Here is a 53,817-nt window from a genome sequence, read left to right on the forward strand (position 1 = left end):
CGCTGAGCCGGCTCGATTCCGCGCCGACCGCGCGGGCGATCGTGGACGCCGTGATCGATCCGACCGTGAGCTACTTCCGCACGCACCCCAGTGCCGTCGAACTGTGGTTCCGGCGCACGGCCGCCGATGCCGACGCCAACGCTGTCCAGACCTACGACGACGAGACCGCGGCGTACGTGCACAGCCTTGCTGTCAGCTTGGGAATACTGCGGGAGTCGACGCCCGTGCTCGTCATGCAAACGGCCTTCGAGGTCGGGAACAGCCTGTTCGACGTCGCGTTCCGCCGCAGCCCCCGCACCGGTGACGACGACACGCTCGACGAGGCCCGGCTCATGCTCTCGCTGTATTTCGAGGCGTACGCGCCCGGCACCGACTGACCTCTTCCGAACTTCCCGAAACCACCGACCGGGCCCGACCCGGTCCCACTAATCTCGATATGAATTCGAGTTCTATTTATCAGGAGCAAGCCGTGACCAATGGCGCACCCCACCTCGAAGCCGACGTCGCCGTGATCGGCGCCGGCCTGTCCGGGCTCACCGCCGCCTACCGCCTGTCGCAACAGGGACGGTCCGTAGTCGTGCTCGAGGCGAGCGACCGGGTCGGCGGCCGCACCGTCAACCTGGAGGTCGCACCCGGCGTCGTCGTCGACGGCGGCGCCCAGTGGATCGGCGGCAAGCACACCGAGATGTTCGACCTGCTGGACGAACTCGGCATCGACACCTTCGACAGCTACACCGCGGGCCGGACCATCTACCAGCGCCGCGGCGTCCGCGCGGACTTCAAAGGCACGATCCCGCCGCTGAAGCGGGCGGTCCTCGCGGACTTCGCCCAAGCACAGTTTCGGCTCGAGGTGATGGCCGGCCGCGTTCCGGACGGCAAGCCCTGGCAGGCTGCCAAGTCGGACATCTGGGACGGCACCTCGCTCGGTCACTGGCTCGACCGAAACTGCCTCACGCCCGAGGCGCGGGACCTGTTCACCTTCTGCTTCACGACCATGCTGGCCGACGACCCGCACCGAGTGTCACTGCTCAGCGTCCTGCATCAGATCCGCACCTGCGGCGGGCTGGAATACATGATCAACACCGAGGACGGCGCCCAGGAGACCCGGATCCAGGGCGGCTCCCAGCGTGTCTCGCTCGCCCTGGCCGAGCGGCTCGGTGACCGGGTCGTGCTCGGTGCGCCGGTGACCGCGATCCGGTCCGACCGGCACGGTGTCACCATCGACGCCACCCGGGGTGCCGTGCGCGCCCAGCGGGTCATCGTGGCCATGACGCCCGCCGACGCCGACCGCATCGACTTCTCGCCCGACCTGCCGACCCGCCGGGCGGAACTGCAGCGGGCCTGGCACAACGGCACCGAGAACAAGGTGTTCGCTGTCTACCCCAGCCCATTCTGGCGCCAGCGCGGGCTCAACGGCACCGCGCTGGCCGACCTACCGGTGGCCCGCTATGTCACCGACGCCTCCCCCGCGGACGGCAGCGTGGGCGTCCTGCTCGCCTTCGTCGGCACCGCCAGCGACGGCCCCGGGCTGACCTGGCCCGAGACGATCCTGGACGACGAGCGCCGCCGCCATCGCGAACTGCTGCGCGACCTCGTCACCCTGTTCGGCCCCCAGGCGGCCGAACCACTCCGCATCGTGGAACAGAACTGGACCGCCGAACCCTGGATCTCCGGCTGCGTCAGCACCCGCGCGCCCGGCGTGCTCACCCGCTACACCGATGCCGCGCTCACACCGGTCGGCCGGGTGCACTGGGCCGGCACCGAGGCCGCGGAGGAATTCGAGGGTTACCTCGAAGGAGCCGTCCGCGCCGCCGACCGCGCGGTCGCCGAGGTTCTCGCGCAGCTCCCCCGACTGGACGCCCAGCTGACGAGCCGGGCCGAATACGCGCACTTCTAGCCGCGGCTTCCGCGGGGATCGCCTCGCCCGCACGCGCGGCGAGGCGATCCGATTCCCGTCGGGCTGCCCAAGGGTGGCGGGCAGCGTCGCGATCGAGTGCCGGCGCCGACCTCGTTGCGACAGTTCACTACTCGGCCAGCCGTCACCGAATCATGCGGGCGCAATTACCATTCCGGCGCTCGGCGGCGGCTGCGATGGCGCGGCGGATTCCACACCATCGCCGACATCGCCGCCGCTGTTCGCCACCCGGCCGACCCCCACCGAATCATGCAGGCGCAATTATCATTCCGGCCCGAACAGCGGTAGCTGCGTGGCGTGGTGGGGGTCAGTGCCGGCCGCTGCCAGAGTGGCGGCGGTTATGGCGTGCCAGCATCCGCGCCCACCGCTGCCAGGGTCGCGGCGGTGAACACCCGGTATCCCTGGCTCGGGTCCAGGCCGTGGATCTCCTTGGTGTCCAGCGCGTCCATGAAGTCGAGGATGTCGGTGCTGAACTCCTGGCCGGGGACCAGTACCGGGAATCCCGGCGGGTACGGGGTGACGAAGGTGGCCGAGACCACCGGCTGCCCGGCGGCGAGTCGTTCGCGAATCCGGTCGGTGGACAGGTGTTCACAGCAGTCGTTGTCGTACGCCAGGTAGTAGGCGGTGCGCATGTCCCCGTCCGGAGTGGCCCCGCCGGGGTCGGTACGGAATGCGTCCTGGAAGCGGGAGAAGTCCGGCAGCGGTGCATGGTCGTGGGTGAGGGCCCGGACCCGCCGTTCGAACTCCGGCTCCGCCGCCGGGCCGCGGTGACCGGCCCGCGCCTCCAGGTCCTCGGCGATGCCCACCAGGGCGCGCAACAGGTAGGCCACCGCGGTCCGGGTGGTCCCGATATTGGTCATGGCCAGCACCGTGTTGCGGGTGGTCTTGTTGACCTGAATGCCCCACCGATCCATCAGCTGTTCGTGTTTGAAGGTGTCGCCGTCGAATCCGGTGGCCCCGATCTCGAGGGTGAGCCGGCACGGGTCCAGGACGAACTCGTCGCTCTGCCATGCCCGATCCATCGCGACCGGGCCCGCGTACAGCGGGCAGGGGCCTCCGGCGCGGTAGCGGTCCGGGATCAGTTCCGCACTGCCCAGCACCCGGAAGTACTTGGACAGCAACGGATCCTGCGCGATCCGGTCGCGTAGGGTCATCGCCAGCTCGACCTGCCGCGCGACCAGCTCGAAACCCTCGAGTTCGACCTGTCGGCGCCCGACGTCGAGCGAGGCCAGGATCTGGTAGTTCGGTGAGGTCGAGGTGTGTGTCATGTACGCCTCGAGGAAGGCGCCCTCGGTGCGCCCGTCGAAGTCGTCGTCGAACACGTGGATCATCGAACCCTGCCGCAGTGCGGTCAGCGTCTTGTGCGTGGACTGGGTGGCGTATACGCGAATGCGCACCCGATCCGGGTCGGGCAGCAGTCGCTCATGGACCAGATCGTCGTCCGGGACACCGGCGAGTTCGGCACTGCGGCGCCGGAATTCGTCCCGGTACTCCGGCGTCGCGAACCGCCGGGCCAGGGTGGCCGCGACCTCCATCGCGGTCCGCCGCCGGTAGATGGGATGGAAGCGAGCGAACGCGAACCACGCCTCGTCCCACAAGAAGACCAGATCTGGTTTGATGGCCAGGCATTCGGTCATGACCCGTTCCACGTCGTAGACGACGCCGTCGAACGTGCAGTTGGTGAGGGTGATCATCCGAACCTGGTCGAGGCGCCCAGCTGCCCGGTAGGTGAGCAGGATCCGCTTGATGTCGGCCAGTGGGACCGCCCCGTACATGGCGTACTCGTCGAGCGGGTAGCTGTCCAGATATGTCACCCGGGACCCGGCCTGCACTTGGGCATAGTGGTGCGACTTGTGACAGTTGCGGTCGACCAGCACGACGTCGCCGGGTGCCACCACGGCCTGGGTGACGATCTTGTTCGCCGTCGAGGTGCCGTTGGTGACGAAGTAGGTACGCCGGGCTCCGAACGCCCGCGCCGCAAGTTCCTGCGCCTCCCGGATCGGGCCGTGCGGTTCCAGCAGCGAATCGAGACCGCCTGCCGTGGAAGAGGTTTCGGCCAGAAAGATATTGAGCCCGTAGAACTCGCCCATATCGGCGATCCACTGCGAGTTCACCACCGAATTGCCGCGGGAGATCGGCATGGCATGGAAGACCCCGGTCGGCTTACGGGCGTAGTCGGTCAGGGCGGAGAAGAACGGCGTCCGCTGCCGGCGGGCCACACCGCGCAGGATCGTCAGGTGCAGGTCCAGGACGTCCTCCTGCTGCAGGAACACCGAGTCGAAGTGCCGCCCGAGTTGCGCGGCGAGCAGTTCGATCGAGGCGTTGTCGACCAGGTACAGGTCGAGTTCCGGTCGCAGGGAACGCAATTCACAGGCAAGAGTGGACACGCGGGCCGCGGTGTCGAGCCGGTCGAATCCCGCCAGGTCCACGGTCGAGACCAGCTGGCCGAGCAAGCTGCGGTCGCGCGCCGAACAGGTGCGCAGGTCCGAGCGCACGACGACGGCCTGGATCCGCGGATTGATCAGGACCGCGAGCAGCGCATCCTCGGCACTGGGCGCGACCACCACGTCGTAGATCGACTCGTCCCGCGCCCGGCGCACGGCCACGACCTCTTCGCGCAACCGCTGCTCCTCGCCGGCGGTCAGGTCGGCGACCACCAGAACGTCGAAGTACGGCCGGTGGTCCGCAGCCCGCTCACCGGCCGCGACCTCCGGCCGGTTGGGACCACCGAGGGAAGCAGCAACGAGCGAAGCCGCACCTACCAGCCCGCGGCCGACGGTCTCGGCGAGCCGACCCAGGTCGGCGTACTGCCCCGTTTCGGCCAGCCGGTGCGCATGGTTCAGCAGCCGCTCGCCCGGGTAACTGAAGTATGGCTCCAGCAGGTCCGTGGCGTCGAGGTCTCGCTCGAGCGCCCGCAGCACATCAGTCTCGGCGGAGTGACCGGGTGCGGCCAACCGCCGGGCCGCGTCGGCGATATGCCACCAGATGTCGCTGCGAAGTTGCCCAATGCTGTTGTACGCCGGCAGATCGATTCCTGCGGCAGCGTGGGAGCCGTCGGCACGGGCTTCGGAGGACGACGTCATCAGCGTTCCTTCCATCACTCACGGTTGTGTGGTCACGCCGCGTTTGCTCCGCCGGTCCCGCCACCATCCGGACAGCTCGGAGACGGCCCGTTCCGAGGCGCGCTGCAGTTCGGGTGCGGCCGAACTCGCCGCACGGGAAATGGGCCGAGCGATGTCGGACAGACGGTTACCGGCACTGTTCAGGTCGATATCGACGACCAGTAACGGCCAGGCGTTGATCTCGAACCGGTCGGCGGTCATGTGGACGATCGCGTGCCGCTTACGCTGAGGGGGCGTCGACACGATCGGTACCTGCTCCTCGGAATCGCGTTCTCGGCGCCCGCAAGAGATCGAGACCGAGTCCTGGGACCGTCTTCAGGAAGTTCTGCCACCGCATGCGAGCACACAGCCCGCGTTGCCAAAGATTAGCTCACCCACACCCTAGTGGGCGACTTGCCCGAATGGTCGAGGGTGCGGCGCTCCGCCGGCTCATGCTGCGAGCGCCGTCGCCCGTTGCGACCCGGCTATGGGACCACCCACGACCACACCGCACGCCGTGAACTCGCCGACGTGACAGCATCGTCGGTCTCGACGAATACCGGCCCGAATGCGAAAGCGCTGCCGACCGAACCACCGGTTGGCGGCGCTACGGACACCACTTCGATGCGAGCGGTCGGCTATCAGGGCAGCTAAGCTCCCAGCGTCGGGATCACCGATGTCGTTGGCCGGCAACGTCATCAACGCGGGGATTCCCGTTCTAGCCGATCCCGTTCGGGCCAGCTGAATCGCCGGTCGATTCCGACGTCCACCCGAACTTCAAGATTCGCCCACCAGTCCAGCTGGGGCTGGTCTGACCAGGCAGTCCTGGTTCAGTCCCGCTTGCGCGTTGAGACCCGCGCTTGTCCGTCCATGCTCGGTATGTCCAGCCGATTCAGTGTCCCGCTCACCGCATTGCGTCCATGGCGTGCCGCCTCGGCTTGGCACATGGGACTGACGCAGGGGCAGGTCCAACTGTCACCCGATCTGCATCAGTCCCCAGCGCACGACTGGGCAGTGTCGACCGAGTGTCGACTGACCCGAACGCGGCAGCAAGGCCATTACCCCAACGGGATGCAGATGCAAACTGCGCGCTCGCGCGCCATCGCACAATATTTCGGCATCCGGGGTTATGCGGATTCGCTTCCGACATCTGCATAACTCAGACATCGGGCTTCCTGAGAACCATCTCGTTCCGCGCCTGCAGCTGACAGATGCGATCAACCCGTCGGACGGCGAGCCCATGTAGCAAATCGAGCTCGAGCCCCGATCACCGGGACTGATCTCCGGATGGTTCGCGCCATCCGCAGAACCGGGAACAACTACGGCGATATCTGCACAGGCACGCAGCCACATCACCAGAGGGATGAACATAGACACAGCCCATCCAGCGAAGCATAACCAGGGGATTCCCTACACTCAAAGTGACACTTCAGCCGGTTTTCGATCTTGAAATTCCGACCTTCCAGCGCCCTGACCTGCGGAAATAGCCTAGTCGCGTTTCATCTGCTCGTAGATCTTCTTGCAGTCCTCGCACACCGGGGAGCCGGGCTTCGGGGAGCGGGTGACCGGGAAGACCTCGCCGCAGAGCGCCTGGACGAACGTGCCCATGACCGCGCTCTCGGCGATCTTGTTCTTCTTCACGTAGTGGAAGAACTTCGGGGTATCGCTGTCGGTCGCGTCGTCGGTGGTGACGTCGGGACGTACGAGGGTATCGGTGCTCACCCACACCATGATGCCAGCTCGCCCGGGTCGGTGGGGATGGTGCCGGTCACCGCGTGTGCATTCGATCTCGTGGAGTGGAAGACTCGGGGTATGCAGCGTGACGGCAAGGCCCCCGACGCCGAAGTTCCCCACGGCGACGGGGTCTCCGGGGCGACTCCGGCCGAGGAGCCGGAGGTCGAGGTGCACCCGGCGGGGTTCTTCACCGGGGATCCCGAGGTCGCGAAGGGGTTCTTCCGCGACAACTCGAAGAAACGGCCCACGCTGATCACCGAGGCCGCGGTATCGCTGGAGCAGCAGCATCGGGACCGGGTCCGCCGCTATTCGATCCTCATGGGTTTCCGGATCCCCTGCCTGATCGGCGCCGCGGCCGCCTACGGCGCCTGGCACAACTCACTGATCTCGCTGGCCATCATCGGTGTGTCGATCCCGCTGCCGTGGATGGCCGTGCTCATCGCCAACGACCGTCCGCCGCGCCGCGGCGGCGAGCCCAGCCGCTGGGACGGCCGCCGCGGCGACCAGGCCGCCCTGGAGCAGCGCCGCGCTATCGAGGGTGGTCACGACAGCTGAGCCGAGACGGCCCGCCGCCCGATCGACAGCGACATCACCGCCGCCGACGCGCACAGCCCGGCCGCGATCAGCCAGGCCAGGTCGTAGCTACCGCGCACGTCCCGCACGATGCCGGCACCGGTGGCCGCGAGCGCGGCACCCAGCTGGTGAGAGGCGAAGATCCAGCCGAACGCGACCGGTGCGTCGTCACCGAAATACTTGCGGCACAACGCAACCGTGGGCGGCACGGTCGCGATCCAGTCCAGCCCGTAGAAGATGATGAACACCCACATGCTCGGCTGCGCCTGCGGCGCGAACAGCAGCGGCAGCGCCAGTAGCGACAGCCCGCGCAGCGAGTAGTAGGCAGCCAGCAGGATCCGGGAGTCGATCCGGTCGGTCAGCCACCCGGACGCGATGGTGCCGGCGACGTCGAACAGGCCGACGGTGGCCATCAGGCCGGCGGCGGTGGTGGGCGGCATGCCGTGGTCGTGGGCGGCGCTGACGAAATGGGTGCCGACCAGGCCGTTGCTGGTGGCGCCACAGACCGCGAACCCACCGGCGAGCAGCCAGAACGGCCGGGTCCGCACCACCGTGGCCAGGACCGTGAGCGCCCGGCCCGCGCCGCCGGACGCCGCCACCCGCATCCCGGCGCTGCTGCCCGGTTCGGCACCGTAGGCCGAAAGCCCGATGTCGCTGGGGAAGTCGCGCAGCGCCAGCAGCACCAGCGGTACCACCGCGAGCGCTGCACCCGCTACGACCAGCGACGGCACCCGCCAGCCGAAGTCCATGGCCAGGTGCGACACCAGCGGCAGGAACACCAGTTGACCGGCCGATCCGGCGGCGGTCAGCACCCCGGTCACGAGCCCGCGCCGCGCCACGAACCAGCGTCCGGTGATCGTGGCCACGAACGACATCGCCATCGATCCGGTGCCCACCCCGACCAGCAGCCCCCAGGTCAGCATGAGCTGCCAGGCCTGGGTCATGAACACGGTGAGCCCGCTGCCGGCCGCGACCAGCAGCAGCGCGCCGGTCACCACCCGCCGGATGCCGATCCGGTCCATCAGTGCCGCCGCGAACGGGGCCATCAGCCCGTACAACAGCATGTTCAGCGAGACCGCGGACCCGATGGTGGCGTGTGACCAGCCGAACTCCTCGTGCAGCGGATCCATCAGGACCCCGGGCACCGAGCGGAAGGCGGCGGCACCGATGAGGACGACGAAGGAGACGGCCGCGACGATCCACGCCGGATGCAGGCGGGTAGTCGGGACGGAATCTGTTCCGGGGCTGCGTAAATCGGTCACGAGGATGATGGTGGCCTACCCCGCCCTGACCACACGAGTGGCCTGAATGCCACAATGCGTCAAGATCTGGCCAACATTTCCAGGAGCACCCATGCCCCGCACACCACACCGAGTCGTCGTGCTGGCCCTGGCCCCCGTGGTCGGCTTCGACGCCACGATCCCGGGCCTGGTCCTCGGCACCGCCGAGGACGCCGCCGGCCACCCCCTCTACGACGTGCGCATCTGCGGCCTCGACCCCGCCGGGATCCCGGTCACCGCCGGCTACACGATCGTCCCGCAGGGCGGTCCGGAACTACTCGACGACGCCGACACCGTGATCGTCCCCGGCACCCGCTACCCCACCGCGCGCGGCGAAGGCCGGCTCGACGACGCCGTCGCCGCCGCCTTCCAGCGGATTCCCGCCGGGGCACGCCTGGTATCGATCTGCACCGGCGCCTTCGTGCTGGCCGCCGCGGGCCGGCTCGACGGCCGCCGCGCCACCACGCACTGGGCGTACGCGGACCGCTTCCGGGAACTGTTCCCGCTCGTCCAGTTGGACGAGAACCTGCTGTTCGTCGAGGACGACGGCGTGTGGAGCTCGGCCGGACTCGCCGCGGGCGTCGACCTGTGCCTGCAGATCCTGCGCACCGACCACGGCAGCGAAGTCGCCAACCGGGTCGCCCGCTTCTGCGTCGTGCCGCCGTGGCGCGAGGGTGGGCAGTCCCAGTTCATCGACCGTCAGGTCCCCGAGGACGGATCCGACGGGACCGCGCCGACCCGCACCTGGGCTCTGGCGCACCTGGACCAGGAACTGGACCTGGCCACCCTGTCGGCACACGCGCGCATGAGCGTGCGCACCTTCACCCGCCGATTCAAGGCCGAAACCGGGCTGGCACCGGGCACCTGGCTGCTGCGCCAGCGGATGCACCACGCGCGGCACCTGCTGGAAGCCACCGAGCTGCCGATCGACGAAGTCGCCCGGGCCTCGGGGCTCGGCACGGCGGCCTCGCTGCGCCACCATCTGCGCGGCGAGCTCGGCGTGCCACCGCTGGCCTACCGCAAGACCTTTCGCCTGACCACCGCGAACGATCCGGGCCCGGCCGCCGCGCCGTGCTCGTGATCGCCCGCGCCACAGTCGATCAGTGCCGCACCGCCTGCTCGGCGCCCGCGCCGGTCAGCGAACGAACCTGCATCTCCTGGTATTTCGCGCCATCGTGCTCGCGGGACAGCACGGTGCCCAGCCAGCCCAGTGCGAACGAGACCGGAATCGACACCAGGCCGGGATTCGCCAGCGGGAACCAGTGGAAATCGTGGCCCTTGATCATCGCGGTCGGCACCCCGGACACCGCAGGCGAGAACACGATCAGCACGACGGTGACCGCCAGCCCGCCATAGATACTGCACAACGCGCCCGTCGTGTTGAATCGGCGCCAGAACAGTGTGTACAGGATCGTCGGCAGATTGGCCGACGCGGCGATCGCGAACGCCAGCGCCACCAGGAACGCGACGTTCTGGTTCTTCGCCAGGATGCCGCCGATCACCGCCAGCGCCCCGATCACGACCGCGGTGATCCGCGCGACCAGGACCTCGTTGCCGCCGTCGCGGCGCAGCACGTTGGCGTACACATCGTGTGCGAACGCCGTCGACGCGGTGATGGTGAGTCCGGCCACCACCGCCAGGATCGTCGCGAAGGCCACCGCCGCAACGAATCCCAACAGCACCGGCCCGCCGAGTTCCAAGGCGAGCAGCGGGGCCGCCGCATTGCTCTTGCCCGGCGCGGCCGCGATCTTCTGCGGCCCGACCAGAGCGCCCGCGCCGTATCCGAGCACCAGCGTGAACAGATAGAACACCCCGATCAACCCGATCGCCCACACCACCGACCGGCGGGCCTCGCGCGCGGTCGGCACCGTGTAGAACCGCATCAACACGTGCGGCAGGCCGGCCGTGCCCAGCACGAGAGCCAGTGCGAGCGAGACGAAGTCGAGCTTGCTGGCGCCGTTCTTGCCGTAGCTGACGCCGGGACCGAGCAGTTTCGCGCCGTTCTTGCCACCGTGGTCGACCGCGCCCTGCAGCAGCGCCGAGAAGTCGAAACCGTAGCGGCCCAGCACCCAGAACGTCATCGCCGCCGCCGCGCCGATCAACAGCACCACGGTGACGATCTGCACCCAGGTGGTGCCCTTCATGCCGCCGACCAGCACGTACACGATCATCACCGCGCCCACGACGGCGATCACCAGGTTCTGCCCCAGATCACCGGATACGCCGAGCAGCAACGAGATCAGCACCCCGGCCCCCGCCATCTGCGCCAGCAGATAGAACAGGCTGACCGCCAGCGCCGACGTCGCCGACGCGGCCCGCACCGGCCGCTGTCGCATCCGGAATGCCAGCACGTCGCCGACCGTGAATTTTCCGGTGTTCCGTAACAATTCCGCGACGAGCAGCAGCGCGACCAGCCACGCCACCAGGAATCCGATCGAATACAGAAATCCGTCGTAGCCGTTCACGGCGATGGCTCCGGCGATGCCGAGGAAACTGGCTGCCGACAGATAGTCGCCGGAGATCGCGATCCCGTTCTGCACCCCGGAGAAGGCGCGTCCGGCGGTGTAATAGTCGGCGGCCGTGCGATTGTCGCGACCGGCCCGGATCACGATGCCCAGGGTGATCACCACGAAGATCACGAAAATGGTCATGTTGAGCCCGGGACGGCTGCCGGCCACCGCCGCGGCGAGGATGTGGTTCATCGGCCGTCTCCGTCGAGTTCGGCGCTGAGCGCGTCCGCGATGGGGTCCAGCTGCTGGTCGGCGTACCGGACGTACAGCGCGGTGATCGCGAAGGTCGACACGAACTGGAGCAGTCCGAAGATCAATCCGACGGTGATGTTCCCGCCGATCTTGTGCGACATGAATCCGTGCGCGTAATCGGCCAGCAATACGTAGAGGCCGTACCACGCCAGGAACGCGGCCGTCATCGGAAATACGAAAACCCGGAAACGTTTTCGTAGTTGCTGAAATTCGGGACTGGCGTAGACATCGTTCCAATCGACACCGGATTCGTTCTCCGGCACTGCGTTTCCCACGGTCGACCTCCCTCGACAGCCGCGCTGCGGCACCGCGTCGACAGCCCCTCGCACGCCGCCCGGCGGTAGGAGAATTTTATTCGAGATCGATTGTCACCGAGCCGGATTCACAGCTGTACGGTGTGTATCGATCGCGCCACGGCGAATTCTTCTCCCGCATCACCGAATACGATCTTTACCTGTGCCTGCCGCGGAGCCGGAGTCACCGTGGTGGCAGAGTCGCACACATGCCGACCGACCACACACCGACCGCGTCTCCGCTCGCCGCGCTGGCCCCCGACCTGCGCAAGGCATTGATCCGCACCCGTTTCGACGCCGACACCCTGCTGGAGCTGCTCGGTGACGCGCACGCCGCGCTCGGCCGGTCCGAGCCGGTGCCGGTGCGGCGGGCGGTCCGCGACGCCGGCGAACTCGGCACCCTGGTCCGCCTCCTCCTGCTCGGCGACGCGCTGCCGGTCGCCGAGGTCGCGGCCGCCCTCGCGCCGGTCGACGTCGACCAGGCGGTCGCGGCCGGACTGCTGGCCCGCGACGGCGAGCTCGTCCGCGCGGCACTGGACCTGCGGCCCCTGGACCTCGGGCACGGCACTCGCTGGGTGCTGTCGGACCTCGACGACTCCATGCGGCGGCGCACGCTCACCGAAGATCATGTGCTCGGCGTCGGGCACGCGTCGCTGTCCCTGCTGCGCGCCACCCCCACCCGCCGGGTCGGCTCGGTGCTCGACCTCGGCACCGGATGCGGGATCCAGGCCGTCCACGCCGCCGGTTACGCCGACCACGTCACCGGCACCGACATCAACGAGCGGGCGCTGTGGCTGGCGCGCGCCACCGCGGCCCTCAACGAGCTGGACATCGACTGGCTCGCCGGTTCCTGGTTCGAGCCGGTAGCCGGCCGCACCTTCGATCAGGTGGTGGCCAATCCCCCGTTCGTCGTCGGTCCCGCCCGGGTGGAACACACCTACCGGGATTCCGGGTTCGCCCTCGACGGTGCGAGCCGGCTGGTGATCTCGCAGGTCCCGCAGCTGCTGGCGCCCGGCGGCACGGCCGCCATGCTGGCGTCCTGGCTGCATGTCGAGGGCCAGGACTGGCGGGCGCGGGTGTCGTCGTGGCTGCCCGACTACGGCGTCGACGCCTGGATCGTCCAACGCGACGTCGCCGACCCGGCGCTCTACGTCGGGACCTGGCTGCGCGACGCCGGGCTCGATCCCCGCGATCCGGCCGTCGCGCCGCGCGCCGAACAGTGGCTCGACGCACTCGAAGCCGCCGACGCCGAGGGTGTCGGCTTCGGGTTCGTCTATCTGCGCCGGATCGACGGCCCGACCCAGCTACTGGCCGAGGACCTCACCCACGCCTTCGACGACCCGCTGGGCCCGGAGGCGACCGCCTACTTCGAACGCTCGGCGTGGCTGCGGGAGGTCGCCGCCGATCCCGACACGGCATGGTCCGCCCGGTTCGAGGTGCTGCCCGCAACCGCGCTCGAGCGCGTGTACCTGCCGGGCGAGGACGGCTGGGCCGAGCAGGTCGTGCGGTTGTACCGCGGCGACGGCCCGCGCTGGCAGCACGAGATCGACGACACCGCCGCGGCACTGCTGGCCGGCCTGCGCGCAGGCGGGCTGCCGCTCGCGGAAGTCACCGAACTACTGGCTTTCGGGCACACCGGCGACGAGTCGACCCCGGAATTCCGGGCCGCCGTACTGGAACTGACGACCGCCCTGGTCCGGCACGGACTGATCCGGCCGGTCGTGCGCTGAGGTCACGCCCGCGCGTCGCCCGGGCACCCGGGCGTCGCGATCGGGTCACCGATCCACGTCGAACCGATCCCGAGTTCCCCAGGGTGCGCCCTTCTTAGGAACTTCTCAGACGGTAGTGACGGAAACCGCAGCTCAGGACGGTTTATCAGGGGGCACTCAGGGAACTTTCCCACTGTCGGGTCCGTTGATCGGAGTGAGACACCACCGACAGGAGGCAAGTCATGACAAGCCCCGCCACTTCCTACGTGCGCGCCGACTATTCCGACCTCGACGCCCAGAGCCCCGCCGCCGACCTGGTACGCGTGTACCTCAATGGTATCGGCAAAACGGCGCTGCTGACGGCCGCAGACGAGGTGGAACTGGCCAAGCGCATCGAGGCGGGCCTCTACGCGCAGTACTTGCTGGAGACGGGTAAGCGGCTCTCCCCGGCCCGCAAGCGTGACCTGGCCATCCTGGTCCGCGACGGTCAGGCGGCCCGGCAGCACCTGCTCGAGGCGAACCTGCGCCTGGTGGTGTCGCTGGCCAAGCGGTACACCGGTCGTGGCATGCCGCTGCTGGACCTGATCCAGGAGGGCAACCTCGGCCTGATCCGCGCCATGGAGAAGTTCGACTACACCAAGGGCTTCAAGTTCTCCACCTACGCCACCTGGTGGATCCGGCAGGCCATCACCCGCGGTATGGCCGACCAGAGCCGCACGATCCGGCTGCCCGTGCACCTGGTGGAACAGGTCAACAAGCTGGCCCGGATCAAGCGCGAGCTGCACCAGCAGCTGGGCCGCGAGGCCTCCGACCAGGAACTCGCCGACGAGTCGGGCATCCCGGTGGAGAAGATCGCCGACCTGCTCGACCACAGCCGCGACCCGGTCAGCCTGGACATGCCGGTCGGCAGCGACGAGGAAGCCCCGCTGGGCGACTTCATCGAGGACTCCGAGGCCACCTCGGCCGAGAGCGCGGTCCTGGCCGGCTTCATGGTCCGCGACGTGCGCATGGTGCTCGCCACCCTCGACGAGCGCGAACAGCAGGTCATCCGCCTGCGCTTCGGCCTCGACGACGGCCAGCCGCGCACCCTGGACCAGATCGGCAAGCTGTTCGGCCTGTCCCGCGAGCGGGTCCGCCAGATCGAGCGCGAGGTCATGTCCAAGCTCCGCAAGGGTGAGCGCGCCGACCGTCTGCGCGCCTACGCCAGCTGATCCCCACCTGCCGGCCCCCCATCCCGGCAGGTGCCTCATCGTGGCCGCAGGGTTGGCGGCCACCCGCAGCGTCGACCAGCGCGCCCGTCCCGCCCTTCGGCCGGTGCGTGCGGGTCGGCGCTGCACTTGTTCGCGTCCGGGCACCGGCGCTCGCGCGCGGGCACAATGGAACTCATGATGATCGCAGAGTGGAACGGCCGGGAGATCGCCCGCAGTGCCGGCACCGTCGTCGTCGAGGGCAACCACTACTTCCCGCCCGCAGCGGTGGACGCGCAGTTCCTCACCCCCTCCGATTCGCACACCAAGTGCTACTGGAAGGGCGAGGCCAGCTACTACACGCTCGCCGTCGACGGCGCGACCAACCCCGACGCGGCCTGGTACTACCCCGAACCCTTCGACGCGGCCGCGAACATCAAGGACTACATCGCGTTCTGGAAGGGCGTCGAGGTCCGCGAGGTCTGAGCTAACCCGAATTGCGGAGCGCGGTCGCCAATCCGTTCATGGTCAACAGGATTCCGCGTTCCACGAGTTCGCTGGTGTCGCCGGCGCGGCGGCGGCGCAGCAGATCCACCTGGAGTTGGTTGAGCGGTTCCAGGTAGGGGAAGCGGTTGCGGATGGATTCGGCCAGCGACGGGTTGTCGGCCAGCAGCTGGTCGTTGCCGGTGACCGCGGCGTGTACGGCTGCGGTGCGGTCGAATTCGGCGCGGATCATGCCGAAGATGGTGTCGCGCAAGGTTTCGTCGGTGACCAGGTCGGCGTACACGGCAGCGATGTCCAGGTCGGCCTTGGCCATCACCTGGGCCAGGTTCGACATCACCGTGCGGAAGAACGGCCAGCGGCGGTGCAGGTCGACCAGGGTGGCCAGGCGGTCGGGGTCACCGCCCACCCACTGCTCGATCGCGCTGCCGACGCCGTACCAGCCGGGCAGCATGACCCGGGATTGACTCCACGCCATGACCCACGGGATCGCGCGCAGGTCGGTCACCGAATTCGAGGGTTTGCGGGAGGCGGGCCGGCTGCCCAGGTTCAGGTCCGCGACCTCCGCGACCGGGGTGGATTCGCGGAAATAGGTGACGAATCCAGGAGTTTCGTGGACGAGCTTCGCGTACGCGACGCGGGCCAGCTCGGCCAGTTCGTCGAAGACGGCGTACGCGGGGTCGGCGTCGGCACCCAGGCCCTCCACGTCCAGCAGCGTCGATTCCAGGGTCCCGGCCACCAGCGATTCCAGATTGCGGTGCGCGGTACCGGAATCCGCGTACTTGGTGGAGATCACCTCGCCCTGTTCGGTGAGCCGTAGCGAGCCGCGGACCGCGCCGGCCGGCTGGGCCAGGATGGCGTCGTAGCTGCGGCCGCCGCCGCGGCCGACCGTGCCACCGCGACCGTGGAAGAGCCGCAACCGGATTCCGGTCTTGCGGGCGGCCTCCACCAGATCGAGTTCGGCCCGGTACAGCGCCCAGTTGGCGGCCAGGTAACCGCCGTCCTTGTTCGAGTCCGAATAGCCGAGCATGACCTCCTGCGCGTCGCCGCGCGCCCGCACCAGCGCCCGGTACGCCGGTACCGCGAGCGCCGCCGTGAGCGTCTGCGCGCCCTGACGCAGGTCGTCGATCGTCTCGAACAGCGGCACCACCCCGACCGGGCTGCTGGGCGGCGTGTGCGCGTCGCCGGGGTCGAGGATCCCGGCCTCCTGGAGCAGCAGCGCCGCTTCCAGCAGGTCGCTGACCGAGGTGCACATGCTGATGATGTAGTTCGGCACGGTGTCGGGTCCGAGGTCGTCGAGTGCGGACTTGGCGGACCGCAGCACGCCGAGCTCGCGTTCGGCCACCTCGCTGAGCACCGCGGTCGGCCCCAGCAGCGGGCGTCGCACGGTCAGCTCGTGGGATAGCAACTCGACCCGCTCGGCCTCGGCGAGGCTCGCGTAATCCGGGTGCACTCCAGCCCAGGCCAGCAGCTCGGCCACCACTTGTTCGTGGACCTCGGAGTTCTGCCGCTGGTCCAGGCCCTGCAGGTGGAAGCCGAAGGTCTCGATGGCGCCGCGCAGCGCGGCGAGCCGATCGTCGGCGAGCAGACCGTCCCCGGAGGCGCGCAGCGACTCGTCGATACTGTCGAGGTCGGCCAGGAATTCCGCCGGGCCGGCGTAGGGCCGGGCACGGTCGGCGGCCCGGTACTCCCACGGCCCGGCCGCATGCCGCGGGTCGCTGCCCGGCCCGCCACCGGCACCGGGATCGACTCCCTCACTGGGTATCTCGCCGAGTGCCCGCAGCGAGGTGGCGCTCAGGCGGGCGCGGATCCCGCGGATCGCACGCCGATACGGCTCGTCCGCGCGCTGCGGTGACTCGTCGAATCCGGCATCGGCCAGGGCCGCGACCGCCGGTGTGACCGGCACCAGGCGCGCCGACTGGGACAGGGTCCGTTCCAGCCCGGCCAGTTCGCGCAGGTAGTGGCCGAACGCGGTGGCGCCCGCCCGGCGGGTCGCCCGCTCGACGACCTCCCCGGTGACGTTCGGATTACCGTCGCGGTCGCCGCCGATCCAGGAGCCCGGCCGCAGGATCGGCCGCGGCAGCAGGTCACGGTCGGGCCACCGATCACGCAGTGCCGCACGCACTTCCGCGTTGATCCGGGGGATCACCTCCAGCAGGGTCAGCTCGTAGTAGCGCAGGCCCACCTCGATCTCGTCCTGGATTCGCAAGCGCGCCAACCGGATCAGCGCCGTCCGCCACAAGGTGAGCACCTGTCGGCGGATCTCCCGGTCCAGGACCGCGCGTTCGGGTTCGTGCGGGCGGTAGCGCTGCCGGCGTCGCATCAGATCGGTGATGGCCGACTGCACGTCGAAGACGGTGCGCCGCCGGGTCTCGGTCGGGTGGGCGGTGATCACCGGCGACACCAGCGCGTCGGTCAGCAGGTCGGCCACCACGGCGCCGTCGGGGCGTGCCTTGTCGAGTTCGAGGAAGGTGGCCGCCAGGCTGGACGGCTGCGGCGGTTCCCCGGCCTCGATGTGCACCGCCTGGCGCCGGTCGCGCTGCAGGTCCTCGGCCAGGTTGGCCAGCAGCAGGAAGTGGTTGAACGCCCGGATGAGCGGGATCGCCACCCGCACGTCGATCCCGCGCAGCATGTCGGCGACCGCGTCGCGACCCACCTCCGACCGGCGGACCTTGAAGGCCTCGAGCCGGACCCGCTCCACGAGGTCGAACACCTCGGGGCCGTCGTGGTCGCGGATGGTCTCGCCAAGGATCCCCCCGAGGTACCGAATATCGTCGCGTAGCGGTGCTGTCGCAGCTTCGATCCGATCGTCGCGCATGCCTCAGTATCGACCCGGCGGGCCCGTCCGGCCCGGCAGGCGACTGTGACTTTCGTCAGGCGAGCCGCCGCGGCCCGTTGTCGAAGCGGCTCGGCACCGGCCCGATGCGCACTCGGGCGTACAGGATCGCCGCTCCCGCAGCCGAAGCGAGCACCGGCTCGAGGGCCAGTCCGCGGATCTCGGGCAGGTCGTCGCACAGGGCCGAGACACGCCGGGCGAGTTCGGCCAGCGCCGCCTTGTCGACCGGTTCCCCGATCCGGTGCCCCCGCACGACCGCCTGCCCGTCGAGCAGCGGGGCCGCGCGCGGCGCGTCGATCAACTCGACCGATTCAGCCACGGTCAGCGGCAGCGCCCGGTACACGCGGTCACCGAGCAGATCGATGATCGTGCCCGACAGGCCGAAACTGATCACCGAGCCGAACGACGGATCGTCCTGCACCCGCAGCACACAGCCCACGCCCGGGGTGGCCATGCGCTGGATGTGGACGACCGGGTCACCGGAGATCTGGGCCAGGTCGGTGTAGGCGCGGCGCACCGCGTCGGGCTGCCACAGTTCGAGCCGGACACCGGTGAGATCGGATCGGCTCTGCCACATCTCGCCGGTGGCCTTGGCCGCCACCGGATAGCCGAGTTCCGTGGCCGCCGCGACCGCCGCGTCGCCGTCGCGGACCTCGCGGAAATCCACCACGTCGATTCCGTAGCAGCGCAACAGTTCCACGGCCTCCAGATCGCCCAGGCGGCCGCCGTCCGGCCGCGCGGACATCCACTCCCCCACCAGTGTCCGGGCCCGCTCCGGATCGATACCGGCCGGCCGGATCACCGGCGACGCGGGCCGGGTACGCCACATCGCGTACCGGCGCACCCTCGCCAGCGCCCGGGCGGCCCGTTCCGGATCCGGATAGGACGGCAGCGAACCGCGCACCAGCATGCCGCCCGGTCCGCGGGTGGCGAGCATCGGCGGCATGCCGTGCTCGGCGAGGAAGGAGGTCAGGACCGGCTTGTCCGCCGACGCCGCGCCCGAGCGGACGGCGTGCGCGACCTCGGCCACCGAACCGGGAACCGGTGGGAAGAACACGACGATGAGCGCGTCGGTCGCCGGATCGGCCAGCGCCGCGCGCACCGCGTTGAGGTAGTCACCCGGACCGGCCTGTGGGCCGAGGTTCACCGGGTCCCCGACCTCGAGTCCTTCGCTGCGGGCCGCGTCGGCGGCCAGCCAGCCCAGCGCGGCACTGTTGCCGATCACGGTGAGTCGCGGGCCCGCCGGCAGTGGCTGGTAGGCCAGCAGCATGGCGGCGTCGAACAGCTCGGTGATCGTGTCCACCTGCACGATTCCGGCCTGGGCGAACAGGTCTCGCTCCAGCAGCCGTTCCAGCGCCAGTTCGGTGACCGAGGCCGTGGGCGGGCGGCCCGGTCCGCGCCCGCCGCGCACCGCCACGATCGGCTTGCTCCGTGCGACCCGGCGCGCGATCCGGGAGAACTTGCGCGGGTTACCGAAATGCTCCAGATACAGCAGTACGACATCGGTTCCGGGATCGGTGTCCCAGTACTGCAGCACGTCGTTGCCGGACACGTCGGCACGGTTGCCGGCGGAGACGAAGGTGGACAGCCCCAGGTTCCGCGCGGCCGCCTCGCCCAGGATCGCCGCGCCCAATGTGCCGGACTGGCAGAAGAATCCGATCCGGCCGCGGGCAGGCAGCACCGGGGCCAGCGTCGCGTTCAGCGATACGGCGGGATCGGTGTTGGCGATGCCGAGCGCGCTGGGTCCGACCACCCGCATCCCGTGCCCGCGGGCGGCGTCCACGAGTTCGCGCTCGGCGGCGAAACCCGCCGGCCCGATCTCGGAGAAGCCGGCGGTCAGCACGACGAGCCCCTTCACACCCTTGGCCATGCAGTCGTCGAGCACCGCCGGAATCTGTTGCGCCGGAACGGCGACGACCGCCAGATCCACCTCGTCGGGGACCGCGCGCACGGTCGGATAGGCCCGCACGCCCTGCACCGACCGGCGATGCGGGTTGACCGGGAAGATCGGCCCCTCGAACTGCTGCGACAGCAGGTTCGCCAGCACGACACCACCGACCCGGCTGGTCGAGGGCGTGGCACCGATCACCGCGATCGAGCGCGGCGCCAACAGGTTTCCCACGCTGCGCGCCTCCGACGCCAGCTCCCGCGCGTCGCGCACCGACAGCAGCGCCTCGCTGGGGTCGATATCGAATTCCAGGTGCAGCACCAGCCCGTCCCGGTTCGATCCCACGTGATAGCCCGCGTCGCGGAACACGGTGGCCATCACCCGGTTCTCGGCCAGCACCTCGGCCACGAAGGTGGCGATGTCGTTCTCGGCGGCGGCACCGGCCAGGTGTTCCAGCAGGATCGAGCCCAGACCGCGGCCCTGATGTTCGTCGGCCACCACGAAGGCCACCTCGGCGGCCCGCGGGCCGGGCCGGTCGTGCACGAGTTCGTAGCGCCCGACCGCGAGGATCTGGTCGCCGAGCACGACCGCCAGCCCGACCCGGTCGCGATAGTCCAGATGCGTGGTGCGGTAGAGGTCCTTGGGCGTCATCCGCGGATACGGGCCGAAGTAGCGCAGATACCGGGTGCGGTCGGAGAGCGCGCCGTGGAAGCGTTGGAGCTCTTCGGCATCCGCCGGCGTCACCGGACGCACGCGCACCACGCCGCCGTCGGCGGCCAGCACGTCGGCGTACCAGTGCTGGGGCGGGGCCGGCGGCCGGGCCGGGGTGTCCGGAGTATCGGGTAGCAGTGCGCCGGAAGGGGTTTCACCGGCGGCGGTGGAATCAGTCACGAGGGTCCTCCGGGTCCAGCCCGAGCAGTGGATAGGTGGCGCGGCGGGTGGCCAGCACCGCGGAGTCGAGCGCATGACGGGACCGGTCGGCATGGGCGTCACCGGTGTCGGGCGCTCCCCCGGGACCGTCCCAGCGGTCGAACGATATGTCGGCACCGTCGCCCATGTGGGTGGGCGGGGTGACCCGGGGCGCGGCGGCCCGGACCAGCTCCTGCCACTGCGCGGGTACCGGGGTGGCCGGATCGATGTCGCGGTCCAGGGCCAGCGCCAGCAGGTGGGTCCAGGCCCGCGGCACCACCCGGATCAGGCCGTATCCCCCGCCGCCCACGGCCAGCCAGCGTCCTTCGGCGTAGGTGTCGGCGAGCTCGCGCATCGCGGCGAACGCCGCGCGCTGCCCGTCCACCGACAGGGCGAGTTCGGCCAGCGGATCCTCCCGATGGGTGTCGACCCCGCACTGGCTGACCACGATCTGCGGGCGGAACGCCGCCACCGCACCCGGCACTACCGCATGGAACCCTCTCTGCCACAACGGGTCCCGGGTTCCGGGCAGGACACCCAGGTTGATCGAGGTGCCCTCACCGGCACCGGATCCGATCTCGGCCGCCCAGCCGGTGTTGGGCCACAATGTCGACGGGTGCTGATGGATCGACACCGTCAGCACCCTCGGGTCGCCGTAGAACGCGTGCTGCACACCGTCACCGTGGTGCACGTCGACGTCGAGGTAGGCGATCCGGTCGAATCCGTTGTCGAGCAACCACGAGATCGCGACGGCGACATCGTTGTACACGCAGAAGCCGGAGGCCGAGGCCGGCATCGCGTGATGCAGGCCACCGGCGATCGCGACCGCCCGGCGGGTGCGGCCGGTGGCGATGGCCCGGGCCGCGGCCAGGGTGCTGCCGACGATCGCCGAGGAGGCCTCGTGCATATGGGGAAAGACCGGATTGTCCTCGGTCCCCAACCCGTACGGCGCGCTCACCGGCAGATCGGCGTCCGGCGGCGCGGGAACCGCCGCCCGTACGGCCTCGACGTAGGCGGGGGTGTGGATGCGCAGCAGTTCCGGAACGCCGGCGGGATCCGGATCCAGTGTCTCTATGCCCTCGAGCACACCGAGACTGCCGGCCAGCGCCATGGTGTACCGCAGACGCGCGGGCTGCATCGGATGCCAGGGCGTCCACTTGTAGTCCATCAGCCGGTCGGTCCACACCACCGTGGTGTCTCCGGTTGCTCTGGGGGCCATAGCTGCCACGGTAGTGTGCTCCCGGCCCGGGCCGTCGGTCCCGCCGTGGCGACCGCCGGTCGTCTCGGCCCGCCCGCGCCGATTCCTGCGCTGTGGCGCCGGGCGACCTGGACGGACAGGCCCTAGGCTTGCGTCGGCCGACCAGTCGGCACTGGGTAGAATTCGTGCCGACGTTAGGGGTGACAGGTGAAGGATCTGGTGGATACCACGGAGATGTATCTCCGTACGATCTACGACCTCGAGGAAGAGGGTGTGGTGCCGCTGCGGGCGCGCATCGCCGAACGCCTCGAGCAGAGCGGTCCTACGGTGAGCCAGACCGTCGCCCGCATGGAGCGCGACGGACTGCTGCTGGTGGCGGGCGACCGCCACCTCGAGCTCACCGACAAGGGCCGCGCGATGGCGGTCGCGGTGATGCGCAAACACCGCTTGGCGGAACGACTGCTGGTCGACGTCATCGGACTCGACTGGCAGAACGTGCATGCCGAGGCGTGCCGCTGGGAACACGTGATGAGCGAGGAGGTCGAGCGCCGGCTGGTCGAGGTGCTCAACAATCCGACCACGTCTCCTTACGGCAACCCCATCCCCGGTCTCGACGAACTCGGCGTGATTCCGCGCGACGATGCGACGGAGAAGCTGGTGCGGCTGTCGGATCTGCCGGCCGGGCAGGCGTCCGCCGTGGTGATCCGCCGGCTGTCCGAGCACATCCAGACCGATCCCGAGATCATCTCCCAGCTGCGTGAGGCCGGTGTGGTTCCCGACGCCCGCGTCACCGTGGAGGGGCGTTCCGGCGGAGTGGTGATTTCCGTGCCGGGGCACGAGGGCTTCGAACTGTCCGACGAGATGGCGCATGCCGTCCAGGCGAAACTGGTCTGATACATGAAACTTCTGGTCACGGGCGGCGCCGGTTACGTCGGCGGCACCTGCGCGGCGGTACTGCTGGAGGACGGCCACGAGGTGGTCGTCGTGGACGACCTGTCGACCGGGAACGCCGATGGCGTGCCGGCCGGGGCCACCTTCTACGAGGGTGATATCGCCACCACCGGTGTCAAGCTGATCGAGACCGAATCCTTCGACGCCGTCCTGCATTTCGCGGCCCAGTCGCTGGTCGGCGAGTCGGTGCAGCTGCCGGAGAAGTACTGGCACGGCAACGTCGTCAAGACCTTCGAGCTGCTCGAGGCGATCCGCCGTTCGGGCACACCGCGATTGGTGTTCTCCTCCACGGCCGCGGTGTACGGCGAGCCCGAGCAGGTGCCGATCACCGAGGATTCCCCGACCCGTCCGACCAACCCGTACGGCGCCTCCAAGCTCGCCATCGACCACGCCATCACCTCCTACGCGGTCGCGCACGGCCTGGCGGCCACGAGCCTGCGGTACTTCAACGTCGCGGGCGCCTACGGCGGTCTCGGTGAGAACCGCGTGGTGGAAACGCATCTCATCCCGCTGGTCCTGCAGACAGCGCTGGGGCACCGCGAGTCGATCTCGGTGTTCGGCACCGACTACCCGACCGCCGACGGCACCGCGGTGCGCGACTACATCCACATCCGCGACCTGGCCCAGGCTCATCTGCTGGCACTGGCGACTTCCCGCCCCGGCGAGCACCGGATCGTGAACCTCGGCAGCGGAACCGGCTTCTCGGTCCGCGAGGTGATCGAGGCGTGCCGGCGGGTGACCGGGCTGCCGATCCCGTCGGTGGATGTGCCACGCCGCGCCGGTGACCCGGCGGTGCTGATCGCGTCGAGTGCTCGCGCGATCGACGAACTCGGCTGGGCGCCCGCGCACAACGACCTCGACGAGATCGTCACCGACGCCTGGAACTTCCTGCGGGAGTTGGGCCCCCGCGCGCACAGCGCACGGTAGCCACGCGGCCGGGTTCATCGCGGTCCGCCGTCGACGGCGAGATCGACGCCGAGTTCGGCCGCCTTGGCGCGGCCGCTCTCGGCCAGAGTGCCGATCGTCTCTGGACGCATGCCGTACTGCAGTGCCTCGCTGAGCAGGGCCGCCATCGCGTGCCTGGGGTCGGCGTCCAGCGCCGCCGTCAGGGCCACCCCGGCGAGCGGTCCGTCACCCCGGGCGTAGGCGCTGTACCCGAAGAGCGCGGCGGCCTCGGCGCGGTCGGGACCGGACAGGCCTGGGCTCATCCGAGCCCACAGCAGCTCCGCGGCCCGGGCGCGCGGACTCGCGGCCAGCCCGAACATCGCATCCCGGACGATCGGATCCCGTAGTGCCACAGCGATTTCCGCGGTAGCCGCGGGATCCAGGCGGTCGGTGGCCGCGAACCGGTCGACCTGCGCCAGCACCCGCGCCAGCAGTTCACGCCGATAACCGGGCACGTCCCGGCGCCGCAGGGCACGCCGGAACGCCTGATCCCGGTCGCGCACCGCCCGCGGAAGCAGCTCGGCGACCGCGGCCGCGAACTCGCGGTCGACGCGGACGCTCGACTCCAGTTCGGCGCGCGACGCGTGGATCGGCCGGCCGTCCAGCACGGTGGCGAGGGCGATCGGCGATCCGGACGGATCCGATTGCCGCCCGGAACGATCCGGTTCCGCCAGCCCCCACCACGCGGCATCGGCGGCGATCTCGCGGACCGCCCAGGCGTCGGCGACCGCCACCCGCGCGGCACTCAATTCCGTTCGCAGTACCTGCAGTAGCTCCCGGTGCCGGCGTCGCAGCGCCACGGGCCGGGTGGGACTGCGCGAGGCCAGCCGGTCGTCGACCACCAGGATCAGCACCGCCACCGCGCGTTCCTGGACGCAGATGGCGGCCAGCCGGGTGGCCAGCCGCAGCCGGTGGCTGCCGTCGGGCATGGTCAGGTCGTGGCGGGCCACCGCGCCGAGCATCAGCGAATCGGGCTGATCCGCGATCGGTTGCAGCAGGCACACCACGATCGAACGACGAGGCATGAAGCCCAGCACGGCCGGCACGGCGGCGATGAACTCGCCGGGCGCGTCGATACACAGCGCGGGCGGTTGCCAGCTGCCCGCCGGCGCACGGGGCGGGGTAGCGGGCGCGGAAGCCGGTGCGGGACCACCCGATTCGGGTCTCGGCGGGGACGATGGTGCCGGGCGCTGGGCGCGGCCGATCCGGTGGCCGGGTTCGGTGGGAGTCGTCATGGCTCCCACGATGCGCGCCGGCCGCCGGACCGCCGCGACGCCGACCTGGGCGAACGGCCGCCCTGTGGACAACGCGAGCACCTGTGCGCACCTGCCCGGAAACGGCCGGGCGACACCGTTTCCTGTCGGTGGTGTCTGCTAGGCGGTGGGCTAACCGGCGCGAACCCGATCCACGGCGGCGGTGAACACCTGGTCCAGCGCGGTCGTATCGGCGGGCGCGTCACCGAAGATCAACGACGCCACCGTGATCCGTACGTCGTCGATCTGGGCGATCAGCGCGGTGGTCGACTGGGTCAGCCCGGGGCCACCGACTGCCCCGGCGACCGTGCGATGCAGGGCCAGCGTGTCGTCCGCGTCGGCCGGTGGGGGTGGAAGCAGTTCCGTCGTCACGGTTTTCGTGATCGAGCCGCCGAGTGTCCGGACCACCGTGCAACGTTCCAGCTGGTCACGCAGGGTCGCCAGTGGTTCGGTGTCGCGGGTCAATTCGACGGTGATCGAGGTGCGGGTGGTGTCGTCGGAGCCGACCTCGGCGGCCGGGTCGTCGGTTCCCGGCGGCGGCACCGGCGGCGCGCAGTCCGCCGGGTCGGTCGCGCTACCGGCCGGAATGCCGGCCAGGTCGGTACCCGCCTGTCGGGCCCGGTCTGGCGGCAACGTGAGCACCGCGTACCCGTTCGGAAACTGCTCCGGACCGGGCAGCAGGGTCGATAGCGGCGCCGCGATGTGCCGATCGAGCCGCTGCGGGCCGCCGGTCGTGGCCGGGCCCGGGTGGCCGGACACGGTCGACCCGCACGCGGCGAGCAGAGAGCCCAGCACCGCGTACCCGAGCATTGGACGCAGGATGCGGGCGCATCGAAGGTCCGGGACATCCGGCACGATCACGGGGACCACTATGCCCAGTTCGCGGCGGTGCTCCCGCACGCCACGCCGGGGGCGTGGTGCGGGTATGCGCTGGTCGGGCGAATCCGGGTGACCGGGCCACCGGGAATGCCCGACGCGCAGCCGCTGTTGCACCGGAGAGCGTCACGCCCCGACCGGGGTGCGTGTGAGCCGGTGAGCGACAATGGAGAAACGGTCCGTCGTGTACCGGCACGGCGGCAACGACGTACGCCGATCGGACGGCGCCCGTGGCGGCAACCGCAGACGACGGTGGCGAACAACGGCGCGGCCGCACGAAAGGACCGGGAAGGAGTACGCGATGGACAACGAATCGCGCATGTACGAGCTGGAGTTCCCCGCTCCCCAGCTGTCCTCCGCGGACGGCGCCGGCCCCGTGCTCATCCACGGCCTCGAGGGTTTCACCGACGCGGGTCACGCCGTGCGCCTGGCGACCACACATCTGCGCGAGAGCCTGGAAACCGAACTGGTCGCGTCCTTCGACGTCGACGAACTGCTGGACTACCGCTCGCGGCGCCCGCTGATGACCTTCAAGTCGGATCACTTCTCCGACTACACCGAGCCCGAGCTGAACCTGTGGGCCGTGAAGGACACCGCCGGTACGCCGTTCCTGCTGCTCTCGGGCCTGGAACCCGATCTGCGCTGGGAGCGCTTCGTCACCGCGGTGCGGCTGCTCGCCGAGCAGCTCGGCGTGCGCCGCACCATCGGGCTGAGCGCGATCCCGATGGCCATTCCGCACACCCGCCCGCTCGGCCTGACCGCACACGGCAGCGACCCGGAACTCATCGGCGACCACCAGCGCTGGCCCGGCGAACTGCAGATTCCGGGCAGCGCCTCGGCACTGCTGGAATACCGTATGGCACAGCACAATCACGAGTCCGTCGGCTTCTCCGTGCATGTGCCGCACTACCTCGCGCAGACCGCCTATCCCGAGGCCGCGCAGACCCTGCTGGAGAACGTCGCCGAGAACGCCGGCCTGGAACTGTCGCTGGCCGCCCTCGGCGAGGCCGCCGCGCGGGTCCGCGAGCAGGTCGACGAGCACATCTCGGGAAACGCCGAGGTCGAGACGGTGGTGCAGGCCCTCGAGCGGCAGTACGACAACTTCGTCACCGCGCAGGAACGTCAGTCGAGCCTGCTCGCCGGTGACGGTGAGCTGCCCACCGGCGAGGAGTTGGGCGCCGAGTTCGAGCGTTTCCTGGCCGGACTCGACGGGACCGACGACCCCGCGTCCTGATCGGCGCGCCGCGCAGATCGGTTGCCCCGCACCCGGACTCGGGTCGCGGGGCACCGCTGATTCGGGGCAACCCGCCTGTCACCTGTAGAGTCGGACCACGTGCAGCTGTCCGAACTCGTGCCTGATCAGGTCGTCCACGATGTGGACGCCGACTGGCTGTTCGAGACGTTCGCCGAATGGGCCGGCGAGCAGGGGCTGACGCTGTATCCGGCGCAGGAGGAAGCGCTGCTGGAGCTCATGACCGGCGGCAACGTGATCCTGGCCACTCCGACCGGTTCGGGTAAGTCCATGGTGGCGCTGGGCGCGCACTTCGCCGCCCTCAACCGGGGTCAGCGCAGCTATTACACGGCACCGATCAAGGCGCTGGTGAGCGAGAAGTTCTTCGCGCTGTGCGAGATCTTCGGGGCCGACCGGGTCGGCATGGTGACCGGTGACGCGGCGGTGAACCCGAACGCGCCGATCATCTGCGCGACCGCGGAGATCCTGGCCAATCTGGCGCTGCGCGAGGGCGCGGCGGCGAACGTCGGCCAGGTGGTGATGGACGAATTCCATTACTACGCCGACCCCGATCGCGGTTGGGCCTGGCAGGTGCCGCTGATCGAGCTGCCGAACGCGCAATTCCTGCTGATGTCGGCCACTTTGGGTGAGGTCGACTTCTTCGCCCGCGACCTGGAACGCCGCACCGGCCGCGGCACCGCGGTGGTCGCCGGCACCGAACGCCCGGTGCCGCTGATGTTCTCCTACGCGCGCACCCCGATCACCGAGACGCTCGAGGACCTGGTGACCACCAGCCAGGCGCCGGTGTACGTGGTGCACTTCACCCAGGCCGCCGCCCTCGAGCGCGCGCAGGCGCTGACCAGCGTCAACTTCGCCTCGAAGGCCGAGAAAGACGCCATCGCGGAGGCCCTGGGCGGCTTCCGGTTCACCACCGGATTCGGTAAGACCCTGTCCCGCCTGCTCCGGCACGGGATCGGCGTGCACCACGCCGGCATGCTGCCGAAGTACCGCCGGCTGGTGGAGAAGCTGGCTCAGGACGGGCTGCTCAAGGTGGTGTGCGGCACCGACACGCTCGGGGTCGGGATCAATGTGCCGATCCGCACCGTGCTGTTGACCGGGTTGACCAAGTTCGACGGAGTGCGGACCCGCCGGTTGAAGGCGCGCGAATTCCATCAGATCGCGGGCCGCGCGGGCCGCGCCGGCTACGACACCATGGGCACGGTGGTCGTGCAGGCGCCCGAGCACGAGGTGGAGAACGCTCGTCTGCTGGCCAAGGCCGGCGACGACCCGAAGAAGCTGCGCAAGGTCGTGAAGCGCAAGCCGCCGGAGGGTTTCGTGTCGTGGTCGGAGGAGACCTTCGACCGGCTGGTCGCGGCGCCGCCGGAACCGATGGTGTCCCGCTTCCGGGTCACCAATTCGATGCTGTTGAACGTGATTTCGCGCAAGGGCAACTGCTTCACCGCGATGCGCCACCTGCTCGAGGACAATCACGAGCCGCGGCCCGCGCAGCGCAGGCACATCCTGGCCGCGATCCGGCTGTACCGCGCGCTGCGCGAATCCGGTGTGGTCCAGCAACTCGACACGCCCGACGAATTCGGCCGCCACGCCCGGCTCACGGTGGACCTGCAGCGCGACTTCGCGCTCGATCAGCCCCTGTCGCCGTTCGCGCTGGCCGCGCTGGAGCTACTTGACACCTCGGCACCGACCTACACACTGGATATCGTGTCCCTCATCGAATCCACGCTGGAAGACCCGCGTCAGCTGCTGCTCGCCCAGCAGCATCGCGCGCGCGGCGCCGCGGTGGCCGAGATGAAGGCCGACGGAATCGAATACGACGAGCGCATGGAGCTGCTCGAGGAGATCACCTGGCCCAAGCCGCTGGCCGAGCTGATCGAGCCCGCGTTCGAGACCTACCGGGCCGGCCATCCGTGGGTGTCGGAGTTCGCGCCGGCCCCGAAGTCGGTGGTACGCGAGATGGTCGAGCGCGCTTTGACTTTCGCCGAACTGGTGTCGCTCTACGATCTGGCGCGCTCCGAGGGCGTGGTGCTGCGTTATCTGGCCGACGCCTATCGTGCACTGCGCCGGACGGTTCCGGAGGCCGCGCGCACCGAGGAACTCGACGACCTGACCGAGTGGCTCGGTGAGCTGGTACGCCAGGTCGACTCCAGCCTGCTCGACGAGTGGGAGCAGTTGACCAACCCCGGTGCGGAGTCCGATACCGAGCAGGTGGCGTTCGGCGCGGAGACGATCCGGCCGATCACCGCGAACGAGCGGTCGTTCCGGGTGCTGGTCCGCAATGCCATGTTCCGCCGAGTCGAACTGGCCGCGACGCGGCGCTGGGCAGCGCTCGACGAACTGGGCGACGAGCTGGACTGGGAAGCCGAGCTGGCGGCCTATTTCGCCGAGTACGGCACTATCGGTACCGGTCCCGACGCTCGCGGACCGCAGCTCTTCCAGGTCACGACCCGTCCCGGGTTCTGGCAGGTGCGTCAGGTGCTGGCCGATCCGGCCGGTGATCACGGCTGGTCGGTGGACGCGGTGGTCGATCTTTCCGAGTCCGATGCCGCCGGTGAGGTGGTCTTCGACGACATCGCGGTGACCGCGGGATGACGGCCCAATACTGTCCGCCGGTGGACGCATGCGTCCACCATCGAAAACCCGGTGTCCCAGCGTCTGCGTGATCTACGCGACGTTCACCCCGTCGATTCGTTTTCTGTGGTTCTGCGCTGCTAGCCTGGCTTGCTGTCTGGTGCGCTCAGCCGCACGGAAGAAAGAGAGTCCCCTTAGATTGCCTGGTTCACACGCGCCCGAGTCGCCTTGTCTCGTGATCGACCTCCAGCGCGTGCGCGACAACTTCCGCGCACTGCGCTCCGCCTTACCCACGGCTCGAATTCGTTTCGCAGTCAAGGCTTCTCCGCAGCCGGAGATCATCCGGCTCCTCGCAGACGAGGGCGCGGAGTTCGATGTCGCCTCCATCGGCGAGATCGAGCAGTGCCTGGGACTGGGAGTGGATCCGGCCGTCCTCTGCTACGGCAATCCGATCAAGAAGGCGACACATATCGCGGCGGCTTATGCCGCCGGTGTCCGCCGCTATGCGTTCGACACCGAAAGCGATCTCGAACGAATTGCTGAATTCGCGCCGAATTCGGAAGTGGAATGCCGATTCCTGGCGTCCGCTCCGCAGTCGCAGACGCCGTTCGGTACCAAGTTCGGTTGCGCGCCCGGCGAGGCCGTGCACCTGCTGGTGCGCGCCCGCGATCTGGGCCTGCGAGTGGTCGGTCCCTACTTCCATGTCGGCTCGCAGCAACTGGATCCCGCGGCCTGGCGGATCGGCATCGAACAGGCCGGTGCCATCGCCGAAGCGCTCGCGGTCAAGGACATTTCGGTCACGGCGGTGAACATCGGTGGTGGTCTGCCGATCTCCTACGCCGATCCGGCTCCCGGAACGACCGAACTGGGTGAGGTGATCGCCGCGGCGATGGCCGAATCCCTCCCGGAGCACACCGAACTCATCGTGGAGCCCGGCCGCGCCCTGGTGGGTAATGCCGGTGTCGTCCACGCGGAGGTAGTCTCTGTGCGCAAGGCGCCGGACGGGCGGCGCTGGGTCTATCTCGACATCGGCCGTTACAACGGAATGGCCGAGACCGAGAACGAGTACATCGCTTACCGGTTCGAGACCGGGCGCGACGGCGATCCGCTCGAGGAAGCGGTGGTCGCCGGTCCGACTTGCGACGGCGACGATGTGCTCTATCAACGTACGCGTGTTCTCCTGCCGACCACGCTGCAAGCCGGTGATCCGATTCGGATCCTCGATACCGGCGCTTACACGGCGAGCTATTCGTCGGTGTCCTTCAACGGTTTTCCGCCCTTGGCCGTCACGGTCATCGGCGCTGAGCGAGAGTGAGTTTGCCCATGACGGCAGAATTCACCGGCTGGCACGTGCTGGCCGAGTTCGGTGGTGTCGACGCTGCCCTCTGCGACGATATCGAGCGACTCGAAGCCGCGCTTCGAAAATCGTTGATCGCCGCGGGCGTGACGATCTGCGATATGACGCGCAAGAAGTTCGAGCCGCAGGGTGCGACGCTGCTCGCGCTGCTCTCGGAATCGCACGCTTCGATCCACACCTACCCGGAATCCGGTGACATCTTCATCGATGTTTTCACCTGCGGCACCATCGGTGCGGGCGCCACGAAGGCGGTCGAACTGCTGCAGCAGGAGCTGTCGCCGAAGTCGGTGCACATGGAGGTGCTGCAGCGCGGCCACGGCGCCCGGCGCATCCACGAGCCGGTGGGCGAGGGCCTGACCCGGGTCTGGGACGTGCAGGACGTGATCGTCGAGACCGACACCCCGTTCCAGCACATGGTGATCGCGCGGACCGAGCAGGGCATCTCGCTGTTCTCCGACAACGACCGCCAGTCCACCGAGTTCAGCCAGCTGACCTACCACGAGGCGATGCTGGTGCCGGCCTACGCGCTGGCCGCGAAGCTGGACAACGTGCTGATCATCGGTTCCGGTGAGGGTGTGGCGAGCCAGATGTCGGTGGCCGCCGGCGCGTCCCGCGTCGACCACGTCGACATCGACCAGCTCGAGGTCGAGCTGTGCGCCAAGCACCTGCCCTACGGCTACTCCGAGGCCGAGCTGGCCGCGGCGGTCGCGGGCGACGGCCCGATCAAGGTCCACTACGCCGACGGCTGGGACTTCCTGGCCGAGGCCGAGGCCGAGGGCGTGCGCTACGACGTCGTCGTCATCGACCTGCCGGACGAGCGGGTCGAGGACGCGCAGCACAACCGTCTGTACGAGGAGGACTTCCTCAACCGATGTAAGGCGCTGCTGGCGCCCGGCGGCGTGCTGGCGGCGCAGGCGGGCTGTCCGACCATGTGGCGCAACGAAACCCTGAAGCGGTCCTTCGCCCGCTTCGACGACCTGTTCGGCACGGTCGTCCCCTACGGCTCCGACGAGCACGAGTGGACCTTCCTGTTCGGTGTCACCGAGCAGATCGCCGACCCGGTCGCGGTCATGACCGCCAAGCTGGGCACGCTGCCCTACACGGCGGAGACGGTCGACGAGCGGGCGCTGGTCCGGGGCGCGATCGAGCCGCACGGCCTGCGCGCGCTGGCCAAGATCGGCTGACACTCAGGCGGATACACGAACGCCCGCCCGGTATTCCGGGCGGGCGTTCGTGTTTCGCCTCAGCCGAAGCTCGGCGGCCGGATCGGCGCGTGCTGCTGCATCTGCCGGAAGAGCTTCTTGTCGTGCGAGTTGATGATCGTGATCTGATTGCCGTGGTCGCGGCGCAGGTCGCGCAGCCGACGCTGGTTCTCCTGGAACTGAGGCAGATCGACCGCGGTGGCCAGCTGATACGCGCGCATGTGCAGCGGCACCGAGCCGCCCTCGGGATGGATCTCACCGTCGAAGTTGAACGCGCCGCCGGCGTGCAGCAGCCAGCCGTACCCGGTGTCGACGGCGACGCCCACGTGCCCGCGGGTGTGCCCGGTCAGCGGCACGACCAGGATCTCCGGCGGCAGGCCCTCGAGTTCGCGGACCGCCCGGAAACCGAACCACTCGGCACCGCCGGTGTCCTCGTTGACCATCCAGCGCGGTCCGTGCGCCCATTGCCGGGCCCGGTAGCGGATCTTCTCGTTCATGGTGCGGCGCGCGGTGACCGCGAGGAATTCGGGGCTGTGCACGTGCACGAGCGCGCGCGGGAAGTCGGCGAGACCGCCGGCGTGGTCGAGGTCGAGGTGGGTGAGGATGATGTGGCCGACATCTGCCGGGTCGTAGCCCAGCGCTTGGATCTGGCGGATCGCGGTCTCGTGCTCGACCAGCTTCGCGCCGAACGCGAATCGCATCGGTCCCACCATCGCGCCCGGATCGCGCACGCAGTCCAGCCCGAACCCGGTGTCCACCAGCACCAGGGTGTCGCGGGTTTCGATCAGCAGACAGTGATCGACGACTCCGGCCGACATGGTGCCGCAGTTGAGATGATGAATCCGCACGTGGAAAAGCCTGTCAGAAGCCCCGGCGGCGGGTCAATCGCACGGCCCGATCAGGCCGTGACCCCGGGCCGGTGGGCGCGCACGATCTGCGCCAGCTCCTCGAAGTCCCCCGCGCGCGTGCTGGACGCGCGGAAGGCCAGACCGAGGGTGCGGCCGGGTGCGGGGTCGGCGAAGCGGGCCAGATCGAGCCGGCCGCGGCCGGTCTCGGCGGCCACCGCCATCTCCGGCAGCAGCGAGACGCCCAGCCCGCCGGCCACGCACTGCACGACGGTCGGCAGCGACGCGGCTCGGGTGTCGCCGACGGTGCCGGGCCGGATGCCTTCGGAGCGGCACAGTTCGAGTGTCTGGTCGCGCAGGCAGTGTCCCTCGTCGAGCAGCAGCAGCGGCAGGTCGTCGAGGGCGTCCACCGATACGTCGGTGCGCCAGGCCAGTTCGTGACCGTGCGGCAGCACCAGCACGAACTGTTCGTTGTAGAGCGGGATCTCGACCAGTCCGGGGACCTCGGTGGGCAGGGCCAGCAGCGCGACGTCGAGCACTCCGGTGCGCAGGCCGTCGAGCAGCCGCGCGGTCTGGTCCTCGATGATGTGCGGCACCAGCCCGGCCATGCGCAGGCGCAGCTCCGGTAGCAGGCTGGGCAGCACGTAGGGCGCCACGGTGGGAATGATGCCCAGCCGCAGGGTGCTGCCGACGCCGCCCGCCGCGGCGGCCACGAACCGGTCGGCCGCGTCGAGGGTCGCGATCGCCTGCGGCAGCAGCCGTTCACCGTCCGGGGTGACCATGACGCGCCGGGTGCTGCGCTCGATGAGCTGCAGTCCCAGTCCGTTTTCCAATGATGCGAGGGACTGGGATAACGTGGGCTGGCTCACAGCGAGCCGGGCGGCCGCGGTGCCGAAGTGCCGGTATTCGGCGATCGCCACGAACGCACGCAGCTGCGACAGGGTTGGCTGATAAGTCTGATCAGTCACGCCTATCAGTCTAGTGCGAGTGATCACCTTTACCTTTTAACCGGGTCCGTGCAAGATCGTGTCCGGAAGCCCCAGCCAGGTACCCACCATGCGAACAGAGCACAAGGAGACAGCAATGGCACTGCTGACCATCGGCGATCAGTTCCCCGCCTACAACCTCACCGCGGTCATCGGCGGCGACCTCTCGCAGGTGAACGCGCAGCGCCCCGACGACTACTTCACCCAGGTGTCGAGCGACGACAACGCGGGCAAGTGGCGGATCGTGTTCTTCTGGCCCAAGGACTTCACCTTCGTCTGCCCGACCGAGATCGCCGCGTTCGGCAAGCTGAACGACGAGTTCGCCGACCGCGACGCGCAGGTGCTGGGCGTGTCGGTCGACAACGAGTTCGTGCACTTCCAGTGGCGCGCACAGCACGAGGACCTCAAGACCCTCCCCTTCCCGATGCTGTCGGACCTCAAGCGTGAGCTGTCCGCCGCGACCGGTGTGCTGAACGCCGACGGTGTCGCCGACCGCGCCACCTTCATCGTCGACCCGAACAACGAGATCCAGTTCGTCTCCGTGACCGCCGGTTCCGTCGGCCGCAACGTCGACGAGGTGCTGCGCGTGCTGGACGCGCTGCAGTCCGACGAGCTGTGTGCCTGCAACTGGAAGAAGGGCGACCCGACCATCAAGGCCGGCGAGCTCATGTCGGCGTCGGTCTAGTTCGAAGCCCGCAATTCGTTAGGAGTGCCCTGCCATGTCCATCGATAACCTGAAGAACTCGCTGCCCGAGTACGCCAAGGACCTCAAGCTCAACCTGTCGTCGGTCGCGCGTTCCACGGTGCTCTCGGAGCAGCAGCTGTGGGGCACCCTGCTGGCGTCGGCCGCGGCGACCCGCTCGGCCACCACGCTGCGCGAGATCGCCGAGGAGGCGGCCGACATCCTGTCCGCCGAGGCGTACTCGGCGGCGCTGGGCGCGGCCTCCATCATGGGCATGAACAACGTGTTCTACCGGGGCAAGGCGTTCCTGGAGGGCCGCTACGACGACCTGCGCGCCGGTTTGCGCATGCAGATCATCGGCACCCCGGGCGTCGAGAAGGCCGATTTCGAACTGTGGTCCTTCGCGGTCTCCTCGATCAACGGCTGCCAGCACTGCCTGGAGGCCCACGAGCACACGCTGCGTGAGGAGGGCGCCTCCCGCGAGGTGATCTTCGAGGCGCTGCGCGTGGCGGCGATCGTGGCCGGTGTCGGCCAGGCGGTGGCGTCCACCGAGGCGCTCGCCGCCGCGAACGTCTGATTCGTCACGCTCGAATGCCGCGTACCCGCCGGGTACGCGGCATTCGGCCGTTTCTGGCGCGAGTGCGCAGAGACGCTGGTCACAGGCATGAAACCTGTTGCGGGGGTGCCCGTCCGGTATCGTCGAACACCGTGGACGCTGTCGACACAGATCGCCGCCGCATCGACGTGGTTCGAGTCTTCACCGACCCGTCGGGCCGATTCGGCAACCCGCTCGGAATCGTCCGGGCCGCCCAGCTCGGCGACCGCGACCCGCAGGAACTTGCCGCGACCCTCGGCTACAGCGAGACCGTGGTGGTCGGCGAGCCGGCCGACGGCACTGCCGAACTCCGCATCTTCACCCCGATGGTGGAACTGCCGTTCGCCGGGCATCCGACGATCGGGACCGCGTGGTGGCTGGCCGACCACGGCACCGCGGTCGAGACCCTGCTCGTGACGGCGGGCAAGGTCCAGGTCAGCCGGGCCGACGGGATGACCTGGGTGCGCGCCCGGCCCGACTGGGCGCCCGAGTTCACCTTTCACGAACTGGGCGACGCCGACGACGTCGTCGCGGCCGATCCGGCCCACTACCCGGCGGGTCAGCACTATGTCTGGGCGTGGGTGGATCAGGAGCGCGGCGCGATCCGGTCCCGCATGTTCGCCCCCGGGCTGGGTGTCGCCGAGGACGAGGCCACCGGCGCGGCGGCGGTCGCGCTGACCGCCCGCCTGCGACGCAGCCTGCGGATCGTGCAGGGCCAGGGCTCGCAGCTGTTCACCTCCTGGGACTCCGACGGCTGGGTCGATCTGGGCGGCCGGGTGGCCGCCGCCGACCCGGTGCAGGCCTGAACCGCTCAGCCGATCGCCGCCGCGACCAGCATGTAGGCGGTACCGAGGTCCATCACCATGTGCGGAATCACCGGGCCGCCGCCGGCGGGCCCGTGCGGCACCAGCCGCCGCCGTAGCTCGCCGGAGGCCGGCACGGCCATGAGCACCGCGTCCGCGGCGAAAACCGCTGCCAGCGTGACCAATACGGACGGCGGCGCTCCCGGCGTATGCCCCATGGCGTGACCGGCGTGCGTTCCCGACACGGCCAGTAGCATGGCCGCCGCGGCGGCCAGGTGGTACCCGATCGCCGTTACCCGGTGGACGTCACCGTTTCCGTTGTGCCGGTGCATGATTCGCGTGGTCAGCAGGACTCCGTACACCACCGTCATGGCGGTCAGCACCCCACGCAGGGCCGCGGGGTCGGCCCGCAGCGGGAACATCAGCATCGCCGCCATCACCAGGCACATCAGCAGATGCGCCGCGTCCGAATGCCGGTCCACGACCGGAACCGCCCGGCCCGCAGCACATTCCGGTCCTGCTCGCGCAACCCGGCGGATCACCGTGGCCGCGGTGACCACGAATCCCGCCAGCATCCCCCAGCGCAGCAGTTCGTACTGCAGGACGAATGTCTCCACACCCCACCACCTCCCACGAGGCATGCCGGACATTCTCATGCTCGCACCCGAAGCCGTCCCGCCACAGCCGGTTTCCGGTAAGTGACGATCGGGAACGCCACAGGTGCAACCGGGTTCCGTCATCTATGTGTGCCTAGATAATTTGATCAAGCTTGCGCTCGACGAATGAAGCTGGTAAGCCTATGCATGGCGAACGCCACACGATCACAACCCACGAGGAGGTGATGGAACCGTGTACGAACCCGGACCGGACGGGGCGTCCTGCTACGACGCCGAGAACCCCGACCGCATCGAACCCGCCTAGCCGGCAGCCGAATCCAGGGAAGAAGGAACTCGCGATGAACACATTCGCTCCGAATTCGGCCGAGCTGCGGACCGCCGTCGCGTTCCGCAAGGCCACCGCCAGCAACCCGTCCGGGAATTGCCTCCACGTCGCGGAGCTGGCGGACGGGAACGTGGCGATCCGGCACTCCGACCCGGCCGGGCCGGCCATCATCTGCACTCCCGGCGAGTGGAATGCCTTCACCGACGGCGTGCGAAACGGCGAATTCGCGCTGTCGGCCTAGAGTTCCGTGCGTGGACCCTCGGAGGTTCCGCGGACCCTCCGAGGGTCGCCACTACCTACCTATGACGGCGTGCCGAAATCCTGCGTCCACCAAGGGCCGCCCGATCCGTCGGCGATGCCGATACCGATCTGGGTGAAGCCACAGTTCAGGATGTTCGCGCGGTGCCCCGGACTGTTCATCCAGGCCGTCACGACGGCGTTCGCGTCGGCCTGCCCCTGGGCGATGTTCTCGCCGTAGGCCTGCCAGGTGTAACCGGCGGCGGCGATCCGGTCGCCCGGGTCGGTACCGTCGGGATCGGTGTGCGAGAAGAAGCCCTGGTCCCGTATGACGTCCGACTGGTGTTGCTCCGTTCACATACTGAGTTCCGGCCGAATCATTCGGCCGCAGAATCGCATTCACGCCACAGGGCGTGAACACGGCGATGATGCTCTCAGAGTGAACGACGTAAATGCAATACCGACAGGATGAAATCTATTGCCCCACAGCACAATTGCGCCCGACGACAATTATCGGCCGGGTCAGGCCGATAATTCGTCGATCATTTCGGCCCAGCGCCGAGTCACCCGCTCACGCCGACGGGAATCGTCGCCGATGAAACCGGCCAGCCCCAGCCCACGCGCACTGTCGAGAAATGCCTGCACAGTGGTGCGCACCTTGGGATCCGAACCGTCCAGCCGGAGCAACTCGATGAGCGCCCAGTAGTATTTGGCACCCATTTCGGCTTCCATCGCAGCCACCCGGGGCCGCAGCGCGGGTTCACCGTGCGCCGCCACACACAATTGCAATGTGGCCGCGAAACTCGCCCCCTGATGCTGTTCCACCACGGTCCGGACCACCGCGAGCGTACGACCGGGACCCGCGGGAAATCCCTTCGCCTGATCGTGGAATTCGGCGACGCGATTCTCCAGCACGTATTCGATCGCGACGGTGAACAGCCCTTCCCGATCGGTGAAATGATGCTGCACCGCTCCACGGGTGACCCCGGCGCGCTTGGCGACCTCACTCACCGACGCGGCCGACCAGCCCTCCTCGGCGAGCAGTTGCGCGGCCGCGTCGAGAATGCGGTTGCGGGTGTTGATCCCCCGCTCCTGCTGCGGCTCCCTGAGTGTCGTCACATGACAACTCTAGAGTTCGACAACCCTCCTGCCATCATCCGGGCGCTCCACACAGGGCAGGAAGCCCTCCCCGTCCGGGGTCGGCAAGCGGCAACTGTGACAGAGGGCAGGATCGGGGTGATCCCGATCCCGCCCGCGATGAACCGGACCGGCCGGGCGGTGGCCGCACCGCCGCCTACGGCCAGCGGGAACGCGTTGCGGGGTGTGCCGACGGTCAGCATCGTTCCCTCGGCCACCTCGTCGTGAAGCTCGGCCGACCCGCCACCTTCGATCCGCCGCACGGCGATGCGATACCGGGTGCGGTCGGCGAGGTCACCGCACAGCGAGTACTGGCGGTACCGTCCGGACGGCAGTGTCACGTCGATGTGCGCTCCCGGCTGCCAGGACGGCAGCGGTGAACCGTCGGGGCGCTCGAATTCGAACGCGACCACCGATCCGTCGACCGCCACCGCTGTCCGGCGCACCACCCGAACCTGGTGCCGGTGCGCACCCGGCGCTGTTTGCGAGCCTGGCTGCGCCAGCCACCGCAGCAGGCGCAGCCACACCCGCATGGCGATGTCCAGCGCGCGCAGGATCCGGTCCCGGGCGCGGCGCCCGCGCAGGTCGGGCGGGATCGCGGCGCGAATCTCGGTGGGAATACTCATGCCGCGTTCGTCACCTCGACCTCGGCCAGGAAGGTGAGGGCCTGAGCCATCGAGCCCATTTTCACCGGGGAATAGGACGGTCGCAGGTAGTCGCGGATCGACGCCAGGATCATCCGCGGGGTCGGTAGCAGACCGCGACGGCCCGCGCTGAAGAAGCCTCGGAGCACGGCGAACCGATGCGCGGGCACCGCGGGATCGTGCGCGACCAGGAACCGGGCCGCCCGCGCGAACAGGAACAGCAATCCCGGAACCGCGATCAGCATCGTGCGCACTCGCCGCCGGTACGACGGATCGAAATAGTGGGCGACATCGTGCGCGACCGTCCGGTGTTCCATTTCCTCGGCACCGTGCCAGCGCCACATCTGTGCCATGTCACGGTGCGCGCCATGGTCGGCCCAGGTGTTGTTCAGCGCGAAATCACCGAGAAAGGCGGTGAAGTTCTCGCAGGCCGCGATGAACGACAAGCGTTCCACCAGCCATTGCCGGGCCTCGCGTTCGTCGGCGACGGCGCGCGGGCCGAGGAGACGGCGGAACAGCCATTCGTTCTGCCGCTCCAGCGGTGTGGTGTCGATCCCGTGCCGGGCGAAGAACGCGCCCATCGTCATCTGGTGGGTGTCGGCGTGCAGGGTCTCCTGGCCGATGAACCCGAGCACGTCCTCCCGGATACGTTCGTCGCGAATGTGCGATAGCGCTTCGGTGAACGCGTCGATGAAGAACCGTTCGGCCTCGGGGAAGATGAAATTGAACGAACTCACCAGGTGCGATGCAACGGGTTCACCCGGAATCCAGTGCAGCGGTGCGTCTTCGATGTCGAACCGGACATTGCGGGCGCGCAGCGCGAGCGGGCCCGGGTCGAGCAGGTCGGGCGGAGTGGGCTTTCGGCGGAAGCGTCGCATGGTCAGTTCTCCGAGCCGGCGGTGGGTCGATGGGTGGCAGCCCAGGTGGTGATCAGTTCACCGACGCGGTCCGGCGCTTCCAGATGCAGGAAGTGTCCGGCGTCGGGAACCACGATCCGGGCGCTGTCGGGCGGGCAGTAGTCGAGGGCACGATCACCGAGATCGACTCGCCCGCAGGTGTCGTCGCTGCCGTGCAGGTACAGCGTGGGCAGGCGCAGCCGCCCGAAGGCGCGGCGGTACGTCCCGGCGGCAGCGCGCCGCCGGACCCACGGGTTGAGCATGGCGCGGTAGTAGGTGATCGCGGCCCGGCGGTGGGCGCGATCGGGCAGCGCGGTCCGCAGGTGCTCGCGGTCGGCTCGGCTGTCGTAGCTCGGCGCCCAGGCCCGCCACAGCAGGTCGAACAACCGCGGACCGACCCGTTCGGCGAGTCCCGGGAGCTGGAAGAACGCCATGTACCAGGAGCGGGGCGCTTGCCGGACGAGCGCCAGCAGGCCGCGCGGGCGGAGCGCGCCGCGCACGATTGCCGGCAGCGGCGGGATCGCCAGGATCGCGACGGCGGCGAAGCCCGCGGGATCGGACGAGGCGACCGCGCTGACGATCGCGCCGCCCCAGTCGTGTCCGACCAGCAGGGCGGGGCGGGTCCGGGAATGCGCGGCGCGGACCGCGTGGACGTCGGCGACCAGGGCGCCGATGTCGTAGTCACCGGTGATCCCGGTGGGTGCGTAGCCGCGGGTGAACGGGGCGATCACCCGCCATCCCTGATCCGCCAGCGCGGGCCCGAGGTACCGCCAGGTCCACGCGGTATCCGGGAACCCATGCACGAGGATCACCACCGGTGCGCCGGGGTCACCCCAGGCGAGCGCGGCGACGTCCCGGCCGGGAGCGGCGGATTCGAGTAGTTCCGGGCGCATTGCCGTCCTTTTCTCCGAACTCTGGGCAATAACATTCAGTTGTGCATGTTATCGTCAGTACTTTACCGTAACCGACAGATACGGTAAAGCCGCAAGTGCTGGTAGGCAAGAGTGACTAGCCCTCAGCCACGGACGGTCCCTAACATGCGAGTGTGCATGGAGAAGGAGTAGGTGTGGACCGCTTCGAACTGATCGTGAAGAACGGACTGTGGTTCGACGGCACCGGCGCCGAACCGGTCGTGCGCGACCTCGGCATCCGGGCCGGCGAAGTCGTGGCCACCGTCACGGATCTCGATCCGGACCACGCCGACGAGGTGATCGACGCGGCCGGCAAATGGGTCATGCCCGGTTTCATCGACGTACATACCCACTACGACGTCGAAATGCTCACGCGCCCGGCGCTCACCGAATCGGTGCGCCACGGCGTCACCACGGCGATCGTCGGAAACTGTTCCCTGACCACCATTCTGGCCGCCGACGACGAATGCGCCGACATCTTCAGCCGCGTCGAGGCGGTACCCCGCGACATCGTCATGGGTGTGCTCGGGCAGCACCGGACCTGGTCCGGCCCCGCCGAATTCGCCGCGGCGGTCGACGCCCTGCCGCTGGGACTCAACATCGCCGGTTTCCTCGGCCACTCCGACATGCGGATCCGGGTCATGGGCATGGACCGCGCCTGCGACCCCGCCACCCGGCCCACCGACGCCGAGATCGACGCCATGCGCCAGTGGCTCGGCGAGGCGCTCGACGCCGGCTTCCTCGGCCTGTCGTCGACCACCAACTCGATCGACAAGGTCGACGGCGACCGCTACCGCTCCCGCACACTCCCGTCGTCGTTCGTGCGGGGCCGCGAGTTCCGGGCACTCAACGCCGTCCTCCGCGATCGCGACCGCATCCTGCAGAGCACGCCGCGAATCTCGCTCAACCCCAATATCCTTCAGTTCTTCCTCGCCGCATCCGGTCGCTTCCGGCGCAAGCGCCTGCAGGTGTCGCTGCTGTCGGCCGCCGACTCCAAGGCGTATCCGCCGCTGATCTACTTCATGCTCTACGGCGCCCCGATCCTCAACCGTCTGTTGCGCGGCGCGTTCCAGTGGCAGCATCTGCCCGTGGAGTTCTCCGTCCACGCCGACGGCATGGATCTGGTGGTGTTCGAGGAATTCGGTTCCGGCTCGGCCGCACTCGACATCAAGGACCAGCTCGAGCGCAACGAACTGTTGCAGGACAAGGACTATCGGCGCTGGTTCCGGCGCGACTACGAGAATCGCTTCTCCCCCAAGATCTGGCACCGCGACCTGTTCGACGCGGTCATCGTCGACGCACCCGACATAGCCCTGATCGGCCGCAGCTTCGGGCAGCTCGGCCGCGACCGCGGCATCCACCCCGTCGACGCGTTCCTCGACACCGTCGTCGAATACGGCGGAGCGGTCCGCTGGCGGACCACGGTGGCCAACCACCGGCCCAAGTACCTGGACAAGCTGGCCGCGAACAAGCACGTGCACATGGGATTCGGCGACGCCGGCGCCCACCTGCGCAACATGGCCTTCTACAACTACCACCTGCGGCTGCTGGAACGGGTGCGGCGGGCACAGGCCACCCGCAAGCCGTTCCTCACCGTGCCGCGGGCCGTGCACCGGCTCACCGGCGAACTCGCCGACTGGTACCACCTCGACGCGGGCCATCTGCGCGTGGGCGACCGCGCCGACATCGTGATCGTCGACCCGGCCGCGCTCGACGACTCGGTGCATCAGCTCGCGGAGGAACCGGTCGCCGAATACGGCGGTCTGCGGCGCATGGTCAACCGCAACGACCGGACGGTGACCGCCACCATCGTGAACGGCCGGATCGTCTATCGCGACGGCGTCTTCGCCGCCGGCCTCGGCGACACCTGGGGTCCGGGCCGCTTCCTGCCGGCCGACCGCCCGGTGCACGGCACCACCACCGTCCCCGCCTGAACCATCGACCCACTGCTGCAAAGGAATTCATCGATGACGAACTCGCTCTCCGGGCGCACGCTGCTGATGTCCGGCGGTAGCCGCGGCATCGGCCTGGCCATCGCCCTAGCCGCCGCCCGCCACGGCGCCAACATCGCGCTGCTCGCCAAAACCGCCCAACCCCACCCCAAACTCGAAGGAACCATCCACACCGCGGCCGCCGCGATCGAGGCCGTCGGCGGTCACGCCCTGCCCGTGGTCGGCGATGTGCGCGAAGAAGACTCGGTCATCGCCGCCGTCGAACAAGCCGTAGCCCAGTTCGGCAGCATCGACATCGTGGTCAACAACGCCAGCGCCCTCGACCTGGGCAACAGCGTCGACCTCCCGGTGAAGAAGTTCGACCTGCTGCAGCAGATCCAGATCCGCGGCACCTTCCTGCTCACCCGCACCGCCGTCCCGCACCTGCGCAAGTCGGCGAACCCGCACATCCTGAGCCTGTCCCCGCCACTCAACCTCAGCCAGCGCTGGCTCGGCGAACACCCGCCCTACATGGTCGCCAAATACGGAATGACCCTGCTCACACTGGGATTCGCCGCCGAATTCGCCACCGACGGGATCGCCGCGAACTGCCTGTGGCCGCAAACCCTCATCGCCACCGCCGCCGTGCAGAACCTGCTCGGCGGCGACTCCGCGGTCAACCGCGCCCGCACCCCCGACATCGTCGCCGACGCCGCCCTGCACATCCTCACCCAGCCCGCAGACGAGTTCACCGGCCGCACCGCCATCGACGTCGACATCCTCGCCGAGGCCGGCGTGACCGACCTGTCCGGCTACGGCATCGGCACCGAGCTGGAGTACGACATCTTCGTCGACCCGCCGGCCTGATCCACTTCCCCTGCGACGAAACGGAATTCCGTGCCCTACCTACATCGTATGAACGAGGTGTTCGTCCTGGACCTCGGCGTCGAGGGCCAGGCCGACACCGAGAATCGCCTGACCCCGGACTGGATGAACGAGGTCCAGGCCTGCCTCGACGAAGTCGAACGATCCACCGGCCCGGCCGGGCTCGTCACCACCGGCACCGGCAAGTTCTACTCGCTCGGCTTCGAACCCGAACGGTTCCTGCGGCCCGATGTCGGCGAGTACCTGATGGCCGGGCAGCGGTTGTTCGCCCGCGTGCTCACCCTGTCCGTCCCGACGGTCGCGGCGATCCGAGGGCACGTGTTCGCCGGCGGCGCCCTGTTCGCCATGGCTCACGACCAGCGGGTCATGCGCGCCGACCGCGGCTTCTTCTGCCTGCCGGAGATCGACCTCGGGCTGGACCTCGGCAGCACGGGACTGATCCTCCCGGGCGGTATGGCGGACCTGTTGACCGCGCGACTGCCCGCTCGCACCGCACGCACCGCGATCCTCACCGGCCACCGATACGGCGGCGTGGAAGCCCTCGACGCCGGCATCGTCGACGCGATCGCCGGCGATGCCGACGCGACGCTCGCCGCGGCGGTGTCGATCGCCGCCGGCCTCGCCCGCACCCGCGGACCGGGACTGTCCGCCATGAAGCGGTGGCTGTACCGCGATGTCCTGGCCGGATTGAGCGAGCTGGCCCTGACCGCGTGACACCGTGCCGCCGGACCCGGGATCACCGGCGGCGCAACAGCATTCCGCGCACGTAGGCGGCCTGACCGGCGTGCTGGATGTCGTCGTCGACGACGCTGATCAGCCGGACACCCAATGTCACCGGCGGATCCCAGCGGGTGTCGACGATGCGCGGCAGATCGGCGTCGGTGAGCGTCGAGACGTATCCGATGGTCTGTTCGTGCACCGCGTCGAAGTAGCCCAGCAGCAGCTCCGCCGAAATACCCTCCAGCTGAGCTACTTCGGCGGAGCCGTGACCGTAACCGGTGGTGGCGGCGGCGAAGGGCAACGCGAACCGCTCGGCCCAGCCCGCCGCCGTCCACACCTGGTCCAGGCCCGCGACCTCGGCAATATGGTCGTCCTGGACGCGGGTCAGATGCCAGATCAGCCACGCGATCGAATTGGCGTCGCCGTCCGGCCGGACCGCCAGCTCCTCGGTCGTCAGCCCGGCCACGGCACCGTGCACGTTCTCCTCGACCCGCCCGAAGGCGTCCACCAGCAAGTCAGCGCTCGTCATGCCCCCATCCAAGCATCCGTGGACGGTGGATATTCCCCGCCACGCGTGCCCGCGTCAGCCCAGCGCGCGGGTGAACGCCGCGGCCAGCTCCACCACCTGATCCTCGGTGATCACGAACGACGGGGAGATCTGCAGCGCGCCGGCGCCCGCCGCGCGACCCGAAACCCCCTCGGCGCGAAGCGCTTTCACCATTGCCGGCGCCTCGGCCGGGTCGGCCAGCTGTACCGCGGCGACCGCACCGACACCGCTGCGCACCTCCGCGACCTTCGGGTGTGCGGCCAGCGGCGAGAAGTGTTCGTGCAGTAGTGATTCCAGGTTCTTGCTGGCGTCCAGCAGCCGCTCGCGCTCGAGGATGTCGAGGTTGGCCATGGCGGCGGCCGCCGCACCCGCGTGCCCGCCGTAGGTGTAGCCGTGCCGGAACCAGGTGCCGCCGGCGTAGAACGGCTCGGCCACCCGGGGCGCCACGAAGACCGCGCCCATCGGGACGTACCCGGACGTCAGGCCCTTGGCGGTGGTCATGATGTCGGGTTCGAGCCCGAATCGGGTGGAGGCGAACCACGATCCGCCGATCCGGCCGAACCCGGTCACCACCTCGTCGGCGACGAACAGGATGTCGTTGTCGCGGCAGATGCGGCGCACCTCGGTCAGATAGCCCTCCGGGGGCGGATAGACGCCACCGGCACCGATGATCGGCTCGCAGAAGAAGGCGGCGATCCGGTCGGCGCCGACCTCGTCGATCAGGGTCTGCAGCGCGGCGGCCGAGTCCCAGTCGACGGTCCGCGCCGTGGGAACCAGCTCGCCGTAACCCTCGGCGTTGAGCGGGAGGCCGCCCAGCGCGGTCCCGGCGTAGTGCATGCCGTGATAGGCCTTCTGGCGGCCCACGATCAGGGTCTTGTCCGGGCGGCCCTGCGCCACCCAGAACCGCCGGGCCAGCTTAGCGGCAGTGTCGACGGAATCCGAACCACCGGAGGTGAACATGACCTTCGAACCCGCCACCGGCGCCAGCTCGGCGAGCCGTTCGGCCAGGTCCCGGGTCACCGCGGGGACCAGGTCACCGAAGTTGGAGTAGTGCGCGATGTTCGCCAGCTGGTCCGCGACCGCGTCGGCGATCTCGCGGCGCCCGTGCCCGACATTGGCGAACCAGAGTCCACCGGTCGCGTCCAGATACCGCGTGCCGGCCTCGTCCCAGATGTGGGCACCCTCACCCCGTGCGACGACGAACGCCCCGTCCCGCTCGACCGCACCCATATCCGCGAAACCGTGCCACAGCGAACCCACGAAGGGACTCCTTTCCCGCGATCGGCCCACCCGAGCCGACGAAATGTCGCCTCGCCAGCCTAGTCGGGTTCCTACCTACCGGTACGGAAAACTTCCGGCGACCGGGTAGCGAACGCGCCCCGCCCGGTCCGCAGGTTCCCCACCACCGCCACCGCGACCGCGAGCAGCGCGAAGACGCCGGTCATCACCACCAGGCCGATCACCAGGGAGACGTAGCCCTGCGCACGCGGGTCGAGGAACGGGTAGGGATACCAGTCGACGACAGCGCCCCGGATCAGGCTGTAAGCGCCGTAGAGCGCCGGGTAGATCAGCCAGCGCCCGATCAGACCGGCCGTGACCGGCAGGGCGGCCGGCACCAGGATCCAGTCCGCCATCATGACGATCGGGATCAGCCGGTGCATGGTGTCGTTGATCCACTTGTCGGTGAGCTGGACGTCGATGTTCGACAGCAGGACCGCGTAGATCACACAGGTGATCGTCAGGTACAGCGTGGCCGCGCCACGGATCAGCTGCCAGCGGCGCCCGGCCGGATCCAGCAGACCCCCGGCGAGCAGCACCGCGATCCCCAGGATGTTCGACTGAATGGTGAAGTAGCTCAGGAAGTTCACCTCGGAGAAGGCGGGGTTGCCGAGACCCCGGATCGGGATCCACACCAACGCCACGAGCCCCAGCAGCCCGAACGCCACACGCAGCACCCGGATCCACAGCGAAGTTCCAGCATTCGTCCCCATGCCCAGATGGTCGCACAAACCGTTTCCGTGGGCCGCTAGGCTGGAGGACGCAATGACCAGGACCGCTCAGCACCGTGAACTCCGCGCCCGCCTGGCCGATCTGTCGCTCCGGGACGAACACCGCTTGCGCCGCCGGCTCGACAAGACCCGCGGCGATACGTCCGGGATCGAAGCCGAGATCGCCACCGCCGAACAGCGGATCGTCGCGCGCCGCGCGGCCGTCCCCGCGATCAGCTACCCCGAACAGCTGCCGGTCTCGGCGCGCCGCGACGACATCGCGGCCGCGATCGCCGCCCATCAGGTGGTGGTGATCGCCGGTGAGACCGGATCCGGCAAGACCACGCAGATCCCGAAGATCTGCCTGGAACTCGGCCGCGGTATCCGGGGCACCATCGGCCACACCCAGCCGCGCCGGCTGGCGGCGCGCACGGTCGCCGAGCGGATCGCCGAGGAGCTGGGCACCGAGCTCGGCGACGTGGTGGGGTACACCGTCCGCTTCACCGATCAGGCCTCGGACCGGACACTGGTCAAGCTGATGACCGACGGCATCCTGCTGGCGGAGATCCAGCGTGACCGGCTGCTGCGCCGCTACGACACGATCATCATCGACGAGGCACACGAGCGCAGCCTCAATATCGACTTCCTGCTCGGGTACCTGAAGCAGTTGCTGCCGCAGCGCCCCGATCTGAAGGTGATCATCACCTCGGCCACCATCGACCCGGAACTGTTCGCCCGCCATTTCGCCGACCCGGCCGGGAATCCCGCGCCGATCGTCGAGGTGTCCGGCCGGTCCTATCCGGTCGAGATCCGTTACCGCCCACTGGCTCTGGAGATTCCGGCGCCGTCGGAGGACGACGAGGACGACGACCCGCGCCTGGTCGACCGGGATCCGGTGGACGCGATCGGCGACGCCGTGCGGGAACTGTTGCCCGAGGGCGACGGCGACATCCTGGTGTTCCTGTCCGGGGAGCGCGAGATCCGCGACACCGCCGACGCGCTGCGCGATCTGAAACTGCCCCGCACGGAGATCGTCCCGCTGTACGCGCGGCTGTCCGCGGCCGAGCAGCATCGGGTGTTCGAACCGCATACCGGCCGCCGGGTCGTGCTGGCCACCAACGTGGCCGAGACCTCGCTGACGGTGCCCGGCATCCGCTACGTCGTCGACCCCGGAAACGCGCGGATCTCGCGGTACTCGGTGCGAACCAAGGTGCAGCGCTTGCCGATCGAGCCGATCTCGCAGGCGTCGGCGCGCCAGCGCGCCGGACGCTGCGGCCGTGTGGCGGACGGTATCTGCATCCGGCTCTACGCCGAGGACGACTTCGACGCCCGGCCGCAGTTCACCGAACCGGAGATCCTGCGCACCAATCTGGCCGCGGTCATCCTGCAGATGACGGCGCTGGGTCTCGGTGATATCGAGAACTTCCCGTTCGTCGAGCCGCCGGACGGGCGGGCGGTGCGGGACGGCATCGCGCTGCTCGAGGAACTGGGTGCGCTCGCACGGCGGACCGACGGCAGCAGGGGCCGGGCGGACTCGGGCGAGGCGCCGACCCCGGACACGGCCGGTGCCGCACGAGGCGGGGTCGTCGGCGACCTGCTGCTGACCGCGGTCGGCCGCGAGATGGCGCAGATCCCCGTCGACCCGCGCATGGGCCGAATGTTGGTGGAGGCCAATCGGAACGGGTGCCTGTCCGAGGTCCTGGTCATCGTGGCCGCGCTGTCGATCCAGGACGTGCGCGAACGGCCCGCCGACGCCCAGCAGGCGGCCGACACGAAACATGCCCGGTTCACCGTGGAGGGCTCGGACTTCCTGAGCTACCTGCGATTGTGGGACTACCTGCGCGAGCAGCGCAATGCCCTCTCCTCCAACCAGTTCCGGCGCATGTGCCGCGACGAGTACCTGCACTACCTGCGGTTGCGGGAGTGGCAGGACCTGCACGGGCAGCTGCGCACCATCACCCGCGGGCTGGGCTGGAACACCGACGGCAACGGCGAGCCGAATGCCCTGGGCGGCAATCGATCCGATGACCGAGGCGGGCAGCATGCGGACGGCCGGCCGGCCCGAGCCGAAGGGGTCGCAGACGGAGACGGAGCGGCGAGCCGCGGCGGCCCGCGCGCGAACCGCCGCCGACCGGCCTCGGGCCACGGCGAGGTGGACGGCGGCCCGCGCAGTGACAGCGGACGACGCAGGGGCGCAGGCGGTTCCGCGACGGCGAAGGCCGACGCCCAAGCCGCGTTCACCCACAGCGACGCGTCCCCCTGGGACGCGACCGCGATCCACCAGTCGCTGCTCGCCGGCATGCTCTCGCATATCGGTGTGCGCGAAGGGGAATCGCGAGAGTTCCTCGGTGCCCGCAACGCCAAGTTCATGATCTTCCCCGGATCGGCTATGGCCAAGAAGCCGCCGCGCTGGGTGATGGCCGCCGAACTGGTGGAGACCTCCCGGTTGTGGGGCCGCACGGCCGGGCGCATCGAGCCCGAATGGGCCGAACGGCTGGCCGGCGATCTGGTCAAGCGCACCTACTCCGAACCGCACTGGTCGTCGAAACGTGGTGCGGCACTGGCCTACGAGCGGGTCACGCTGTACGGCGTGCCGCTGGTCACCCAGCGCCGGGTCGACTACGGGCGCATCGATCCGGAGCTGTCGCGCGAGCTGTTCCTGCGGCACGCGCTGGTGCAGGGCGAATGGGAGACCCGGCACGAGTTCTTCCACCGCAACCGCGCGCTGCTCGAGGACGTCGCCGATCTGGAGAACCGGGCCCGGCGCCGGGACATCCTCGTCGACGACCAGACCCTGTTCGACTTCTACGACCAGCGGGTGCCCGCGGACGTCACCTCGGTGCGGCACTTCGACACCTGGTGGCGGACCGCGCGCCGCAAGGATCCCGCGCTGCTGGACTTCTCCACCGAAACGGTGGTGAATTCCGATGCCGCGCTGCTGGATCCGACGGCGTTCCCCGATCACTGGCGGCAGGGCGAACTGACCGTGCCGTTGACCTACCAGTTCGAGCCGGGCCAGGCCGACGACGGGGTCACCGCGCACATCCCGATCGCCCAGCTCGCGCACATCCGCGCGGTCGGGTTCGACTGGCTGGTGCCCGGGATGCGCGAAGAGCTGGCTGCCGCGTTCATCAAGACCCTGCCCAAGACCCAGCGCCGGCTGGTCGTGCCCGCCCCGGATTTCGCGAAAGCCGCACTGGCCCAGCTGACTCCGCGCGCCGAACCGCTGCGGACCGGGCTGGCCCGGGAACTGAGCCGGCTGGCGTCCACGACCATCACCGCCGGCGATCTCAAACCCGAAGCCCTGCCCGACCATCTGCGGATGACCTTCGCCGCGACCCGGCCCGACGGCTCGATCGCCGCCCGGAGCAAGAGCCTCGAGGAGCTGAAACGCGTTCTCGCCGAACAGGTTTCGAAGTCGGTGGCGCGGGCGACAGCCGGTGCCGAGCGTCCGGCGGCCGCGGTGTGGACCTCGGAGTCGCTGGGCACCCTGCCGGCCACGGTGACCCGTACCACGGGCGGGCAGACGGTCACCGGCTATCCGGCGCTGGTCCCCGAGGGCGACGGCGTCGCGGTGCGGGTGCTGCCGTCCGCGGGCGCGCAGGCGGCGGCCATGCGGACCGGGACCCGGGCCCTGCTGCTGCGGGAACTGCCGACCGCTACCCGCACCGTCACCGCGGGGCTGCCGCCCGCGCAACGACTCGCGCTCACCCAGAACCCGCACGGTTCGCTGGACGATCTGGTGGCGGACTGCCGCGCCGCGGCCGCCGACCGGCTGCTGGCCGAACACGGCGGACCGGTCCGCAGCCCCGAGGAGTTCCGCGCGCTCGTGGACCGGATCCGGCCGCACTTCTCCGGTGCCGTAGCGCAATTGGTCCGGCTCGTGGTGCCCGTGCTGGCGGAGGCCCACCGGGTGCGGACGCTGCTGGCCGACGTCACCGACCGAGAGATCGCCGACGATGTCACCCATCAGCTCGACGAGCTGGTGTTCCCCGGATTCGTGACCGAGTTCGGTGCGGTCCGGCTGCGGGAACTCCCCCGCTACCTGCAAGCGGCGGCGGTCCGGTTGGCCGCGCTGCCGTCCTCGGCCGCCCGCGACCATCAGGCGATGGCCGAACTGGACCGGGTGCACCTGAGCTACCAGCGGCTGCTGGACGCCCTGCCGGAATCGCGGCGGGCCGCCCGCGACGTCACCGAGATCTGGTGGATGATCGAGGAGCTGCGGGTCGGACTGTTCGCGCAGCAGGTCGGCACGCCGTATCCGGTGTCGGCCAAGCGAATCGAGAAGGCGATCTCCGCGGTCCGGTCGGCGCCGGTCCGCAAACCGCCGACGTCCTGAGTTCGCCGCTCAGTTCTGGTCCGCGCCGGCCGGCAGCGTGCTGTCGGCCCGGTGGCGGCGCAGGTCGGCGATCTCGCGCTCGAAATCGCCTGCGGAGCTGAAGGATCGGTAGACCGAGGCGAAGCGTAAGTAAGCGACCTCGTCGAGATCGCGCAGCGGCCCCAGGATCGCCAGGCCCACCTCGTGACTGGGGATCTCCGGAGATCCCTTGGCCCGCACCGCGTCCTCGACCTGCTGGGCCAGTTTGTTCAGGGCGTCGTCGTCGACCTCGCGCCCCTGGCACGCCCGCCGCACGCCGCGGATCACCTTCTCGCGGCTGAACGGCTCGGTCACACCGCTGCGCTTGACCACGGACAACACTGCTGTCTCGACGGTGGTGAACCGACGGCTGCACTCGGGACAGGCACGACGGCGCCTGATGGCGCTGCCTTCCTCGACCTCGCGCGAATCGACCACCCGGGAATCTGGGTGCCGACAATAGGGGCAATGCATCCGAGATCCTTCGTCGATGCCTGGGCTCGCTCCGTGAGCCGGTGTACAGGGCTCTCAGCGCCCAGCGTAGTCCCGGTCGGCCCGATCACCTCGCCCGGCCACGCTCAGTGGTAGCTACCCGTTACCTGCGCGGGTCAGCCGGCGGTGATCGACCACTGCCCGGTCAGGTCGGTGATCAGGTCGGGCAGCCGGCTGAGCAACCGGCCGTGCTCGAGTTTGGCGGCGAACGGTTCGCCCAGGATCACCTGCGCGCGGGCGGGATCGTGGTCGAGATCGAGGCAACGCGGCACCAGGTCGGCGGTGATGTAGGCCCAGCGGGTGTCGCGGTCGGCCCAATTGAAGTCCGGTAGCGGTAGGCGCAGCGACATGGGGTGGCCGTCGACGTCGGCGTGCACGGTGAGCGGCGCGTACACGCCGGGCGCGCGGGTGCCGGGCACCGCGGCCTTGCCGGCGATGGTGGTGACATAGGTGAGCACCCGGCCCATGTCCCCGCGCCCGGCGGAGGTCTGGTCCCACTGGTCGGCGATGATCTGGTTCTGTTCCCGGTCGGTCATCCGCAGCAGCGCGTCGTCCAGCCCCGCGGCGGTGCCCGAGTCGATGTCGCGCCAGGCCGTGACGGCGTTGTCGTCGAGGATGCCGGCGGCGGCCATCTCCTCGATGGCGGGCATGCCCTCGGCCGCGTACGCCTCGTGCATGGGCACCTGGTCGATGAAGATGTGTTTCTGCATGGTCATCAGGCGGATCCGGTACCACTCCATGTCCTGCGGCGACAGCCGCGGGCCCGCGGTGGCCAGCAGGCGCAGGTCCGGCGGCAGCATCGCGGCGAGTTCGGGCGGGGTGGTGGCGATCAGGTCCGCGACGGTCTCGCCGAGCTGGTGCACGGCGCCGACCACCGGCGCGAGATCGCCGATGTCGAAGAATCCGGAGGCGAACGAGCCGCCGGCCAGGCCCGCCAGACCGGCCCAGTAGAAGTCCGGGTGCGTGGTCGCCAGGCGCAGATAGTTCACGTACACCTGGGTGAAGGTCGCCGCATTGGCCGCCGAACCGAGGTGCGGATCCCAGCTCGCCAGGTCGATCCCGGCGTTCGCCGTCGAGACCGCCAGCCAGTACTGGTGCAGCAACGTCGCATACCGGTGTGGCGCAAGGCCTTCCGCGCGCGCCTGCTCGACGGCGGCCCGCAGCGTGCCGACGTCGAGCGGCAGGCCGGGATCGAGACCGCCGCCGGTGGAACCGTCGCCGCCGGGCGCGGGCAGGTCCAGGTACGCGGCGAGTACCGGATCCGCCTGCGCGACCGGCGTCAGCGCCGGACCGGCCAGGACGGCCGCGAGCACCGCCGCGACACCGAGGGACAACCGGACACTTCGACCCCGACGATCAGCCCGCACCGAACCACTTCCCTGCCGATGACGAGCTCCGGCCGGCCGGCCGGCGCTCATTTGGGCACCGTAGCAACAGGTTCCAGTTCCGGGCGGCGGTTTCGATCTTCGCACCGGATCAGCGTGCGGGCCCCGGCACCACCAGCAATCGCCCAGCGGCCACCGCACCCGCGGCCAGCCCGTTGAGATCGACGATGCGATGCACCGTCTCGGCCACGGGCCGGTCCGGCGCGATCCGCACCGCGACGTCCTCCAGCGACTCGCCCGCCTGCACCTGCACGATCTCGGTGTGCCCCAACGCATTCGACGCCCCGCCCCCGCGCACCTGCGCCACCACGACCAGCCCGCACACCACGCCCGCGGTGACCAGCGCTGTCACCGCCAGCGTGGCCAGACCGGCCTGGGCCCGTTCGACCCGCCGCAGCGGATGCGCGCCACAGGGCCGCCCGGCCCGCACGGCGATCGGGGCCTGTGCGGCTGTGGCCCGGCGGCTCGGCGGCCGGACCGACCCGCCCTGACACCGCGCGACGGCCACCCGGACCCGGGGCGCGCCGGTGGCGCGCCCGGCGCG

The 53,817-nt window shown here is 69.5% G+C and carries 46 protein-coding genes (1 of these 46 cut by a window edge); 21 read left to right on the top strand and 25 right to left on the bottom strand.

Going from position 1 to position 53,817, the window contains the following annotated elements:
* Positions 1-377: the 3' portion of a TetR/AcrR family transcriptional regulator gene (locus EBN03_RS23345; protein ID WP_233608567.1), read on the top strand. 328 nt of this gene lie to the left of the window's left edge; the window shows 377 of its 705 coding nt (coding positions 329-705); its start codon lies beyond the left edge, outside the window; it ends in the stop codon at positions 375-377.
* A 92-nt stretch (positions 378-469) separates the two neighbouring features.
* Positions 470-1,897 (top strand): flavin monoamine oxidase family protein, encoded by a 1,428-nt coding sequence (locus EBN03_RS23350; RefSeq protein ID WP_233608568.1) that lies wholly within the window; start codon positions 470-472, stop codon positions 1,895-1,897.
* A 356-nt stretch (positions 1,898-2,253) separates the two neighbouring features.
* On the opposite strand, the gene EBN03_RS23355 is transcribed toward EBN03_RS23350, so the two are convergent.
* The 3 genes from EBN03_RS23355 to EBN03_RS23365 all read right to left on the bottom strand — a co-directional run bounded on the left by EBN03_RS23355 (position 2,254) and on the right by EBN03_RS23365 (position 6,738).
* The gene (locus tag EBN03_RS23355; protein ID WP_122190296.1) at positions 2,254-4,998 is read right to left on the bottom strand and encodes an aminotransferase class I/II-fold pyridoxal phosphate-dependent enzyme; all 2,745 of its coding nucleotides are present in this window, start codon (positions 4,996-4,998) and stop codon (positions 2,254-2,256) included.
* Between the two features lie 18 nt (positions 4,999-5,016).
* Complete coding sequence (locus tag EBN03_RS23360) at positions 5,017-5,280, bottom strand: hypothetical protein (protein ID WP_147471681.1); 264 nt, start codon at positions 5,278-5,280, stop codon at positions 5,017-5,019.
* A 1,224-nt stretch (positions 5,281-6,504) separates the two neighbouring features.
* Positions 6,505-6,738, bottom strand: coding sequence for a DUF3039 domain-containing protein (locus tag EBN03_RS23365; RefSeq protein WP_122190297.1), 234 nt, complete (start codon positions 6,736-6,738; stop codon positions 6,505-6,507).
* 90 nt (positions 6,739-6,828) lie between these two features.
* Here EBN03_RS23365 and EBN03_RS23370 point away from each other — a divergent pair, with 90 nt between their 5' ends.
* On the top strand, positions 6,829-7,305 hold the full coding sequence (locus EBN03_RS23370) for a DUF3099 domain-containing protein (protein ID WP_122190298.1): 477 nt from the start codon (positions 6,829-6,831) through the stop codon (positions 7,303-7,305).
* Here the strand turns inward: EBN03_RS23370 and EBN03_RS23375 are convergent.
* Positions 7,293-8,585, bottom strand: a complete 1,293-nt coding sequence (locus EBN03_RS23375; RefSeq protein ID WP_122190235.1) for an MFS transporter — start codon at positions 8,583-8,585, stop codon at positions 7,293-7,295. The genes EBN03_RS23370 and EBN03_RS23375 overlap by 13 nt on opposite strands.
* 91 nt (positions 8,586-8,676) lie before the next feature.
* Between EBN03_RS23375 and EBN03_RS23380 the strand changes: the two genes are divergently transcribed.
* Positions 8,677-9,684, top strand: a complete 1,008-nt coding sequence (locus EBN03_RS23380; RefSeq protein ID WP_122190236.1) for a GlxA family transcriptional regulator — start codon at positions 8,677-8,679, stop codon at positions 9,682-9,684.
* A gap of 19 nt (positions 9,685-9,703) precedes the next feature.
* On the opposite strand, the gene EBN03_RS23385 is transcribed toward EBN03_RS23380, so the two are convergent.
* Together EBN03_RS23385 and EBN03_RS23390 are read right to left on the bottom strand one after the other, a co-directional pair.
* Positions 9,704-11,305, bottom strand: a complete 1,602-nt coding sequence (locus EBN03_RS23385) for a solute symporter family protein (protein ID WP_122190237.1) — start codon at positions 11,303-11,305, stop codon at positions 9,704-9,706.
* Positions 11,302-11,640 carry a DUF485 domain-containing protein gene (locus tag EBN03_RS23390; protein ID WP_122190238.1) on the bottom strand — a complete coding sequence of 113 codons (339 nt, stop codon included), beginning with the start codon at positions 11,638-11,640 and terminating at the stop codon, positions 11,302-11,304. Before EBN03_RS23390 ends, EBN03_RS23385 begins: the two co-directional genes overlap by 4 nt.
* Before the next feature lie 227 nt (positions 11,641-11,867).
* Here EBN03_RS23390 and EBN03_RS23395 point away from each other — a divergent pair, with 227 nt between their 5' ends.
* From EBN03_RS23395 to EBN03_RS23405, 3 genes are all read left to right on the top strand, one after another.
* A complete protein-coding gene (locus EBN03_RS23395; protein WP_122190299.1) occupies positions 11,868-13,388 on the top strand; it encodes a DUF7782 domain-containing protein in 1,521 nt (506 codons plus the stop codon).
* 221 nt (positions 13,389-13,609) lie between these two features.
* On the top strand, positions 13,610-14,578 hold the full coding sequence (locus tag EBN03_RS23400) for a sigma-70 family RNA polymerase sigma factor (protein WP_122190239.1): 969 nt from the start codon (positions 13,610-13,612) through the stop codon (positions 14,576-14,578).
* A 174-nt stretch (positions 14,579-14,752) separates the two neighbouring features.
* Positions 14,753-15,040, top strand: coding sequence for a DUF427 domain-containing protein (locus EBN03_RS23405; protein WP_199742933.1), 288 nt, complete (start codon positions 14,753-14,755; stop codon positions 15,038-15,040).
* A gap of 1 nt (position 15,041) precedes the next feature.
* On the opposite strand, the gene ppc is transcribed toward EBN03_RS23405, so the two are convergent.
* Genes ppc through EBN03_RS23420 form a run of 3 tightly spaced genes read right to left on the bottom strand, consistent with a single transcriptional unit; the run spans position 15,042 to position 21,907 of the window.
* Positions 15,042-17,873, bottom strand: coding sequence for a phosphoenolpyruvate carboxylase (gene ppc / locus EBN03_RS23410; protein ID WP_122190240.1), 2,832 nt, complete (start codon positions 17,871-17,873; stop codon positions 15,042-15,044).
* Between the two features lie 55 nt (positions 17,874-17,928).
* On the bottom strand, positions 17,929-20,670 hold the full coding sequence (locus EBN03_RS23415; protein WP_407671219.1) for a bifunctional acetate--CoA ligase family protein/GNAT family N-acetyltransferase: 2,742 nt from the start codon (positions 20,668-20,670) through the stop codon (positions 17,929-17,931).
* On the bottom strand, positions 20,663-21,907 hold the full coding sequence (locus tag EBN03_RS23420; protein ID WP_122190242.1) for an acetoin utilization protein AcuC: 1,245 nt from the start codon (positions 21,905-21,907) through the stop codon (positions 20,663-20,665). Before EBN03_RS23420 ends, EBN03_RS23415 begins: the two co-directional genes overlap by 8 nt.
* A 186-nt stretch (positions 21,908-22,093) precedes the next feature.
* On the opposite strand from EBN03_RS23420, the gene EBN03_RS23425 reads away from it, so the two are divergent.
* Both EBN03_RS23425 and galE read left to right on the top strand, forming a co-directional pair.
* Positions 22,094-22,780: a metal-dependent transcriptional regulator gene (locus tag EBN03_RS23425; RefSeq protein ID WP_122190243.1), complete on the top strand. Its 687-nt coding sequence runs from the start codon at positions 22,094-22,096 to the stop codon at positions 22,778-22,780.
* 3 nt (positions 22,781-22,783) lie between these two features.
* Positions 22,784-23,764: a UDP-glucose 4-epimerase GalE gene (gene galE, locus EBN03_RS23430; RefSeq protein ID WP_122190244.1), complete on the top strand. Its 981-nt coding sequence runs from the start codon at positions 22,784-22,786 to the stop codon at positions 23,762-23,764.
* A gap of 14 nt (positions 23,765-23,778) precedes the next feature.
* Here galE and EBN03_RS23435 read toward each other — a convergent pair whose 3' ends face one another.
* Together EBN03_RS23435 and EBN03_RS23440 are read right to left on the bottom strand one after the other, a co-directional pair.
* Positions 23,779-25,089, bottom strand: a complete 1,311-nt coding sequence (locus tag EBN03_RS23435; protein WP_147471682.1) for a DUF4192 domain-containing protein — start codon at positions 25,087-25,089, stop codon at positions 23,779-23,781.
* A 78-nt stretch (positions 25,090-25,167) separates the two neighbouring features.
* Positions 25,168-25,845 (bottom strand): DUF5642 family protein, encoded by a 678-nt coding sequence (locus EBN03_RS23440; RefSeq protein ID WP_122190246.1) that lies wholly within the window; start codon positions 25,843-25,845, stop codon positions 25,168-25,170.
* Between the two features lie 367 nt (positions 25,846-26,212).
* Between EBN03_RS23440 and EBN03_RS23445 the strand changes: the two genes are divergently transcribed.
* From EBN03_RS23445 to speD, 4 genes are all read left to right on the top strand, one after another.
* Positions 26,213-27,145, top strand: a complete 933-nt coding sequence (locus EBN03_RS23445) for a proteasome assembly chaperone family protein (RefSeq protein WP_122190247.1) — start codon at positions 26,213-26,215, stop codon at positions 27,143-27,145.
* 99 nt (positions 27,146-27,244) lie between these two features.
* The gene (locus EBN03_RS23450) at positions 27,245-29,752 is read left to right on the top strand and encodes a DEAD/DEAH box helicase (RefSeq protein ID WP_122190248.1); all 2,508 of its coding nucleotides are present in this window, start codon (positions 27,245-27,247) and stop codon (positions 29,750-29,752) included.
* 232 nt (positions 29,753-29,984) lie between these two features.
* The gene (locus EBN03_RS23455) at positions 29,985-31,046 is read left to right on the top strand and encodes a type III PLP-dependent enzyme (RefSeq protein ID WP_122190301.1); all 1,062 of its coding nucleotides are present in this window, start codon (positions 29,985-29,987) and stop codon (positions 31,044-31,046) included.
* Positions 31,047-31,054: 8 nt separating this feature from the next.
* On the top strand, positions 31,055-32,272 hold the full coding sequence (speD, locus tag EBN03_RS23460; protein WP_122190249.1) for an adenosylmethionine decarboxylase: 1,218 nt from the start codon (positions 31,055-31,057) through the stop codon (positions 32,270-32,272).
* Positions 32,273-32,331: 59 nt separating this feature from the next.
* On the opposite strand, the gene EBN03_RS23465 is transcribed toward speD, so the two are convergent.
* Together EBN03_RS23465 and EBN03_RS23470 are read right to left on the bottom strand one after the other, a co-directional pair.
* Positions 32,332-33,138: an MBL fold metallo-hydrolase gene (locus tag EBN03_RS23465; protein WP_122190250.1), complete on the bottom strand. Its 807-nt coding sequence runs from the start codon at positions 33,136-33,138 to the stop codon at positions 32,332-32,334.
* A gap of 50 nt (positions 33,139-33,188) precedes the next feature.
* Positions 33,189-34,103: a hydrogen peroxide-inducible genes activator gene (locus EBN03_RS23470; protein WP_122190251.1), complete on the bottom strand. Its 915-nt coding sequence runs from the start codon at positions 34,101-34,103 to the stop codon at positions 33,189-33,191.
* A gap of 115 nt (positions 34,104-34,218) precedes the next feature.
* On the opposite strand from EBN03_RS23470, the gene EBN03_RS23475 reads away from it, so the two are divergent.
* The 3 genes from EBN03_RS23475 to EBN03_RS23485 all read left to right on the top strand — a co-directional run bounded on the left by EBN03_RS23475 (position 34,219) and on the right by EBN03_RS23485 (position 36,204).
* Entirely contained in the window at positions 34,219-34,806 is a 588-nt protein-coding gene (locus EBN03_RS23475; protein ID WP_122190252.1) for a peroxiredoxin, read from the top strand.
* A gap of 34 nt (positions 34,807-34,840) precedes the next feature.
* The gene (locus EBN03_RS23480; protein ID WP_122190253.1) at positions 34,841-35,380 is read left to right on the top strand and encodes a carboxymuconolactone decarboxylase family protein; all 540 of its coding nucleotides are present in this window, start codon (positions 34,841-34,843) and stop codon (positions 35,378-35,380) included.
* 131 nt (positions 35,381-35,511) lie between these two features.
* Complete coding sequence (locus tag EBN03_RS23485) at positions 35,512-36,204, top strand: PhzF family phenazine biosynthesis protein (protein WP_233608569.1); 693 nt, start codon at positions 35,512-35,514, stop codon at positions 36,202-36,204.
* A 5-nt stretch (positions 36,205-36,209) separates the two neighbouring features.
* Here EBN03_RS23485 and EBN03_RS23490 read toward each other — a convergent pair whose 3' ends face one another.
* Positions 36,210-36,818: a DUF5134 domain-containing protein gene (locus EBN03_RS23490; protein WP_158675722.1), complete on the bottom strand. Its 609-nt coding sequence runs from the start codon at positions 36,816-36,818 to the stop codon at positions 36,210-36,212.
* A 338-nt stretch (positions 36,819-37,156) separates the two neighbouring features.
* On the opposite strand from EBN03_RS23490, the gene EBN03_RS23495 reads away from it, so the two are divergent.
* Positions 37,157-37,384 (top strand): DUF397 domain-containing protein, encoded by a 228-nt coding sequence (locus EBN03_RS23495; RefSeq protein ID WP_122190256.1) that lies wholly within the window; start codon positions 37,157-37,159, stop codon positions 37,382-37,384.
* Between the two features lie 59 nt (positions 37,385-37,443).
* Here the strand turns inward: EBN03_RS23495 and EBN03_RS35870 are convergent, their stop codons facing one another.
* The 5 genes from EBN03_RS35870 to EBN03_RS23520 form a co-directional block, all read right to left on the bottom strand.
* The gene (locus EBN03_RS35870; RefSeq protein ID WP_122190257.1) at positions 37,444-37,710 is read right to left on the bottom strand and encodes a CAP domain-containing protein; all 267 of its coding nucleotides are present in this window, start codon (positions 37,708-37,710) and stop codon (positions 37,444-37,446) included.
* A 192-nt stretch (positions 37,711-37,902) separates the two neighbouring features.
* A complete protein-coding gene (locus tag EBN03_RS23505) occupies positions 37,903-38,499 on the bottom strand; it encodes a TetR/AcrR family transcriptional regulator (protein WP_233608570.1) in 597 nt (198 codons plus the stop codon).
* Entirely contained in the window at positions 38,496-39,143 is a 648-nt protein-coding gene (locus tag EBN03_RS23510) for a ferredoxin reductase (protein WP_233608571.1), read from the bottom strand. The genes EBN03_RS23505 and EBN03_RS23510 overlap by 4 nt, the downstream gene beginning before the upstream one ends.
* A complete protein-coding gene (locus tag EBN03_RS23515) occupies positions 39,140-40,039 on the bottom strand; it encodes a metal-dependent hydrolase (RefSeq protein ID WP_122190258.1) in 900 nt (299 codons plus the stop codon). Before EBN03_RS23515 ends, EBN03_RS23510 begins: the two co-directional genes overlap by 4 nt.
* Positions 40,040-40,041: 2 nt before the next feature.
* On the bottom strand, positions 40,042-40,950 hold the full coding sequence (locus EBN03_RS23520; RefSeq protein ID WP_122190259.1) for an alpha/beta fold hydrolase: 909 nt from the start codon (positions 40,948-40,950) through the stop codon (positions 40,042-40,044).
* Between the two features lie 173 nt (positions 40,951-41,123).
* On the opposite strand from EBN03_RS23520, the gene EBN03_RS23525 reads away from it, so the two are divergent.
* From EBN03_RS23525 to EBN03_RS23535, 3 genes are read left to right on the top strand one after another with little or no spacing between them, the layout of a single operon-like run.
* Positions 41,124-42,902, top strand: coding sequence for an N-acyl-D-amino-acid deacylase family protein (locus EBN03_RS23525; RefSeq protein ID WP_122190260.1), 1,779 nt, complete (start codon positions 41,124-41,126; stop codon positions 42,900-42,902).
* 33 nt (positions 42,903-42,935) lie between these two features.
* The gene (locus EBN03_RS23530) at positions 42,936-43,766 is read left to right on the top strand and encodes an SDR family oxidoreductase (protein ID WP_122190261.1); all 831 of its coding nucleotides are present in this window, start codon (positions 42,936-42,938) and stop codon (positions 43,764-43,766) included.
* A 48-nt stretch (positions 43,767-43,814) separates the two neighbouring features.
* The gene (locus tag EBN03_RS23535) at positions 43,815-44,498 is read left to right on the top strand and encodes an enoyl-CoA hydratase/isomerase family protein (RefSeq protein ID WP_233608572.1); all 684 of its coding nucleotides are present in this window, start codon (positions 43,815-43,817) and stop codon (positions 44,496-44,498) included.
* 22 nt (positions 44,499-44,520) lie between these two features.
* Here the strand turns inward: EBN03_RS23535 and EBN03_RS23540 are convergent, their stop codons facing one another.
* The 3 genes from EBN03_RS23540 to EBN03_RS23550 all read right to left on the bottom strand — a co-directional run bounded on the left by EBN03_RS23540 (position 44,521) and on the right by EBN03_RS23550 (position 47,042).
* Positions 44,521-45,033 (bottom strand): mycothiol transferase, encoded by a 513-nt coding sequence (locus EBN03_RS23540; RefSeq protein ID WP_122190263.1) that lies wholly within the window; start codon positions 45,031-45,033, stop codon positions 44,521-44,523.
* A 54-nt stretch (positions 45,034-45,087) separates the two neighbouring features.
* Positions 45,088-46,281 (bottom strand): aminotransferase family protein, encoded by a 1,194-nt coding sequence (locus EBN03_RS23545; protein WP_122190304.1) that lies wholly within the window; start codon positions 46,279-46,281, stop codon positions 45,088-45,090.
* A gap of 101 nt (positions 46,282-46,382) precedes the next feature.
* Complete coding sequence (locus EBN03_RS23550) at positions 46,383-47,042, bottom strand: Pr6Pr family membrane protein (RefSeq protein WP_122190264.1); 660 nt, start codon at positions 47,040-47,042, stop codon at positions 46,383-46,385.
* Positions 47,043-47,094: 52 nt separating this feature from the next.
* On the opposite strand from EBN03_RS23550, the gene hrpA reads away from it, so the two are divergent.
* Entirely contained in the window at positions 47,095-51,378 is a 4,284-nt protein-coding gene (gene hrpA / locus EBN03_RS23555; protein ID WP_122190265.1) for an ATP-dependent RNA helicase HrpA, read from the top strand.
* Positions 51,379-51,387: 9 nt separating this feature from the next.
* Here hrpA and nrdR read toward each other — a convergent pair whose 3' ends face one another.
* The 3 genes from nrdR to EBN03_RS34290 form a co-directional block, all read right to left on the bottom strand.
* Positions 51,388-51,870, bottom strand: a complete 483-nt coding sequence (nrdR, locus tag EBN03_RS23560; RefSeq protein WP_122190266.1) for a transcriptional regulator NrdR — start codon at positions 51,868-51,870, stop codon at positions 51,388-51,390.
* Positions 51,871-52,004: 134 nt separating this feature from the next.
* Positions 52,005-53,222 carry a hypothetical protein gene (locus tag EBN03_RS23565; protein ID WP_122190267.1) on the bottom strand — a complete coding sequence of 406 codons (1,218 nt, stop codon included), beginning with the start codon at positions 53,220-53,222 and terminating at the stop codon, positions 52,005-52,007.
* A 142-nt stretch (positions 53,223-53,364) separates the two neighbouring features.
* A partial coding sequence (locus EBN03_RS34290; protein WP_158675723.1) for a peptigoglycan-binding protein LysM occupies positions 53,365-53,817 on the bottom strand: 453 nt, incomplete at its 5' end.

This window comes from Nocardia stercoris (assembly GCF_003696265.1).
GTDB lineage: Bacteria > Actinomycetota > Actinomycetes > Mycobacteriales > Mycobacteriaceae > Nocardia > Nocardia stercoris.

Coding starts and splice junctions, on each gene's coding strand:
- EBN03_RS23355 (WP_122190296.1), bottom strand. CDS start 4,998: ATGACGTCGTCCTCCGAAGCCCGTGCCGACGGCTCCCACGCTGCCGCA.
- EBN03_RS23370 (WP_122190298.1), top strand. CDS start 6,829: ATGCAGCGTGACGGCAAGGCCCCCGACGCCGAAGTTCCCCACGGCGAC.
- EBN03_RS23380 (WP_122190236.1), top strand. CDS start 8,677: ATGCCCCGCACACCACACCGAGTCGTCGTGCTGGCCCTGGCCCCCGTG.
- EBN03_RS23385 (WP_122190237.1), bottom strand. CDS start 11,305: ATGAACCACATCCTCGCCGCGGCGGTGGCCGGCAGCCGTCCCGGGCTC.
- EBN03_RS23395 (WP_122190299.1), top strand. CDS start 11,868: ATGCCGACCGACCACACACCGACCGCGTCTCCGCTCGCCGCGCTGGCC.
- EBN03_RS23400 (WP_122190239.1), top strand. CDS start 13,610: ATGACAAGCCCCGCCACTTCCTACGTGCGCGCCGACTATTCCGACCTC.
- EBN03_RS23405 (WP_199742933.1), top strand. CDS start 14,753: ATGATGATCGCAGAGTGGAACGGCCGGGAGATCGCCCGCAGTGCCGGC.
- ppc (WP_122190240.1), bottom strand. CDS start 17,873: ATGCGCGACGATCGGATCGAAGCTGCGACAGCACCGCTACGCGACGAT.
- EBN03_RS23420 (WP_122190242.1), bottom strand. CDS start 21,907: ATGGCCCCCAGAGCAACCGGAGACACCACGGTGGTGTGGACCGACCGG.
- galE (WP_122190244.1), top strand. CDS start 22,784: ATGAAACTTCTGGTCACGGGCGGCGCCGGTTACGTCGGCGGCACCTGC.
- EBN03_RS23440 (WP_122190246.1), bottom strand. CDS start 25,845: ATGCTCGGGTACGCGGTGCTGGGCTCTCTGCTCGCCGCGTGCGGGTCG.
- EBN03_RS23445 (WP_122190247.1), top strand. CDS start 26,213: ATGGACAACGAATCGCGCATGTACGAGCTGGAGTTCCCCGCTCCCCAG.
- speD (WP_122190249.1), top strand. CDS start 31,055: ATGACGGCAGAATTCACCGGCTGGCACGTGCTGGCCGAGTTCGGTGGT.
- EBN03_RS23475 (WP_122190252.1), top strand. CDS start 34,219: ATGGCACTGCTGACCATCGGCGATCAGTTCCCCGCCTACAACCTCACC.
- EBN03_RS23480 (WP_122190253.1), top strand. CDS start 34,841: ATGTCCATCGATAACCTGAAGAACTCGCTGCCCGAGTACGCCAAGGAC.
- EBN03_RS23495 (WP_122190256.1), top strand. CDS start 37,157: ATGAACACATTCGCTCCGAATTCGGCCGAGCTGCGGACCGCCGTCGCG.
- EBN03_RS23510 (WP_233608571.1), bottom strand. CDS start 39,143: ATGAGTATTCCCACCGAGATTCGCGCCGCGATCCCGCCCGACCTGCGC.
- EBN03_RS23515 (WP_122190258.1), bottom strand. CDS start 40,039: ATGCGACGCTTCCGCCGAAAGCCCACTCCGCCCGACCTGCTCGACCCG.
- EBN03_RS23520 (WP_122190259.1), bottom strand. CDS start 40,950: ATGCGCCCGGAACTACTCGAATCCGCCGCTCCCGGCCGGGACGTCGCC.
- EBN03_RS23530 (WP_122190261.1), top strand. CDS start 42,936: ATGACGAACTCGCTCTCCGGGCGCACGCTGCTGATGTCCGGCGGTAGC.
- EBN03_RS23535 (WP_233608572.1), top strand. CDS start 43,815: ATGAACGAGGTGTTCGTCCTGGACCTCGGCGTCGAGGGCCAGGCCGAC.
- EBN03_RS23540 (WP_122190263.1), bottom strand. CDS start 45,033: ATGACGAGCGCTGACTTGCTGGTGGACGCCTTCGGGCGGGTCGAGGAG.
- EBN03_RS23545 (WP_122190304.1), bottom strand. CDS start 46,281: ATGGGTGCGGTCGAGCGGGACGGGGCGTTCGTCGTCGCACGGGGTGAG.
- EBN03_RS23550 (WP_122190264.1), bottom strand. CDS start 47,042: ATGGGGACGAATGCTGGAACTTCGCTGTGGATCCGGGTGCTGCGTGTG.
- hrpA (WP_122190265.1), top strand. CDS start 47,095: ATGACCAGGACCGCTCAGCACCGTGAACTCCGCGCCCGCCTGGCCGAT.
- nrdR (WP_122190266.1), bottom strand. CDS start 51,870: ATGCATTGCCCCTATTGTCGGCACCCAGATTCCCGGGTGGTCGATTCG.